This is a genomic window from Chelatococcus sp. YT9 (genome assembly GCF_018398315.1).
Taxonomy (GTDB): domain Bacteria; phylum Pseudomonadota; class Alphaproteobacteria; order Rhizobiales; family Beijerinckiaceae; genus Chelatococcus.
The window spans coordinates 1-57,671 of record NZ_JAHBRW010000001.1; the positions used below are offsets into that span (position 1 = coordinate 1).

50 protein-coding genes and 1 tRNA gene (1 of these 51 running past the window's edge) are annotated in these 57,671 nt (G+C 61.9%); 26 read left to right on the top strand and 25 right to left on the bottom strand.

The genetic code is table 11. The annotated features are described in order from the left end of the window. Positions 1-123 precede the first annotated feature (123 nt). The 3 genes from KIO76_RS00005 to KIO76_RS00015 all read right to left on the bottom strand — a co-directional run bounded on the left by KIO76_RS00005 (position 124) and on the right by KIO76_RS00015 (position 4,277). Positions 124-522 carry a DUF6717 family protein gene (locus KIO76_RS00005; protein WP_213320868.1) on the bottom strand — a complete coding sequence of 133 codons (399 nt, stop codon included), beginning with the start codon at positions 520-522 and terminating at the stop codon, positions 124-126. A 371-nt stretch (positions 523-893) separates the two neighbouring features. Next, on the bottom strand, positions 894-3,101 hold the full coding sequence (locus KIO76_RS00010) for a hypothetical protein (RefSeq protein WP_213320870.1): 2,208 nt from the start codon (positions 3,099-3,101) through the stop codon (positions 894-896). Between the two features lie 1,099 nt (positions 3,102-4,200). Beyond that, positions 4,201-4,277: transfer RNA gene (locus KIO76_RS00015), tRNA-Asp, on the bottom strand. Between the two features lie 529 nt (positions 4,278-4,806). Here KIO76_RS00015 and KIO76_RS00020 point away from each other — a divergent pair. Together KIO76_RS00020 and KIO76_RS00025 are read left to right on the top strand one after the other, a co-directional pair. Then, on the top strand, positions 4,807-5,061 hold the full coding sequence (locus tag KIO76_RS00020) for a con-10 family general stress protein (RefSeq protein ID WP_110375364.1): 255 nt from the start codon (positions 4,807-4,809) through the stop codon (positions 5,059-5,061). Between the two features lie 593 nt (positions 5,062-5,654). Next, entirely contained in the window at positions 5,655-6,434 is a 780-nt protein-coding gene (locus tag KIO76_RS00025) for an outer membrane protein (protein WP_249729417.1), read from the top strand. A 164-nt stretch (positions 6,435-6,598) separates the two neighbouring features. Here KIO76_RS00025 and gmk read toward each other — a convergent pair whose 3' ends face one another. The 3 genes from gmk to mltG form a co-directional block, all read right to left on the bottom strand. Further along, entirely contained in the window at positions 6,599-7,240 is a 642-nt protein-coding gene (gene gmk, locus KIO76_RS00030) for a guanylate kinase (RefSeq protein WP_213320874.1), read from the bottom strand. A gap of 4 nt (positions 7,241-7,244) precedes the next feature. Next, positions 7,245-8,132, bottom strand: coding sequence for a YicC/YloC family endoribonuclease (locus KIO76_RS00035; protein WP_213320876.1), 888 nt, complete (start codon positions 8,130-8,132; stop codon positions 7,245-7,247). A gap of 231 nt (positions 8,133-8,363) precedes the next feature. Then, complete coding sequence (gene mltG, locus KIO76_RS00040) at positions 8,364-9,719, bottom strand: endolytic transglycosylase MltG (RefSeq protein WP_502761824.1); 1,356 nt, start codon at positions 9,717-9,719, stop codon at positions 8,364-8,366. A 389-nt stretch (positions 9,720-10,108) separates the two neighbouring features. On the opposite strand from mltG, the gene KIO76_RS00045 reads away from it, so the two are divergent. The 3 genes from KIO76_RS00045 (at position 10,109) to KIO76_RS31510 (ending at position 12,979) form a co-directional block, all read left to right on the top strand. Next, the gene (locus KIO76_RS00045) at positions 10,109-11,032 is read left to right on the top strand and encodes an SMP-30/gluconolactonase/LRE family protein (RefSeq protein ID WP_213324907.1); all 924 of its coding nucleotides are present in this window, start codon (positions 10,109-10,111) and stop codon (positions 11,030-11,032) included. A gap of 113 nt (positions 11,033-11,145) precedes the next feature. Continuing rightward, the gene (locus KIO76_RS00050) at positions 11,146-11,964 is read left to right on the top strand and encodes an SDR family oxidoreductase (RefSeq protein ID WP_213320878.1); all 819 of its coding nucleotides are present in this window, start codon (positions 11,146-11,148) and stop codon (positions 11,962-11,964) included. Between the two features lie 451 nt (positions 11,965-12,415). Then, positions 12,416-12,979, top strand: coding sequence for a transcriptional regulator (locus KIO76_RS31510; RefSeq protein WP_213320880.1), 564 nt, complete (start codon positions 12,416-12,418; stop codon positions 12,977-12,979). A 295-nt stretch (positions 12,980-13,274) separates the two neighbouring features. On the opposite strand, the gene KIO76_RS00060 is transcribed toward KIO76_RS31510, so the two are convergent. The 5 genes from KIO76_RS00060 to KIO76_RS00080 form a co-directional block, all read right to left on the bottom strand. Then, a complete protein-coding gene (locus KIO76_RS00060) occupies positions 13,275-14,345 on the bottom strand; it encodes a BMP family ABC transporter substrate-binding protein (protein WP_213320882.1) in 1,071 nt (356 codons plus the stop codon). Positions 14,346-14,500: 155 nt separating this feature from the next. After that, a complete protein-coding gene (locus KIO76_RS00065) occupies positions 14,501-15,418 on the bottom strand; it encodes an ABC transporter permease (RefSeq protein WP_213320884.1) in 918 nt (305 codons plus the stop codon). Continuing rightward, positions 15,415-16,494: an ABC transporter permease gene (locus KIO76_RS00070; protein WP_213320886.1), complete on the bottom strand. Its 1,080-nt coding sequence runs from the start codon at positions 16,492-16,494 to the stop codon at positions 15,415-15,417. Before KIO76_RS00070 ends, KIO76_RS00065 begins: the two co-directional genes overlap by 4 nt. Then, the gene (locus KIO76_RS00075) at positions 16,484-18,112 is read right to left on the bottom strand and encodes an ABC transporter ATP-binding protein (protein ID WP_213320888.1); all 1,629 of its coding nucleotides are present in this window, start codon (positions 18,110-18,112) and stop codon (positions 16,484-16,486) included. The genes KIO76_RS00070 and KIO76_RS00075 overlap by 11 nt, the downstream gene beginning before the upstream one ends. Further along, a complete protein-coding gene (locus KIO76_RS00080) occupies positions 18,112-19,080 on the bottom strand; it encodes a quinone oxidoreductase family protein (protein ID WP_213320890.1) in 969 nt (322 codons plus the stop codon). Before KIO76_RS00080 ends, KIO76_RS00075 begins: the two co-directional genes overlap by 1 nt. A 110-nt stretch (positions 19,081-19,190) precedes the next feature. On the opposite strand from KIO76_RS00080, the gene KIO76_RS00085 reads away from it, so the two are divergent. Then, entirely contained in the window at positions 19,191-20,909 is a 1,719-nt protein-coding gene (locus KIO76_RS00085; RefSeq protein ID WP_213320891.1) for a SulP family inorganic anion transporter, read from the top strand. A 15-nt stretch (positions 20,910-20,924) separates the two neighbouring features. Here the strand turns inward: KIO76_RS00085 and KIO76_RS00090 are convergent, their stop codons facing one another. Next, positions 20,925-21,656 carry a TerC family protein gene (locus KIO76_RS00090; RefSeq protein ID WP_213320893.1) on the bottom strand — a complete coding sequence of 244 codons (732 nt, stop codon included), beginning with the start codon at positions 21,654-21,656 and terminating at the stop codon, positions 20,925-20,927. 285 nt (positions 21,657-21,941) lie between these two features. Between KIO76_RS00090 and KIO76_RS00095 the strand changes: the two genes are divergently transcribed. Continuing rightward, positions 21,942-23,282 (top strand): FAD-dependent monooxygenase, encoded by a 1,341-nt coding sequence (locus KIO76_RS00095; RefSeq protein ID WP_213320895.1) that lies wholly within the window; start codon positions 21,942-21,944, stop codon positions 23,280-23,282. Positions 23,283-23,485: 203 nt separating this feature from the next. Beyond that, positions 23,486-23,815, top strand: a complete 330-nt coding sequence (gene hspQ / locus KIO76_RS00100) for a heat shock protein HspQ (protein ID WP_213320897.1) — start codon at positions 23,486-23,488, stop codon at positions 23,813-23,815. A 162-nt stretch (positions 23,816-23,977) separates the two neighbouring features. Here hspQ and KIO76_RS00105 read toward each other — a convergent pair whose 3' ends face one another. After that, positions 23,978-24,784, bottom strand: a complete 807-nt coding sequence (locus tag KIO76_RS00105) for an invasion associated locus B family protein (RefSeq protein WP_213320899.1) — start codon at positions 24,782-24,784, stop codon at positions 23,978-23,980. A 374-nt stretch (positions 24,785-25,158) separates the two neighbouring features. Here KIO76_RS00105 and KIO76_RS00110 point away from each other — a divergent pair, with 374 nt between their 5' ends. From KIO76_RS00110 to KIO76_RS00120, 3 genes are all read left to right on the top strand, one after another. After that, entirely contained in the window at positions 25,159-27,015 is a 1,857-nt protein-coding gene (locus tag KIO76_RS00110) for an extracellular solute-binding protein (protein WP_213320901.1), read from the top strand. A gap of 43 nt (positions 27,016-27,058) precedes the next feature. Further along, the gene (locus KIO76_RS00115; RefSeq protein WP_213320903.1) at positions 27,059-28,345 is read left to right on the top strand and encodes an AMP-binding protein; all 1,287 of its coding nucleotides are present in this window, start codon (positions 27,059-27,061) and stop codon (positions 28,343-28,345) included. 112 nt (positions 28,346-28,457) lie between these two features. Beyond that, the gene (locus KIO76_RS00120) at positions 28,458-28,784 is read left to right on the top strand and encodes a hypothetical protein (protein WP_213320905.1); all 327 of its coding nucleotides are present in this window, start codon (positions 28,458-28,460) and stop codon (positions 28,782-28,784) included. A gap of 4 nt (positions 28,785-28,788) precedes the next feature. On the opposite strand, the gene glpK is transcribed toward KIO76_RS00120, so the two are convergent. Further along, positions 28,789-30,294, bottom strand: coding sequence for a glycerol kinase GlpK (gene glpK, locus KIO76_RS00125; protein WP_213320907.1), 1,506 nt, complete (start codon positions 30,292-30,294; stop codon positions 28,789-28,791). Between the two features lie 430 nt (positions 30,295-30,724). Between glpK and KIO76_RS00130 the strand changes: the two genes are divergently transcribed. The 5 genes from KIO76_RS00130 to KIO76_RS00150 all read left to right on the top strand — a co-directional run bounded on the left by KIO76_RS00130 (position 30,725) and on the right by KIO76_RS00150 (position 35,590). Then, positions 30,725-30,997, top strand: coding sequence for a hypothetical protein (locus KIO76_RS00130; protein ID WP_213320909.1), 273 nt, complete (start codon positions 30,725-30,727; stop codon positions 30,995-30,997). A gap of 488 nt (positions 30,998-31,485) precedes the next feature. After that, positions 31,486-32,223, top strand: a complete 738-nt coding sequence (locus tag KIO76_RS00135; RefSeq protein WP_213320911.1) for an SIMPL domain-containing protein — start codon at positions 31,486-31,488, stop codon at positions 32,221-32,223. A 594-nt stretch (positions 32,224-32,817) separates the two neighbouring features. After that, positions 32,818-32,973, top strand: a complete 156-nt coding sequence (locus tag KIO76_RS00140) for a DUF3309 family protein (RefSeq protein ID WP_213320913.1) — start codon at positions 32,818-32,820, stop codon at positions 32,971-32,973. Positions 32,974-33,883: 910 nt separating this feature from the next. Next, positions 33,884-34,432: an extensin-like domain-containing protein gene (locus KIO76_RS00145; RefSeq protein ID WP_213320915.1), complete on the top strand. Its 549-nt coding sequence runs from the start codon at positions 33,884-33,886 to the stop codon at positions 34,430-34,432. Positions 34,433-34,669: 237 nt separating this feature from the next. Next, a complete protein-coding gene (locus tag KIO76_RS00150) occupies positions 34,670-35,590 on the top strand; it encodes an NAD(P)-dependent oxidoreductase (protein WP_213320918.1) in 921 nt (306 codons plus the stop codon). Positions 35,591-35,632: 42 nt separating this feature from the next. Here the strand turns inward: KIO76_RS00150 and KIO76_RS00155 are convergent, their stop codons facing one another. After that, positions 35,633-36,841, bottom strand: a complete 1,209-nt coding sequence (locus KIO76_RS00155) for a glycosyltransferase family 4 protein (protein WP_213320920.1) — start codon at positions 36,839-36,841, stop codon at positions 35,633-35,635. Between the two features lie 274 nt (positions 36,842-37,115). Between KIO76_RS00155 and KIO76_RS00160 the strand changes: the two genes are divergently transcribed. Genes KIO76_RS00160 through KIO76_RS00170 form a run of 3 tightly spaced genes read left to right on the top strand, consistent with a single transcriptional unit; the run spans position 37,116 to position 41,981 of the window. Continuing rightward, complete coding sequence (locus KIO76_RS00160) at positions 37,116-38,297, top strand: class I SAM-dependent methyltransferase (RefSeq protein ID WP_213320921.1); 1,182 nt, start codon at positions 37,116-37,118, stop codon at positions 38,295-38,297. A 4-nt stretch (positions 38,298-38,301) separates the two neighbouring features. Further along, complete coding sequence (locus tag KIO76_RS00165) at positions 38,302-40,659, top strand: glycosyltransferase (RefSeq protein WP_213320922.1); 2,358 nt, start codon at positions 38,302-38,304, stop codon at positions 40,657-40,659. After that, positions 40,659-41,981 carry a glycosyltransferase family protein gene (locus KIO76_RS00170; protein WP_213320923.1) on the top strand — a complete coding sequence of 441 codons (1,323 nt, stop codon included), beginning with the start codon at positions 40,659-40,661 and terminating at the stop codon, positions 41,979-41,981. Before KIO76_RS00165 ends, KIO76_RS00170 begins: the two co-directional genes overlap by 1 nt. Positions 41,982-42,217: 236 nt before the next feature. On the opposite strand, the gene gmd is transcribed toward KIO76_RS00170, so the two are convergent. Continuing rightward, positions 42,218-43,252, bottom strand: a complete 1,035-nt coding sequence (gmd, locus tag KIO76_RS00175) for a GDP-mannose 4,6-dehydratase (RefSeq protein WP_213320924.1) — start codon at positions 43,250-43,252, stop codon at positions 42,218-42,220. A 186-nt stretch (positions 43,253-43,438) separates the two neighbouring features. Between gmd and KIO76_RS00180 the strand changes: the two genes are divergently transcribed. The 3 genes from KIO76_RS00180 to KIO76_RS00190 all read left to right on the top strand — a co-directional run bounded on the left by KIO76_RS00180 (position 43,439) and on the right by KIO76_RS00190 (position 46,401). Further along, positions 43,439-44,650: a glycosyltransferase gene (locus KIO76_RS00180; protein ID WP_213320925.1), complete on the top strand. Its 1,212-nt coding sequence runs from the start codon at positions 43,439-43,441 to the stop codon at positions 44,648-44,650. Then, positions 44,647-45,762, top strand: coding sequence for a glycosyltransferase family 4 protein (locus KIO76_RS00185; protein ID WP_213320926.1), 1,116 nt, complete (start codon positions 44,647-44,649; stop codon positions 45,760-45,762). The genes KIO76_RS00180 and KIO76_RS00185 overlap by 4 nt, the downstream gene beginning before the upstream one ends. 225 nt (positions 45,763-45,987) lie before the next feature. Further along, positions 45,988-46,401, top strand: coding sequence for a DUF4864 domain-containing protein (locus KIO76_RS00190; RefSeq protein WP_213320927.1), 414 nt, complete (start codon positions 45,988-45,990; stop codon positions 46,399-46,401). Here KIO76_RS00190 and tgt read toward each other — a convergent pair. The 3 genes from tgt to KIO76_RS00205 are packed head-to-tail and all read right to left on the bottom strand — an operon-like array spanning position 46,389 to position 49,123. Beyond that, the gene (tgt, locus tag KIO76_RS00195) at positions 46,389-47,540 is read right to left on the bottom strand and encodes a tRNA guanosine(34) transglycosylase Tgt (RefSeq protein ID WP_213320928.1); all 1,152 of its coding nucleotides are present in this window, start codon (positions 47,538-47,540) and stop codon (positions 46,389-46,391) included. The two genes, KIO76_RS00190 and tgt, sit on opposite strands and share 13 nt — an antisense overlap. After that, on the bottom strand, positions 47,537-48,640 hold the full coding sequence (gene queA, locus KIO76_RS00200) for a tRNA preQ1(34) S-adenosylmethionine ribosyltransferase-isomerase QueA (protein WP_213320929.1): 1,104 nt from the start codon (positions 48,638-48,640) through the stop codon (positions 47,537-47,539). The genes tgt and queA overlap by 4 nt, the downstream gene beginning before the upstream one ends. Positions 48,641-48,661: 21 nt before the next feature. Further along, positions 48,662-49,123, bottom strand: a complete 462-nt coding sequence (locus KIO76_RS00205; RefSeq protein WP_213320930.1) for a peptidylprolyl isomerase — start codon at positions 49,121-49,123, stop codon at positions 48,662-48,664. On the opposite strand from KIO76_RS00205, the gene KIO76_RS00210 reads away from it, so the two are divergent. Further along, a complete protein-coding gene (locus tag KIO76_RS00210) occupies positions 49,122-49,262 on the top strand; it encodes a hypothetical protein (protein ID WP_213320931.1) in 141 nt (46 codons plus the stop codon). The genes KIO76_RS00205 and KIO76_RS00210 overlap by 2 nt on opposite strands. 52 nt (positions 49,263-49,314) lie before the next feature. Here the strand turns inward: KIO76_RS00210 and KIO76_RS00215 are convergent, their stop codons facing one another. Both KIO76_RS00215 and coaD read right to left on the bottom strand, forming a co-directional pair. After that, positions 49,315-49,908 (bottom strand): peptidylprolyl isomerase, encoded by a 594-nt coding sequence (locus KIO76_RS00215; RefSeq protein ID WP_213320932.1) that lies wholly within the window; start codon positions 49,906-49,908, stop codon positions 49,315-49,317. 37 nt (positions 49,909-49,945) lie between these two features. Further along, on the bottom strand, positions 49,946-50,449 hold the full coding sequence (gene coaD, locus KIO76_RS00220; RefSeq protein WP_213320933.1) for a pantetheine-phosphate adenylyltransferase: 504 nt from the start codon (positions 50,447-50,449) through the stop codon (positions 49,946-49,948). Between coaD and KIO76_RS00225 the strand changes: the two genes are divergently transcribed. Beyond that, entirely contained in the window at positions 50,448-50,600 is a 153-nt protein-coding gene (locus tag KIO76_RS00225) for a hypothetical protein (protein WP_213320934.1), read from the top strand. The genes coaD and KIO76_RS00225 overlap by 2 nt on opposite strands. Before the next feature lie 137 nt (positions 50,601-50,737). Beyond that, positions 50,738-51,673, top strand: a complete 936-nt coding sequence (locus tag KIO76_RS00230) for a polyphosphate kinase 2 family protein (protein WP_291976560.1) — start codon at positions 50,738-50,740, stop codon at positions 51,671-51,673. 72 nt (positions 51,674-51,745) lie between these two features. On the opposite strand, the gene KIO76_RS00235 is transcribed toward KIO76_RS00230, so the two are convergent. From KIO76_RS00235 to gyrA, 4 genes are all read right to left on the bottom strand, one after another. Then, positions 51,746-52,075 (bottom strand): MmcQ/YjbR family DNA-binding protein, encoded by a 330-nt coding sequence (locus tag KIO76_RS00235; RefSeq protein ID WP_213320935.1) that lies wholly within the window; start codon positions 52,073-52,075, stop codon positions 51,746-51,748. A 237-nt stretch (positions 52,076-52,312) separates the two neighbouring features. Beyond that, the gene (locus tag KIO76_RS00240) at positions 52,313-52,732 is read right to left on the bottom strand and encodes an EVE domain-containing protein (RefSeq protein WP_213320936.1); all 420 of its coding nucleotides are present in this window, start codon (positions 52,730-52,732) and stop codon (positions 52,313-52,315) included. A gap of 162 nt (positions 52,733-52,894) precedes the next feature. After that, positions 52,895-53,863, bottom strand: coding sequence for a threo-3-hydroxy-L-aspartate ammonia-lyase (locus KIO76_RS00245; protein WP_213320937.1), 969 nt, complete (start codon positions 53,861-53,863; stop codon positions 52,895-52,897). 339 nt (positions 53,864-54,202) lie between these two features. Then, the gene (gene gyrA / locus KIO76_RS00250) at positions 54,203-56,962 is read right to left on the bottom strand and encodes a DNA gyrase subunit A (protein ID WP_283771393.1); all 2,760 of its coding nucleotides are present in this window, start codon (positions 56,960-56,962) and stop codon (positions 54,203-54,205) included. 518 nt (positions 56,963-57,480) lie between these two features. Here gyrA and KIO76_RS00255 point away from each other — a divergent pair. Beyond that, positions 57,481-57,671: the 5' end (the start) of an esterase-like activity of phytase family protein gene (locus KIO76_RS00255; RefSeq protein WP_213320938.1), read on the top strand. It continues 919 nt past the right edge of the window; 191 of the gene's 1,110 nt are visible here — the first part of the coding sequence; it begins with the start codon at positions 57,481-57,483; the stop codon falls past the right edge of the window.

Consider the following 57,671-nt stretch of genomic DNA (forward strand, 5'->3'; position numbering starts at 1 on the left):
ATCGAACGCTGCCGCCGCCGTCTCCCGCTCGTCGAGGAGATACAGCCCACGCGCATTGCGTCTTGAACTCCCCCCAACATGTTGGGAAAGTATTCGCTTTAAGATCCCGCGGGCGGCAGAACCTCAAGAAAGCCAGCGCGCAGCCCAATTGCCCAGGAAGCTGCGCGAGCGAGTGGCGCGTTCTCGCTCTTTGATCTGGACATGGATCATGGCAGGGGGGCTGTCGAAATAACGCAGGAGGGCTGGACAAAGCCACCCCTCCTGCTGGAATTCGCGGCTGTAGTAGACGTTTCCGTCACCCTCAGCGCGGCGCCATTCCAACGTATACTGATGCCCGGGGAAAGCGGCGGCGGAAAAGACCATGACGAAGCCGCGCCCCGCGTCTGGAATGCTCGCGCTTGCGAAGTCGATCAAACTATCGGCGCCCGCGACGAAAGGCTCCTGCTTGAGACCGACCGCAGCGTCATCGAACACCCACATGCCGAGATGCTTGTAAGGCGCAATGACATTGATGCTGTTCATCCGTCCCTTCCCGTCGCCAGGATTATTCCACGAAGGCCAAGCAGCCGATCTATCGCCCCGGTCGATCGCAACGCCCGTAGCGGAACAGGCCGACTGCCAAGCCACGCCAAAACACTGGCGCTCGCTCTAGGCGAAAGAATGACGAGAAGACCTATAGGCGATCGCACCGAAGTTGTGCCCGGCAGGAGCCAAGCGTCGCCGCGCAGCTTGTCCGGATCCCGTGGCTTGAAAGGCCCGCCCACTGGCGACACGGCGCAAGGATACTGCGCAGTCACGCCTCTTCCTTAGAAATTCTCGACTCGAATAATTCGATAGCTATGAAAAGCACCTCCGCCCGAATGGCGAAGGTGCAGACTACCCGTTCAGATCCGCTACATCTGCTGCCAGATCGTTCCTGAGAAGTTAATTCGGCGGAATGTGACTGCCTGATGCTGCCCCAGGGTGATATTGGCTCCCGAGTTGCATCTAAGGCCATTCACATTGTGGGTTAGGATAATCGGCGAGGAGTTCGCGTTGCGGAGCGAAACCTCGACGCGTCCCTCAAGACTACAAGCCAACGTCGAAATAGTCGCTCCGCCAGAAACGTTCAACGCGATGTGGCGGCTGGTAATTTCGATGGAATTGCTTGTAACAGTGGTGATCTGAAGCTCAAATCGCGCTGCCGACAGCGAAAAGGCCGAGACTCCCATGACATCCAAACGCGCTTGCGGCGCTATATTACTCACCCAATTGTCGCCAATCCCCACCCTGCCATCGCGCGTGAAATGAATCATATCCACAAGAGATCCATCCGTCGGGTTCACGAACGAGTTCTCCACGCCTGCCGTTAAATAGGGAGATACGTCCCCGATAAGGGCACGCTGCCTAAAGCCGGTACGATATTCCCCGTCAACCAAGCCGTTGAAGCTTATAGTACCTAGGTAAGCCCCCCCTGCCACGTTAGACGGTGAGGACTTGGATCCAGACGCCCGATTAAGCGCCATTGTTGGCACAGCCTGAGTATTAGACCCTGCACCGGATACGCTGAGGATGCTTTGATCTGAGAAGGTGACTGAGCCACGTTCAGCCTCCAGAGTGTTTCCAAGGCTCAGAAGCGGCTCAAAGATATTATGAGACCCCTCCGGGGTCGCATCTACAAATTCTGCCTCCTCCGAATAGCATGCTCGATCGATCACACAGCGGAAAGCCTGCGGGCCTTCGCCAGTTGGAAACTGATTTCGATAGGTCCATTCAGTTTCGCCGTCGTACCATCTAGCTTGTTGGCTGTCAGGGAGCGCCGCATCATATTCCCAGCCTGCAGCAGACGGGCTTACGGTTCCATAGAAACCTGGAAGCGAGCTGGAATAGAACAAGTAGGAAGTTCCCTCACCATCATCCCAGTATGTCAGACTGTGGCCGGCCGGGGCGCCAGACTGCCATGGGAAGGTATCAGGGCTATTGCCTAAATAGAAATCAGAGCCGAGATTGTCCTCCGCTCGGCAAGCAACAAACGCCACGTTGCGCGCGATCCCGCCATAGCCGCTCCGTGCGTTAAATCCTTGGCCGGCAACCGGAGTTAAACCATCAGCCGTGGTGTGACCGCATCTCCTGGCAGTGCAGTTCACAAACGTATTGCTTCCTCCGTAAGACGAAAAGCCTGCTAAGCGAGGCCCATCTGCAGTCGCGTTCACTATGCGATGGTGGTGTCCGGTAACGGAAAAGCCGTTGTCGGCCGTACGTTGGGCTAGTGCATTCACCAGGGTCCAGTATGATGTACTATATGTCAGCCCCAGAGCTTCAAGCCCCAAGAAATAGGCCTGCTTTACAGTGATCCCATCATCATCCAGACCTACATAGTCCAAATATCGTCGATCCAGCAACCACTGAGTCATGGTTGACTCGTTATACTCCTTACGGAGATCATATACGGCAACGTCCTTGGCATAACCCGTTCCGTATACTCCGAATCCAAAACAATTTCTGATGTACGGATACAGTATTATCCTCGACGTTTTCTCGCCTTCAACGGAAATTCCCGCGCTGGTCATCTCTCTTGCGGTCAATCGAAGCGTAATATTATTGCAATTATCAAGTGATACGCCACCATTTCCATGATCTATCGTTACATCCAGATAACAATATGACGATTCGATCAGATCAATATTATATATATTCGTTCCGCCAGCCGCATCTCCGTGGGCCCCATAGAAATTAACACCCACAATCTTTACGCTAGATAGACCCGTTTCCTGGATAATACGCGATCCGGTAAAGCTAATAACGAAATCACTGTTAAACGACCTGAAATCCAGCCCATTGGGAATCGAAAGCATATTCGTGCCCATATTGACGGTCATCGCACGCGTCGCAATGAGCGGCCGATCCAGGGAAGCGGCGGCGTCGATCGCCTCCTGTAATTGACCTGCAGCCAAAAGAACGTTAGTTGGATCGGTAACATATTGCGACACATTGATCGCATCGCCCAGATAGCTCTTTACCGCTCGCGCGACCGAAAATCCATCGCCCATTACTTCGGAGTTTTCCAATTCAGTAGGATCTATTGGACACATCTGAACTTCCTTTATCGATTTGAGTAGCATCTGACTCAGAAATATTTATTTTGATATTCGAACAGCGGATTTATTGCTGTCACATCTCGCAGTGTGCACCATAGGCGGCTCACAGCCCCCCGCAGTCCTAGGACTGATTAGACGTCCCGTATCGCTTTTGGGCCGCACCTCGGCAGCATTCTCGAATTCGGCGACCAATGAGAACAAAATAGGAACAAAATTTTTTTTAGTCTGTGCGATTTCTCACAAATGCCTACTCGAAACGTCTCCATATGAAAGGCGGACCAAGCACGTTTGTTAGGTTCGCGGCGCCGTCAGATGCGCGGCAATGTTGTGATATTCTCGCTAGCTTCATGCTGCCGATACAAGGCCGGCTGGGACAATGAGCTCTCCACTGCATTGCGGGGCTGCCAGCATTAGGCCCGTGACAGGAACTCTGAACGAAGGGTGAGATCGCCTACTTGCAAGCCAGCGTGGCGCGAGGGCTCTGAGGGTTGGCGGCGCTCATGGCGATCGCGTGGGATAGCCAGCTCCGGTCGATGCGCGGAGGCTCACGGCGGGCCAACGATTCAGCGACGCCCTGGAGACGTGTTCTTCGTCAAGAGGGCAGAGACCAGCCGGCGCCGCCGCCGGCACGCTGGGCAGGCGCGCAACAGCCCTCCTCAATGCCTATGTTGGGGGGCTCGGATTCGATCTCCACAAGATATCGCCAATCTTCCGCACGCGCGGCTTTGATCCCGCTAGCAAGGGCGGCAGCCGTGTCCGCCCTCCCCTTATACAAAGGACCAGCTGAGGCGAGATTTCCGAATCGTTCGCACCCCCTTCGGCGAACACGACAAGCAGCAGCTTGCAGATGTGCGCAGGTCAGGAACAGTCGAGGCATTTTCGGGCCCCATCAGCGACCAGGCAGCATCAACCAAAATGGCCAATACACTGGCGGCGTCGTCACGCCTTCAGAAGACCCACAACCCGGTCAACTTGGCAGCCGTGCGGGACATGGATGCGGGAGGCGCGAAGGCCGGGCGAAGCTCCGGCAGAACAAAAGCCGCAGAAAGTGTAACGGCACCGGACGCAAAAGTGTAACGCGCGAGAGCACGTCTTTTATGCATTTGATTTTTAAGGATTAAGGTGGCGGGAGTGACGGGGCTCGAACCCGCGACCTCCGGCGTGACAGGCCGGCGCTCTAACCAACTGAGCTACACCCCCGTGGCAAGCCAGCAGCTCGCTGCGGTGTGAAGGGGTGATTAATGGGGCCCCTGCCCGCTGTCAAGCCGCCCTGTGGATATCTCATGGTGAATTGCGAAGCTCCAAACCAACCGGTTCATTAGCCGCCGTGGATTTGGCCGGAAAAAGGCGGCGACAAGGTCGCAAACCATCTTCAACGTCCGCCTCGCATTCACGCGGCAAGGCCACGATCTCAATATCTCATCGTGGAGAGGAGGACCGCGGCCCAGCACGGCACTGTCTCGTTCCTAAACAGATCCGAATCTGTCTTTTGGCGCCAACCGGAACGAATGGAATCGTAGCCGACAGTAGGTCCCCCAACGGAATACTACTAAAGGTTGCATCGCCTTAAGCACAGAACCGCGAGTTCGCTTTGCTGCGCTTCCTCCTCAAGCGGCCAGCCAAGTTGGACGAAGAGGAGCAAACGTAATCATGGCGGGAACCTCACCTAGCCCGACGCGTTTATTCCTCGACGTCGCCGAGCGGCGGGTTCAACGCTGAGGAGAGGCGAATGCCAAAAGAGAAATCATCGACCCGAGGCTTTGCCTCTATGGACGAGGCAAAACAGCGCGCAATTGCGTCGAAGGGCGGGCAAAGCGTGCCCAATGAGAAGCGCAGCTTCTCCCAAAATCGCGAGCTTGCCGCCAAGGCAGGGCGCAAGGGAGGTCGCAGCGTTCCGGATGAAAAGCGCAGCTTCTCGCAGAACCCGGACCTCGCGGCGCAAGCTGGGCGGAAGGGCGGGCAAGCTTCGCACAGCACGCGGTAGAGTTCGATCTTACTCAATGCCGGCGGGTCCTTCCCCGGCCAGCCTAGGTCCTTTGGAACTTACGTTTCCAGAGGGCACCCTGTGCACGAGCCAACACCCAAGGGAGAAACGGATGGGACAGCAACAAGCCCCTGGATCCCCTCGCAAGGGGACCGAGCGAAAAGAAACGACGCGCGCCGTCGAGGACAAACTCGACCAAAGCCTCGAAGACAGTTTTCCAGCCAGCGATCCGCCCAGCATGACGCGGGCTCCAGCGGACAAATCATCGACGAAATATCCACCGCCAACCGGTGCCGACCGTAAGACGCCAACACCAAACCCGCCGAAGCAGCACTGAATACCTACCGCCCCGGATTCGATTGTGTCCAGGATGCATCACTCCCGAGAGATGTATTCTGGTGGGCGATTATCCCGATCGTGCCATCCCCTCGCCGCTTTTTGCCCTTTTTTTGGCACATAACGATAGCTCATAAGCAGTTCTGTGAGGGTCGGGATTGCTTATCAGGATCAGCAGCATGAATTCCGGCTGCTGGTCTTCGTTGTATCGGGCTGTAAGCCCGCCCCACGCGCTTATGATATAAATGGAGTTGATCATGAAAGGCGCCACTTTTCTCGCAGCAGTCGCGGCATCCGCGGTCATAGCGAGCGCTGGGCTTGCGACTGGGGCCCTCGCTGCGGATCTCCCCTCTCGTACGGTGGCCCCGGTGGCCCCCGTTGCACCTATCGTGCCGATCTTCACATGGACCGGTTTCTACGTTGGTGTGAACGCCGGCTATGGCTGGAACACGAATAACAACGACAACAACGTTGTCTATGTCCCCGGCACCGGCTACATCGGCACCGGCAGCAGCGGCAGCGATGGCGGCTTCGTCGGTGGTGGCCAGATCGGCTACAACTACCAGTTCGGTCAATTCGTTGCGGGTGTCGAAGCCGACATCCAGTACGCGGACATGACGTCGAACAACAACAATGGCGCCTTCTATGCAGGCACGGGCTACATTGGCTCGCAGAGCAACGGCGTTGATTGGTTCGGCACCGTGCGTGCGCGTCTCGGCTTCGCCTTCGACCGCGCGTTGATCTATGGTACCGGTGGTTTCGCCTATGGCGGCGGAAACAGCAACGGCTATTACTACAATGGCTTGTACTACAAGAACGGCGACGACACCCGGACGGGTTGGACGCTCGGCGCTGGTGTTGAATACGCCTTCACCGACAACATCACCGCCCGCATCGAGGGTCTCTACGTGAACCTGGGCAAGAGCGGCAACAACGCCTACGTGTACGACGCAAACTACTTCAACGGTAGCAAGCGCAAGGACACGGAGTTCGGTGTGGTTCGCGCCGGTCTGAACTACAAGTTCTCGAGCTTCTGATCGAGAGACAATCCGGGCGCGGTCTTTGCGGCCAGCCGCCCGGACATATGAGAAAGCGGAGCGGTGCTTGCACCCTCCGCTTTTTTTGTCTGCACAAGCCCCGTCTGCTGCGGCCCAAAGAAGACCAAACGATCTGTTGCGCGCGTACCGCCTGAGTTTCAGGCTCAGCTCTCGCCAAGCAGCCCTTCCACGTAGGCTGGAAGGCCGATCCGGCGCTGGCGCTTCAAACGCTCGGCGGTCAGGATGGCGACAAGCTGCTTGAAGGCTTGGTTCAGATCGTCGTTGATCAGGACGTAGTCGTAGGCTTCCCACCGCGCAATTTCCGCGCGGGCATTTTCCAGCCGTCTGGCGATCACGTCAGCGGCGTCCTCGGCGCGGCGGTCCAGACGATTGCGCAGTTCGGCGAAGGACGGCGGGAGAATGAAGACCGTCACCACGTCGTCACGCATCTTCTCGACGATCTGCTGGGTTCCCTGCCAATCGATGTCGAACACCATGTCGTGCCCTTCCGCGAGGGCCTTCTCGACGGGCTGTCGCGGCGTTCCATAAAAATTACCGTGAACCTCGGCCCATTCGAGCAAATCGCCCCGGTCGCGCCGGAAGATGAACTGGTCCTTTTCAATGAAATGATAGTGGACGTCGCCCACCTCCGATGGACGCCGTGCGCGGGTCGTGACGGAGATCGACAGTTGCAGCTCAAGCTCTTTCTGCTCGATCAGGGTGCGGGTCAGCGTCGTCTTGCCGGCACCCGAAGGCGACGAAAGAATGAGCATCAAACCACGGCGGGAAATTTCAGCGGGAGCCATCTGCCTACTCGACGTTCTGGGACTGCTCACGGAACTGATCGATTGTTGCCTTGAGATCAAGCCCAATCGTGGTGAGCGACACGTCATTGGCCTTCGCACACAAGGTATTGGCCTCGCGGCCGAACTCCTGGGCAAGGAAATCGAGTTTGCGTCCGCAAGCACCACCCTCGGCGAGCAGCCCGCGGGCTGCCGCGACATGGGCCACCAAACGATCCAGCTCCTCGCGAATGTCCGCCTTAGCCGCGAGCAACGCGGCTTCCTGATGCAGGCGCGACGCGTCAAGGGTTTGGGAGGCCTCAAGGAGAAGCGCGACCTGCTCGGCGAGGCGCGCGCGGACCGCCTCGGGCTGCCGCGCCGGATTGGCCTCTGCGGCCGCGGCCGAGGCGCTGATCCGATCAAGCTGCTCGCTGAGAACCTCAGCGAGCGCTAGGCCCTCTTTCGCGCGGGCAGCAACGAGGCCATCAACGGCACGGACAAGGCCGGCCTTGAGATCAGCCGCAAGCGCTCCCTGAATCTCGGGCGTATCGTCCTCCACGCTCGCCTCGATCACGCCGCGAATTGCCAAAAGACCATCAAGCGAAGCAGGACGAATACCGTCGGGCAGTTCCACTCTGCTAATGGCGGCGAGCACCGCAGCAAGCGCCGCCTCATTGACGCGAAGGGTCGGCTCCGCCTCGACCTTGCTGACGACCAGGCCGACATGGCAGGTGCCACGCGTCACCGCTTTGGAGAGTGCAACGCGCGCTTCCTCGCCAAAGGCTTCAAACCCCATCGGTGTCTTGAGGCGTATATCGAGGCCGCGCCCGTTGACACTGCGAATTTCCCAGGCCCAGCGAAATGGCCCGCTGACACCTGTCTCGCGGGAAAACCCGGTCATGCTCGCAATTGTCATCGAACGATCCGCCTTCCTTATTCCGTCCGCGCAGCCTGCGAAGGCGGCACCTTACTCCATCAACAGATGATGTGTAGACGATTAGCGGAAAATACGACGGATTGACAACAAGATAGACCGACGGGCCCGAATGGGAGCGCTTGGCCTCGCTCTCCGTACGATTGTCGGCCAGCGGTCCGCCGATTCATGAGCCCCTGCAGCCCTCATGACCAAGGCGTGCGGCCCGCTCGATCAGCGCTTCAGGAGTGCCGGCGGCACCGTCTTCGGGGAATTCAGGTCGTACGTGGTGTTGCGAAGGGGATCGAAAGCCTTGCCCTCAGAGGCGTCGAAACCAGGTCCGTTGTTGCCCTGGGCGACAGTTCTCTGCACATCCCCGGCGCCACCCTGCAATGCGTCACCTCGGGTTTCGTCCTTCGGCGGCTCGATATGGTCCACTGCCGGCGTCGTTGCACGCCCACTTGCCTCGATCTGGCGCCACCGCGCGACATTGCGGTTATGCTGATCCAGCGTTTCTGCGAAGGCGTGGCCGCCCGTCCCGTCCGCAACGAAATAGAGGTCCTTGGTAGCCAATGGCTTGGCGACCGCCTCGAGTGCAGCGCGCCCGGGATTGGCGATGGGGCCTGGCGGGAGCCCATCGATAACATAGGTGTTGTAAGGCGTTGCCTGGGTAATTTCCGAGCGTTGGATGGGGCGTCCCAGCGTGCCCTTGCCCCCGACGAGGCCGTAAACGATCGTGGGATCCGACTGCAGACGCATCTTCTTTTGGAGCCGATTCAAGAAGACCCCAGCGACACGCGGACGCTCCTCAGCCTGCCCGGTCTCTTTTTCGACGATCGACGCCAGAACGACGAGTTGCTCAGGCGACGAAACCACGGGGCTTGGCGAGCGCGCCTGCCACACCTCTTGCAGTGTCCTCTGCTGATCGGCCATCATCTTGTCGAGAATTTGCCGGCGCGATGTGCCGCGGGGCACCCGATAAGTCTCAGGCAGGAGACTGCCCTCAGGCGGAATGGTCTTGATCTCGCCGGTTAGGAGATCGTTTTCCATCAGCCGTGCCACGATCTGCTCGCTTGTCAGCCCTTCAGGCACCGTGATGGGATGAAGCACGCTCTTGCCCGTCACCATCACGTCCATGACGTCCTTGAGGCTCGAGCGCTGCTTGAACAGATATTCGCCGGCCTTGATATCGTCTTTCACGCCATAGAGATGCAGGCCGACCACGAACATCAGGGGGTTTGAGATAACCCCCTCCCGCTCCAGCGTCTGGGCAACCGTCTGGCTGCCACCCCGCACCGTAATGATCTTGTCTTCCTGCAGGGGGCCGGGCAGCTGGTACTCGAGCCGCCCGATATAGAAGGCCCCACCGACGACAACGGCCGCGACAAGAAGGAAGGTTAAGGCCCCACTCAAGCGTGACAGGGGACCACTGCGTCGGCGTTCACGTCGAATCTGCGGCGGAGGCGGAGGTGCGGCCATAGGCTTGATCGATTCGCTTGGGCTACGGGGAGCGATGCGCAGGGCCCGCATGGGCGCAGACAACGGCTTAGACCGGGGTTGGCGATCGTCCTTGCGATCATCGCTGTTCATGCGGAGGCTCTGCTCTTCCTCAAGCGACGGGCCTCACGCCCGACGACCAAACTACCGAAAATTGTGGCGAAAGCGCGCCTGTCCCTCGCCAATTAGTAACGGCAGGGGCAATGACGTCCAACTTGCAGGGCCCATCGGGCCCCGACTCCGATCGCCATCTGTCAACAGATAGTACCTGTCCTTGCAGCGACGATCAATTCCGATGGCCTTTCCCGCCGCTGCGCATGCATGTGGCGCACATATTTTCGACAGCACGCGAAACAAACAGTGGAAGGAGTTGCACCCTGCCACATTGGCCGCGATACCTATTGGGCACAGATCAGATGTCGTTGATCAGCCTGGCGCTCGAGCGGCAGGCAATCGCAATGCGGCGCAAAAAGGGGGAGTTGATGCTGACAGCAGCTTTTGAAGTTCTCGACGAGCGTTTCGAGTCTCTCGTCCTTGGCAATGTGCATCTTGAAAAGCTTTGGACCGGCAGCCGCTGGGCCGAAGGCCCGGCCTATTTCCCTGCAGGGCGTTATCTGGTGTGGTCCGACATCCCCAACGACCGCCTGATGCGCTTCGATGAAACCGACGGTTCGGTCTCCGTCTTCCGGGCACCGGCCAACAACGAAAACGGCCACACGGTCGACCGCGAAGGGCGTCTCATCTCCTGCGAGCATCGGGGGCGATGTGTGTCACGCACCGAGCACGACGGAAGTCGTACCGTGCTCGCCAGCCACCACGAGGGCAAGCGCCTGAACTCGCCCAACGATGTCGTTGTGAAATCGGACGGCAGTATCTGGTTCACTGATCCGACCTACGGCATTGATTCTGAATATGAAGGCGATGCAGCCCCATCGGAAATCGGCGGGTCGCACGTCTATCGCCTCTCCACGGACGGCCGACTCACTGCGGTGGGTACTGATTTCGTGAAGCCGAACGGCCTCGCCTTCTCCCCGGACGAGCGCGTGCTCTATGTCGTCGATACCGGCGCCACCCACGTGAAGAATGGCCCGCGCCACATCAGACGCTTCGCCGTCTCTCCTGAAGGCACGCTCTCTGGAGGCGAGGTCTTCGCGACAGCGACTGTGGGGCTGTTCGATGGCCTGCGCCTCGATACCGCCGGCCATATCTGGACGAGCGCAGGTGACGGCGTGCATTGCTATCACCCTGACGGCACGCTCATCGGCAAGATCAAGGTCCCAGAGGTGGTAGCCAACCTCTGCTTTGGCGGCCCGAAACGCAACCGGCTTTATATTTGCGCCACAACCTCCCTCTACGCTGTTTATCTCCGCGCGCAAGGCGCGCTGCGACCCGACGCCCCGCGATGAAGCAATCACGGCTGCCTTGGCAGCCGTGATTCGCAAGCCCCGGAGGCGATAATTAGCATTGCTAAGTATCGACCGCGCACAGCGAATCAACCCGCACACAGTTTGGACAGTCGATGAAATCCACCCCACAGCGCCTGAAAGATCGCTTTGCCCTGATCACCGGCTCCTCGCGCGGCATTGGCCGCGCCGTCGCCATACAATACGCCCGCGAGGGAGCAACGGTCGCCATCAACGCCGTCTCCCACGGACAGGCTGCGGAAGAGACCCTGGCTTCGGTCCAGGCGGCGAGCGCGGAGGCCGGGTTCGGCGCTCGTGATCACCGAGTGGTGCTGGCCGACGTCGGATCGAGCAGTGCCGTCGAAGCGATGATAGCCAGCCTTGTCGCAGGATGGGGACGCCTGGATATTCTCGTCAATAACGCGGGCATCCAGGCGCCAGCGCCGAGTGACACGGTCAGCGACGCGGATCTCCAGCGAATCCTCGGCGTCAATCTTCTCGGTGCAGCTTACTGCGCGCGCAATGCCATACATCATTTCCTGTCCAGGCCAGGAGGCGGCATTGTCATCAACACCTCCAGCGTCCACCAGATCATTCCCAAGCCGACCTATCTTGCTTATTCGATGAGCAAGGGGGGCATGGCCAACCTCACGCGCACACTGGCGCTGGAATTCGCGGACAAGAATGTGCGGGTCAACGCAGTAGCCCCCGGCGCCATCACGACCGACATCAATGAGGCCTGGGTGGACGATCCCCAGAAGAGAGCAGACGTCGAGCGCCATATTCCTATGGGCTACGCAGCGAGCTCCGAGGAAATTGCCCCGGTTTTTGCTTTTCTGGCGTCGGACGAGGCCCGTTACATCACCGGGCAGACCATTTATGCCTGCGGCGGTCTGACGCTGTTCGGGGACTTCAAGACGAACTGGTCGTCATAAATCTGAAAAATTCGGTGATCCTTGCGCATTGTAAGCCATCCGCCTTGAGCAGGACAGCCATGCGTCTCACGGGCAGCAACTGCGTAGACACAGGTGATCCAACAACAGCACCGAGGTGATTAACGTACGATGGCGCATGTCGTTTTTTAGAACGCCGCATAACTGCGCGGCGCGCCCGCTCGCACGCCTCGGCAACTCCGAATGCATCGAAAATATCGATTAACGGTACCATAGTAATCAGAAGTAACGCCTCTCCGTATCCGTATAGCGGTTACGCTACGAGCGCACGCCGACTTGCCACGATTGGCTTTCGCCGATATATGAACCTACATACAGCTTGTTCAGCTGGTCAGCCTAGCACTTGAATTTGCTGGGAGATTTCCAGAGCTTGATCTGGACTAATTGGTTTGGGGGGAGGCTCGCGCGTAGGTAAACAAATGGATTCCGATGAATGGCTGGCAATAAAAGCCTAAATGATGAGGCTCTGGAATTACGACGTCGTGGCGGACGTTGGCTGAAGTCACTTCGTGAAAGCGCCGGTCTTTCGCAGCGGGATTTCGCGCGGCTGATCGATATTGAATATTATACTTTCATCTCGCAGATCGAGATTGGACGCGGCCGGATTCCAACAGAGAAATACGCCGTGTGGGCGAAGGCGCTCAATGTCGATGTGAACGAGTTCATCGTCCAAGTTCTCCAGTATTATGAACCACTTATCTATAAGCACCTCTTTTCGGGCTCGGCGAGCAGAACCCTGGCCCCGGCTTCTGCAGAAGCCAGAATCGACCAGGACAAGTATCTGGCGCTGAAAAACGAAATCCGCGAGCTGCAGCGTCTCCTCGGCAAGAAGACCCTTGAGAACGAGCTCCTGCGTGAGAAGCTCTCCCAACGCAACATCGGTCTACCGCAGATGGTCAGCCCGGCGCCTGGATTGGCAGTCGCGGACAATGACGCCACCAAGATTCCGGACGACAGCCGGGACATGGCACAACGCTTGGAAGACACGAGCGCCTGAGGCCTACGAGGCGCCCTCCACGGCGCTGCCCGCATGCGCCTCGGCCGGCCAGCATCAATTCACTGGCTTTGGAAGAGGCACCACGAGGCGCTAAGGACAGGCCCGCCCGGGCTTCGGCGGCACGAGAGCGGCCCGTCGTCGGGATCGCTCTCTCGATGCGACGACGCGGGCCCAGGAGGGGCCATCCCGAACGTGCCTACGAGAAAGGCCAGCCTGCCGGGCTGGCCTTTCTTGATTCCGATATCCTGCAATGGATGCACTAGGGCATGCGTCCGCTGGATGACGGACAAACAGCCTACTGAGGCAGCTTGTCGTCAATGCCCTTGACGAAAAAGTTCATGCCGAGGATCTGCTCGTCCGACAGAGCCTTGCCGCCCTTGCATTCCACTTCCGAGCCGTCCTGCTTATAGACGGGGCAGGCGAACGGGTTAATAGCGCCGGACTTGATGCCCTCTTCCGTCTCCTTGGCGAACTTCACGACGTCCTCGGGCATGTTGGCGTAAGGCGCCATCCACACCATGCCTTCCTTCATACCGCCCCAGACGTCCTGTGACTTCCAGCTTCCATCGAGGGCTGCCTTGACCCTGTCGATGTAATAGTCGTCCCAATGGTCGACGACGGCTGTCAGCTGCGTCTTGGGCGCGAAGCGCGCCATATCGGAAGCTTGGCCGAAGCCGAGCTTGCCGCGCGCTTCGGCCGCCTGCAGAGGCGCCGGGCTGTCGGTGTGCTGGGTAATGACATCCACCCCCTGATCGAGCAGCGCCTTGGCGGCATCGGCCTCCTTGCCCGGATCATACCAGGTATTGGCGAACACAACCTTCAACTTGATGTTGGGATTGACGGATTGCGCGCCGAGAAAATAGGCATTCATGCCGGCCACGACCTCGGGGATCGGATAGGCGCCGACATAGCCGATTATGCCTGATTTCGACATCTTGGCGGCGATACGGCCCTGAACGAAGCGCCCCTCGTGGAACTTCGCGCCATAGGTCGACACATTCGCGGCCCGCTTGTACCCGGTCGCATGCTCGAAGCGCACTTTTGGATATTTCCGCGCGACCTTCAGCGTCGGCTCCATGAAGCCAAAGGAGGTCGTGAAGATGAGATTGTGGCCGGTACGCGCCAGTTGCTCGATAGCCCGCTCGGAGTCAGCCTCCGGCACGCTTTCCACATAGGTGGTCTCAACCTTATCGCCGAGAGCCTTCTCGACTGCTTTCCGGGCCACATCATGCTGGTAGGTCCAGCCGTGATCCCCAACCGGCCCCACATAAATGAACCCGACTTTGAGCTTCTCCTGCGCCGAGGAGGAAACCGGCGAAAGGCCAAGCGCGAGCGCCGCCAAGGCCAATGACATCAATTGCTTCATGAGGGAGCCGTCCCCTGATCGCGAGCTGGAAATGATTGCGGGACACTACATGCGAGCCTCGTGCCACACAATTATTGATGCTGGCAGTCATGGTACCGGGCTCGGCAGAGGCGGGACTTTCCCCAGCTCTTGCGATGCTCACCGCTTCCTGCAGGTCATCTATCGGGCGCGAAAGGTTGGCCAAGCGAGCCCGGCGCCGCCGTCGCCCCCTTCCGGCGAAGCGACAGCAGCACGAGCGCGACGATGGTGGCGAGATAGGGCAAGGCCGCGAGCGCCTGGGAGGGCAAGCCGAAGCCGGCGGCCTGGGCATGGAGCTGCAATACTGTCGCCGCGCCGAATAAATAGGCACCGATGAGCAGGACACCGGGCCGCCAGCCGGCAAAAACGACAAGGGCCACAGCGATCCATCCCCGCCCGGCCGTCATCCCCGGCGACCAGAAGCGCGTATAGACGAGCGACAGATAGACCCCTGCGAGCCCGGCCATGGCCCCGCCAAAGAGGATAGCGATGAGACGCGTCTTGATGACTGGTAGTCCAAGTGCGTGGGCGGAACCCTGATTTTCGCCGATCGCCCTCAAGCTCAGTCCAGCGCGGTTGCGCATCAGGAACCAGGCGACCGCGATGGTCGCGGCGAGCGAGATATAGACGAAGGCGTCCTGGCCGAAGAACAGGCGCCCGACGACGGGCAGATCCGTCAGCACCGGCAGGCTGAGATGCGCGATCACGTCCCGCTGTGCTCCGACGAAAGGCTGGCCGATCAGCCCCGAGAGCCCAAGTCCTAGGATCGTCAGGGCAAGCCCCGCCGCGACCTGATTGACGGCCAGTCCGAGGACGGCGATCGCGAAAACGAGGGCGAGAACCATCCCGGCAAGAATGCCGCACAGGATGCCAGCGATGGTCGAATCGAACGTCACAGCGCCGGCGAAACCGCAGGCGGCTCCCATCACCATCATGCCTTCGACGCCAAGGTTCAGCACCCCTGCCCGCTCCACCACGAGCTCACCGAGCGCGGCAAGCAGCAGCGGAGTCGAGGCCGTGACGATGGTGAGAAGGATGGCTTCGAAAATGGTCATGCAACCGCCCGACGGCCCGCCGAAATGCGCAGGCGATAGGTGACGAGGGAATCAGCGACGAGAATGGCGATCAACAGGATGCCCTGAAAAGCCCGCGTAAAATCGAAGGGCACGCGCAGAGCGATCTGCGCCGCTTCGCCGCCGAGAATGGTGAGCGCCATGGCAAGGCTTGCGACCAGGATGCCAATGGGGTCCAGCCGGCCGAGAAAGGCAACGATAATAGCGGTAAATCCATAGCCCGGTGAGATGCTTGGCTTGAGCTGACCTATCGAGCCGCTCACCTCGATAACACCCGCCAATCCCGCGAGCCCGCCAGATATGGCAAAGACCGCGAGAGCCGTCGCGGCGGGCGAAAACCCGGCAAAGCGCGCGGCTCGCGGCGCCTCACCCGTAACGCGCAAGCGATAGCCGAACAGGCTGAAGCGCAGGATGAAGGCCGCAGCAACGACAACCACAACGGCGATCGCAACGCCCGCATGCAATGTCAGGTCTCCGCCAAGCATCGGAAGCGTGGCAGAAGGATCGAAGGTCACGGTCTGGGGGAAATTGAACCCCTTTGGATCGCGCCAGGGGCCGCGGACGAGATAATCGAGCCAGTACTCCGCGACATACACGAGCATGAGGCTCGTCAGGATCTCACTGACCCCAAATGCCACTTTCAAACCCGCAGCGATCAGCGCCCAGAGCGCGCCGCCCACGATCCCGGCCAGCAGCATCGCCGGCAACACCCAAACGCCCGCATCGCTGCCATGGGTAACCAGCGCAACCCAGCCGCCGCACAACGCGCCGACGACATACTGCCCCTCGGCGCCGATGTTCCAGAGATTGGCCCGGAAGCAGAACGAAAGGCCAACAGCGATGATGACCAGCGGAGTCGCCTTCAGGGCCAGTTGCTGGAGCGCCCACGCGTCCGACAGGGACTGCACGACATAGACGTCGAAAGCTCCAACGGGCGAGCGCCCCATGGCGGCCAGAATAAGGCCTCCGATGAGGAAGGAAACTGCAAGTGCCGCAAGGGGGGCAAGAATGCGCGCCACAGGCGAGATATTGCGACGCGGCAGAAGTTCAATGCGCATGCGTCGAACCCTTTCGCGCCGAGTCCCTTTCCCCCGCATGTCCCCTGTCGCGGGCATGCTCCTTGTCGCCGGCACGCTCCCCTGCGCCGGCCATCGCAAGGCCGATCGCCTCGCGCGTCAGTTGCGAAGTGGGTTCCGGCACGGTGAGCTCGCCGGCATGGATGACGGCAATGCGGTCGGCGATCTCGAAAAGCTCGTCGAGGTCCTGGCTGATGACAATGACCGCCGAGCCCTTGGCCGCTAGGTCGATCAGTGCCTGGCGCAGGGTCGTCGCGGCGCCGGCGTCGACCCCCCAGGTGGGCTGGTTGACCACGAGGACGGCCGGGTCCCGCAAGATCTCGCGGCCCATGACGAACTTCTGAAGATTGCCACCCGAGAGGGTCTCGGCACGCGGGTCGACACCCTCCTTGCGGACGTCGAAGGCCTTGATGATGCGAGCGGCCCATCGGCGTGCGAGGCCGACATGGATAACCCCGCCGGTCACGAAGCCGTCCGCGCCATGCAGCGACAAGAGGGTATTTTCGCCCAGCCGGTGCGACGGCACGGAACCATGGCCGAGGCGCTCCTCGGGCACGAAGGCTCCGCCCCGGTCACGCCGGGCGGTGATGCCGCGGTGCCCGACCGCCTCACCATCGAGGAGAATGGCGCGGTCGTCGCAAAGACGCTCGCCCGAGAGCGCGGCGAAGAGTTCGCTCTGGCCATTGCCGGCCACGCCGGCGATACCGACGATCTCGCCTCCCCGCACGCTGAGCGCAATGTCTCGAAGATCGATGCCGTGCGGCTCCTCGGAAGGAAGCGACAAGCCCGTCACGACCAGGCGTTCAATGCTCATATCATGGGCAGGGGCCGGCTTCACGTCCCCGATTTCGGCGCCGACCATCAACCCGGCGAGATGCCGCGCCGAGACAGAGGATGGATCGAGCGTCGCCACGACCCGCCCGGCGCGCAGCACAGTCGCGCGGTGGCACAGCCGCCGCACCTCTTCCAGCCTATGAGAGATGTAGAGGATGGCGCAACCACGCGCGGCCAGCCGGTGCAACGTGCCGAAAAGGTCCTCCGCCTCCTGCGGCGTGAGAACCGAGGTGGGCTCATCGAGGATGAGCAGCTGCGGGTCCTGCAACAGACACCGCACGATCTCGATGCGCTGTCGCTCTCCTGCTGACAGGGTCCACACGGGCCGGTCGAGATCGAGCGCGAGATCGAATGTATCCCCGAGCTCGCCGATCCGGCGGGCGATGGTGTCGAGCGAGAGCTCAGGCGACAGCGCCACCGCGACATTCTCGATGACGCTGAGATTATCGAAGAGCGAAAAGTGTTGGAACACCATGCCAATGCCGAGCGCCCGCGCCGCCATTGGTCCATCGAGCGCAACAACTTCGCCCTTCCAGCGGATCTCGCCGTGCGTCGGTTCAATCAGTCCATAGAGGATTTTGACGAGCGTGGATTTCCCCGCGCCATTCTCGCCGAGCAGCGCATGAATCTCACCCGACCCGATGGTGAGATCCACCGCATCATTGGCAAGGAGTTCCCCGAAGCGCTTCGTGATGCGCTCCAATGAAACGAGCGAAGACGACGAGGATTGCGGGAGGCCGTCGGTAAGCGACGGCGCGTCCTCCATCACGGCAGCAAAACCGTCGCGCCAGTGGTCGTCCGGCTCTCCAGAGCCCGGTGCGCGGCTTCCGCGTCGGCCAGCGCGTAACGCTTCTCTATCCGCACCTGGACCGCACCATTTTGCACCACATGGAACAGGTCTGCCGCCATGTCGACGAGATCAACACGCCGGGCGATGTAGGCGTTCAAAGACGGACGCGTCGCGAACAATGATCCCTTCTGCGCCAGGATATTGATGTTGAACGCATCGATCTGCCCAGAAGAAGACCCGAAGCTGACGAACATTCCGAGTGGCGCGAGACAATCGAGCGAGGCCGGGAATGTCGCCTTGCCGACACCATCATAGACGACCGCGCAGCCTTGGCCGTTGGTGATTTCCTTGACCCGTTTCGCGAAGTCCTCTTCGCGATAGAGAATGACGTGGTCGCAGCCATGGGCTTTGGCGATCTCGGCCTTGTCCGGCGATCCGACAGTGCCGATGACGGTTGCACCAAGGTGCTTCGCCCACTGTGTCGCAATGAGGCCGACGCCACCCGCCGCCGCATGGAACAGGATGGTCTGCCCCTCTTCCACCTTGAAGGTTCGCCGCAGCAGATATTGCGCGGTCAGGCCCTTCAGCATGATGGCTGCGGCCGTCTCGAAATCGATGGCTCCCGGCAGCCTCACGAGAAGCGATGCGGGAACGAGCCGCTCCTCGGAATAGGCTCCGATGGCGCCCGCATAAGCCACGCGATCGCCCGGAACGAACTCGTCGACCCCCTCGCCCACGGCAACGACTTCGCCAGCTCCCTCGGAGCCGGGAATGAAGGGTGTCTGGAGAGGATAGAGTCCGCTGCGGTGATAAACGTCGAGGAAGTTAAGGCCTATGGCCAGTTGGCGAATCCGCACCTCACCCGGGCCGGGCTGCCCGACCTCGACATCCTCAAAACGCAGGGTCTCGGGCCCGCCCTGGGCGTGAACGCGTATGGCCTTCATGATCAACTCCTTATGGCGCGCGCATGTTAGCTATGCAAGTGGCGCCGGAGCAACGATTTCGCAAATTGCATATATTACAGAATCATGATGTAATTTGCTGCAGACACGCCATGAACTCGCACCCGTCACCGGCCAATCCGCCATCCAGCCTGTTCACGCCGAAGCTCGTCACCGTGTGGCGCGAGAGCTATACGCTCGCGCAGCTCCGCGCCGACGCGGTGGCCGGGCTCACGGTGGCTGTCGTCGCCCTGCCCCTGTCCATGGCGATCGCGATCGCAAGCGGCGCCTCGCCGGATCGCGGCCTAGTGACCGCGATCATCGGCGGTTTCATCATCTCGGCCTTTGGTGGCAGTCGGTTTCAAATCGGCGGCCCGGCCGGCGCCTTCATCGTGCTCGTCGCCGCGACCATCACGCGCCACGGCTACGACGGCTTCCTGCTCGCCACCATCATGGCCGGCGTCATACTGATGCTCGTCGGAGCCTTGCGGCTCGGCACCTACATCAAGTTTATCCCGCATCCGGTGACCGTGGGCTTTACCAGCGGTATCGCCATCATCATTTTCGCGAGCCAGATCCGCGACTTGCTCGGCCTGACGCTTCCAGGCGCCGAGCCGGCGGCGCTCATCCCCAAGCTCGAGGCCCTGGGGGAGAGCATTGGCACGATCAACCCCGCGGCGGCCGCCCTTTCCCTCGGCGCGATCGCCCTCATCATAGGGCTTCGACGGCTGCGCCCGGGCTGGCCGGGCTTTCTGATCGCCGTGGTTCTGGCCTCAGCAGCCACCTCGCTGCTAGGCCTTCCGGTCGAGACAATCGGCACGCGTTTCGGTGCCATCCCGGATGGCCTGCCGGCCCCGCGCCTGCCCGACATCACCCTTGATACCGTCGTCGCGGTGATGCCGGACGCCTTCGCCATGGCGCTGCTCGGCGGCATCGAGTCGCTGCTATCAGCCGTCGTCGCTGATACCATGACCGGGCGCCGGCACCGCTCCAATTGCGAACTGGTGGCCCAAGGTGCCGCCAATGTCGTCACCGCGCTGTTCGGCGGATTGATCGCCACGGGGACGATCGCTCGCACAGCCACGAATATCCGGGCAGGCGCGACGAGCCCGGTGTCGGGCATGCTGCATTCGGTATTTCTGTTCCTGTTTCTCCTCTTCGCCGCATCGTTGATCACCTATGTGCCCCTCGCCGCGCTTGCCGCGGTGCTTGCGGTGGTCTGCTGGAACATGGCCGAGCGCCATGTCTTCGTGCAGATCCTCCGGCAATCGCGCGGCGAGGCGCTGGTGCTGCTCGCGACCTTTCTGGTGACGATCCTCCATGATCTCGCCATGGGCATCGCGGTCGGCGTCGTCATGGGCAGCTTCCTGTTCATGCACAGGATGGCCGACCTCGTCTCTGTGTCCACCGGCGGCGCCGGCCTTGCCGCCGGCAGCGCCGATGTACCCGACAGCGAAGTGGAGGCTCCTCTCTATGGCGCGTCCGGTGACGGCGATATCCAGGTCTACCAGATCTCCGGTCCGCTGTTCTTCGGCGCGGCCTCGACCATCGGGTCGGTTCTGGAGCGGATGGGCGTCTTTCCCAAGGCGGTCGTGCTCGATCTGTCGCCGGTCCCGCTCGCCGATTCCACCGCAGCGCTCTCCCTCAAACTTGCCGTCGACACCCTGAGAAGCAACGGCGCCGTGGTCGTCATCGGCGGCGCAAAACCCGAGGTGCGCCACATCCTGAAACAGGAAGGGCTAAAGCCCCCGGTTGTCTCCTATGCGCCCGATGTCGAGAGTGCCCGCGCCATTGCCGTCCGGACGATCGGAACACGGACTTCCGCAAACTGAGCCGGCGGCTCCTCCTCAGCGCTGGGCGACGCGACGCCTGCGGCGGTTGCGCCCAGCCCAGATATTGATGGCTTCGACAGCCGCGGCGAAAGCCATCGCCGAATAGATGTAGCCGCGCGGCACGTGCAGCCCGCCTCCATCGGCGACGAGGGATACCCCGATGAGCATCAGGAAGCTCAGCGCCAGCATCTTGGTTGTCGGATGACGTGATATGAATCCGCTGACGGCGCCCGCGGCCACATACATCACGGCCATAGCAATGACCACCGCCGTTACCATGATCGAGATGTCCTGCGCCATGCCGATCGCCGTCACGATCGAGTCGACGGAGAAAACGAGATCGATCACAGCGATCTGCAGGATGGCCAAACCCATTCCGCCAGGCACGGCCGCGTCATGGTCATTCTCGTCTCCCTCGATCTCGGCATGGATCTCGTGAGTAGCCTTGGCTATGAGAAAGAGCCCACCGGCGAGAAGAATGATATCCCGCCAGGACACGCCGTGACCGAGGACGGTGAACACAGGCTGCGTCAGCGTCAGGATAAGGGTGAGCGTGAAGAGGAGCAGCACACGAAAGACGAGCGCCAGCAGGAGGCCGATCCGTCGCGCGCGCTCCGCCTGCGCCGCCGGGAGACGAGAGACCAGCACCGAGATGAAGACGACATTGTCGATGCCGAGCACGATCTCCATCGCGCTGAGGGTGACAAGAGCCGCCCAGCCACTCGGGTCAGCCATCCATGCAAACATGCGCGGCGCTCCATTATTGCGGAGATAACACGATGACTTCGAAACAATTCCCAAGCCAAGTCATCGTGGTCCACTTTTTGAAAACTCCAAAGAACAAATCACCGCCTCGATGCGTATCTTCTCCACCTGCTCTCTGTAGCAGCGAAAAATCCCTGTCGTATTGCCGTCCGGAGGCTGTATCATGCTGTGCGACGAAGTTTGGACTGGCGCATGATCGGCGCTGACGCTAGCACCGCAGCGCCTGATGAGGCACCCTGCCTCTGTGATGTGGTTGGATCGACCGAGATGAAGACAGACCGGGTCAACAGCGACTTGGCCAGAAGCGTCACAAGCGACTTGGCGAGCGACTTGGCGAGCGATTTGGCTGAAACACGAGAGCCCGGGCATTTCGATATCGTCGTCGTCGGCACAGGACCCATTGGACTCGCCGCCGGGTTGGCCTTTGTCCGTGAGGGACTATCGGTCGCGGTCATCGGCCCCACGCAGGCTCCGCCCGCTCCCGGCCGCACGACCGCCCTTCTGGATGGATCGGTGCGCTTCCTCACGGCGATCGGCGCCTGGGACGAGGATGCGCTCGGACAGTCGCCGCTCACGGAACTCGGCATCATTGACGACACGGGAAGCCTGTTTCGGATCCCGCCCGTCATATTCCGCGCCGGCGAACTCGACCTGCCCGCCTTCGGCTATAACGTCGAGAATAAGGATCTTGTGGCTTTCTTGATGGACAAGGCGTCGCGCGCTCCGGGCCTCACCATCATCGCCCGCCTCGCGACGGGGTTCCACGCGGCCGATGACGAAGCCAGCGCTACCGTTGAGCTCGATGATGGATCTTCGGTGCGCGCCAGACTCGTCGTTGCTGCTGACGGCCGCCATTCCCGGATGCGCGCGGAGGCTGGGATCACCTGCCGTGAACGCGCTTATCCGCAGTTCGCGATTACGGCCATCCTGAGCCACGACCGGCCGCATCGCGACCGGTCTACCGAATTCCACACCCGCCAGGGACCATTTACGCTCGTCCCCCTGCCTGGCAACCGCTCAAGCCTTGTCTGGGTCTGCGCGGAGAGGGAGGCGGAGGCCCTCAAAGCCCTCGACGCCGCAGCCTTCGGTCGCGCGGTCGAACGGCAAGCGCAATCGATGCTTGGCGCGATGCGGCCGGAAGGCGAGCGTGGGATGTTCCCGCTGACGACACTGACGGCTGATCGCCTGTTTTCGCAACGGCTCGCGCTCATCGGTGAGACGGCCCATGTCCTCCCGCCCATCGGCGCCCAAGGCCTCAACCTGGGGCTAAGGGACATAGCGGCATTGCAGGATGCCGTCGTGGAGGCGAGCGGGAAAGGCGAGGATATCGGCGCGACAGCCACTCTTGGCCGTTACGCTCGCCGCCGGAAAGCCGATATAGCTTTGCGGACTGGTGCGATCGATCTGATGAACCGCTCCCTCATGACCGATCTGCTGCCTGTTGATGGCCTCCGTGGCGCGGCCCTTCTTGCCCTCGCCAGCGTCACGCCTATCCGGCGGCTTGCGATGCGAGAAGGATTGCGGCCATCGCTCCTGCCATCGCGCTTGGCGGAACTCGCATCGAGGTCGAGCTTGTGGGCTGCCCAAAAGTCAAATCATCGATACTGATGTGCACCGCTGATTGAAAGGAAACGGCACCTCGCGCAAAACACAACCATGGCTGTGGATCAGGTGGACCACACCCAGGATTATGAACCATTGAGATCTTGAGCGTCTCAGCTTTGCAGAAATCCATGCGGAACGCCCCGACGCGTTCCAACGGCAACGCCGCTTTTCAGCGAGGGCTTCAGAATTTCGGAACGACCAGCCTGATGAAACATCACACTGCAAAATTCTCGATCGGCCAGGTCGTCAAGCACCGTATCTATCCGTTTCGCGGTGTCATTTTCGACGTCGATCCAACGTTCAACAATACCGAAGAGTGGTGGCAAGCCATTCCCGAGGATCGCCGCCCGTCCAAAGATCAGCCGTTCTACCACCTCTACGCCGAAAATGCCGATTCGGAATATGTGGCCTATGTATCGGAGCAGAACCTCGTCCCTGATACCTCGGGCGATCCCGTCCGCCACCCGCAGGTCGACGAAACCTTCGAGCGGGACAACGACGGGCTCTACCATATGCGTCGCAGCCATCGGAACTAGCACAGGTCTGCCCTTCCAGCGGCTCGGCCGCGCAAAACCGACGAGCCACGTCGAACGGACATGATCGGCGCCTGAAGGTCAAAAAAAGACCGCCCGATTGAGATCGGGCGGCCGTTCCATTCATCGAAGACCGGCGAAAAGGGCGCCGGTCATAGTGTCCAATCAGCGCGCAGGTGCAGGCGCGGCAGGAGCCGCGGGAGCCGGGGCCGCCGGAGCGGGCGCCATCCCGGGAGCCGGCACGGCACCGGTCGCAGCACCCTGCTGTTCCATGTTCTTGCGCATCTCTTCAGACCGCTTCTGCAGCTCTTCCTGCAGCTTCCGCTGTTGCTCCTCAAGAACCTTCGGATCGATCGGCGCGCCATCGAACGCCTTCGTGAAGCCAGCTAGCGGCACCGCGAAGGTGACTTCGTTGCCAACCTGATTCTGCACGCTGACGTTGAGGGTGTTGCCCTTCTTCACCGAATTGATGAAATCGTCCTTGACCTGCGCCTCGGCGAAACAGCCGTTCGGGAAGCAGATGGCGTAGGCGCCAGGTGTCGGCTGGCCCTGATCCACCGTGAAGCGGATGCCCGGGCGCAGCAGCAGGCCGAGCGGCATCAGGAAACGGACGATGCGGGTGGGGTCGCCCTTCACGTCGTAGATAGCGAGCGCAAGAACGGGCTGCCCCTGATCCGAGACGAAATCGCGCGTGGTGTAGCAGATTTCCTTGTTATTAGCCGGGTCCTTGCCACAAACCTTCGTCCAGTCGGTCTGCGAGGGCTCCGGCTTCACCTGGACCAGTGTAGGGCCGCCCTGCTGCTGCGGCGCTTGCTGCGCCGGCTGCTGCTGTTGCTGCTGCGCCGGGGGGCGCTGAGGCTGGCGGGCCTGAGCAAAAGCCGCGACAGGGGCAAGCGCGGTGATGCCGGCCAGCAGTGTCGCTGTGACGCTGACCGACAACCGGATCGGCGTCGATTTTCTCACGCGGGGCATCAAATAATCCTCTTTAGCGTTGACCAAGCTCAAGACGCAAACAGCGGGTCCTGCGCATAACCATCCGCCCGGCTCTGATCCGGTCCGATGAAGCAGCCTGCTGCATCTGCGTCGAATGCGGCTATTGAATGACCTCACTGCTGTCTCTTTAGCGAGTTCGCAGTGATGTTTCCAGAGCGTGGTGACCCTGCCCGACAGTGAAAATGCGCAACCCGGCGCCCGCCGGGGCGCTATTCCCCAACAAGCCGGCCGCCGGCTGCCGTGCTCCCGCGGCAAACATCCGCCATTGTGATCGACAGCGGGTATATCCGGCGAGTCCGCATACACTAATATGCGGCCGAATCGGAACGCGAGCCCGCGAGCAGCTAGTCAAAATGAGTCGCATGCCCTACCGCTGCCTGAGGCGCATCCTGACGACCATGGCCTTGCTGGTGGCGGTGTTCGGTTCGGACATGGCTGTGGCAGGCGAATCGCGCACGGCGATCTCGGCCTATGGCGAACCAGCACTTCCGGCCGACTTCCCGGCGTTTCCCTACGCCAATCCCGATGCGCCCAAGGGCGGAACCCTCCGCCTGAGCATTCTCGGGACCTTCGACAACCTGAACCCGTTCGTTCCGAAGGGAATCGCTGCACAGGGCATCTGGCTCGGCAACCGCCAGATCGGCGCACCCTCGATGCTTGTCTTCCAAGGATTGATGGCGCGGTCAGAGGACGAGAGTTTCTCGCTCTACGCGCTCATCGCCAGGGCCGTCGAGCTACCGGACGACCGCAGCTTTATCGTGTTCCATCTCGATCCGCGGGCCCATTTCTCGGACGGCGCGGCGATCACGGCCGCCGACGTAGAATTCTCCTGGGCGCTCCTGAAGGAAAAAGGCCAGCTGTACCAGCGTGGCTACTACAGCAACGTCTCCAAGGTCACCATCATCGACCCGCACACGATTCGCTTTGATCTCGCCGCCGGAAATCGGGAAACAGCGCTCGTCATTGCGCAGATGCCCGTGCTGCCCAAACACGCCATCAACCCGGATACCTTCGAGACGACGACCTTCACCACGCCTATCGGCTCGGGGCCGTATGTGGTCGCGAATGTCGATGCCGGCCGCAGCATCACCTTCCGCCGCGACCCGAATTTCTGGGCTCGGGATCTCCCCTCCACCCGCGGGCTCTACAATTTCGATGAAATCAGGCTGACTTATATTCGTGACGTGAACACGCAGTTCGAGGCCTTCAAGGCTGGCGCCTATGATCTGCGCATGGAGCAAAGTGCCAGCCGCTGGGCGACAGGCTATGACTTTCCCGCGCTGCGGGACGGCCGCGTCATCCGCGAGCGTGTGCCTACCGGCACACCGAAGCCCATGTCCGGTTTCGTCTTCAACACGCGCCGGCCGCTCTTCGCGGACATCCTGGTCCGGGAGGCCCTCACTCAAGTTCTGGATTTCGAGTGGATCAACCAGAACCTGTTCTTCGACCTCTACAAGCGTAGTGACAGCTATTTCGCGGCTTCCGAACTCTCTTCCCACGGCCGCCCCGCCAGCGCGCGGGAAAGGGCTCTCCTTGCTCCATTTCCCAGTGCCGTCACCCCGGACGTCATGGAGGGACGCTGGTCCCCACCACATTCCGACGGTTCCGGTAGTGATCGCCAAAGTGCCCGGCGCGCAATCGATATCCTTTCGATGGCTGGCTATGAGCTGAATGGCGCGCGTATGGTGCGCCCGATGCCGGACGGGCGGGGCGATGAGGCCCTCAGCTTCGAGATCATGGTAGTCTCCCGCGACCAGGAGCGGCTTGCCCTCAACTACGCACGCTCGCTGCAACGGATCGGCGTCACCGCCAGCGTACGCCTCGTCGACGAAGCGCAATACTGGAAGCGTCTCAAGTCATTCGACTTCGACATGATCCTCAACATATGGAACGTGGTTGCGTCCCCGGGCAGCGAGCAGATGAATCGCTGGAGTGTGGCATCGGCGGATCGTGAGATGTCCCTCAACTACGCGGGCGTCCGGGAGCCCGCGGCTGAAGCGATGATCCGAGCCATGGTCGCGGCCAAGTCCAGGGAGGACTACGTCGCCGCCGTGCGCGCGCTCGATCGCGTGCTCCTCTCCGGGACCTACGTGGTGCCGCTGTTCTACGCGCCGGATCAGTGGATCGCGCGCCGTGCCGACGTGAAACGCCCGAATTATACCCCGCTAACGGGCGCTGCGATCGAAAGCTGGTGGCACGCGGTGCCCTGACAGGGCAAACTCGCAACATCCGAATCGCAACAAGGAGTTGAGGTTGGTCGCGCCCCATGCGCCCCTCGATGCGGGCCGGCCTAACGTGCCGACACCACAGCTAAGGCTCGGCCGTCTGCTGGCTGGCGCCGTCTCGCGCGAGCCAGGCCGCATGGCCTTCTCGTCGCCACCGGCGGACATGATTACAGCTTGGTCTCGCCATGGGCTGACGACCACGGCAGCCTATGCGCAGGTGCGACGCCTCGCCGCCTTCCTGCAGCACCTTCCGCTTGAGCGCGGTGGTCCCCTCGGCATTCTGCTGCCGAACGGCGCGGAGGCCTGCGTCACCATTCTTGCGGCGCTGCGTGCCGGCTATGCGCCATGCCTTCTGTCGCTCGGCTGGGGCAGCGATGAACTGGGGGCTGCGGTGCAGGCCGCCAAGGTCCCTGCAATCATCACGCTTGATCGTCTCGGCGAGGTGCGTCCAGCCGACCTCGCCTGTTCGATTGCGGCTGACAATGTGGCTCTGCGCTTCATCTGCTCGTTCGGTCACGAGATCCCGGATGGGGTCATTTCGCTGGATCAGGCGCTCAACGACCAGGTGCTGAAGGACTTCGAAGAGCTCGGTGACATCGGCGGCCCCCCGCCCTCGCCGGGACTGATCACCTTTGAGCGATACGGCGACAGCTTCCTCCCGCTGCTGAGGCCGGAGTCGACGCTGATCGCAGCGACATTGCCGCTGGTGCTCGCCGCCCGGCTCGGCAGCGAGAGCCGTGTCGTCAGCCTTCTGCCGCCGGACGATCTCGGGGGCCTTGCCAGCGGCCTCGTCGCGGCGCTTGCAGCCGACTGCCCGTTGACCATGCAAGCATTGTTCGACGGGGATGAGCTCGTGCGTGATTTGAGCGCCGATCCGCCTGCCACGCTGGTGGCGCCCGGCTGGATCGAGGATCTGCTCGCCGAGGCGGGACTGTTGGATAACGACCAGCTCACCTGCGTCCTGGTGCACAAGGCGCCGGTCGAGCTACCGCTCGGCAAGGCCCGGGCGGCTCGCGTCGTGGATATGCTGACCGTCGGCGAAGTGGCCCTCATGGCCGCCGCACGTGATGCCAGGGGGCCGACGCTGAAGCTCGGCGCCTTCGGCGCGCTGGCGCCGGGCGGGATTCCGCTGCTGGAAGTCGATGTCGGGCGCGATGGAGCCATCATGGCGCGCGGGGCCGCGACCGGCTCGATCCCGCTGGTCGACGACAGCCTGCCCCCAGCACCTGACCGACCTGAAAACGACTGGCACCACCTGCCCTACAAGGCAATTCTGTCCGAGGACTTGATCGCCGCGGTCCTTCCAAGCCCTTGAGGAGGTTTGGGCCGCTCCCCGCGGACTCCAAGCCCTCGTCTGTACTCCGCCTCCTGCTTTGACAGCCGAGGTCACAGGGGCGCAGACGTGAGCCCAAGCGGAGGAATGCGCGATGGACGAAGCTGACCTTGACCAACTCGAAAGGCTCGCGGCACAGGCCACACCCGGTCCCTGGTTTGTGCGCTTCCTAGACGACATCCATGCCATGAGCGCCGTTGCCGTGGCGACGAGGCCCGCTACGGGAGGCGGCAAGAGTATGCGGTTCGGCGAATGGCCCTCCGGCGAGGTTATTGCCGCTTGCCTGATCCAGGAACCGCCTTATGTCGTGCCCACGGACGAGCGCTATGACGAGAATGCGGCCTTGATCGCCGCCATGCGTAACGCGCTACCCGAACTCTTGCGCCTTGCGAGGCTGGGCTTGACCGCAAAGCAGCCTTGAGTCCCTACTCTACCCATCCAAATGACCGCTCCAATGCCTTGCTCCAGGCGGCGAGCAACTTCCCGCGCGCCTGCGCGGGCATGGTTGGCTCCCAGCGCCGATCCACGCCCCAGTTGCGCCTGAGATCCTCCAGGCTCGTCCAGTAGCCCGTCGCGAGCCCCGAGGCATAAGCGGCGCCAAGGGCTGTCGTTTCCACGACCTTCGGCCGCACGACCGGCACCGCCAGGATATCGGACTGGAACTGCATCAGAAGTTCATTGGCAGCCATGCCGCCATCAGCCCGCAATTCGGTGATCTCGATGCCTGAATCCTCCGCCATCGCTTTCAGAACGTCATGGGTCTGGTAGGCCGAAGCCTCAAGAGCCGCACGGGCGATGTGTCCCTTATGGACAAAACGCGTGAGCCCGCAGATGACACCGCGCGCGTCGGGCCGCCAGTGGGGAGCGTAGAGGCCCGAAAAGGCCGGCACGATGTACACATCACCGTTGTCGTCGACGGAACGCGCCAAGGGCTCGATATCGCTGCTCGATGGAATGAGCCCGAGGTTGTCGCGCAGCCACTGCACCAGGGCTCCCGTCACGGCGATGGAGCCTTCCAGAGCATAAGCGGGCTTGGCCTCACCGAACTGGTAGGCGATCGTCGTGATGAGGCCGCAGGTGGACTGGAAGGGACGATCGCCGGTGTTGATCAGGGTGAAAGAGCCGGTGCCGTAGGTGTTCTTGGCCTCGCCTGGTGCGAAACAGGCCTGGCCGACGAGTGCTGCCTGTTGGTCACCCAGAATGCCGGCCACCGGCACCCCGGCGAGACTGCCGCGCGCCTCGCCATAAACCTCGCTAGACGATGCGAGGCGAGGTAACATGGCTGCAGGAATACCGAAAAGCTCGAGGATCTCCTCGTCCCACACAAGACGGTTGATATCGAGCAACTGGGTACGGCTGGCATTGGTCACATCGGTGACATGACGGCCGCCGTCAGGGCCGCCGGTGAGATTCCAGACAATCCAGCTGTCGATCGTCCCGAACAGCGCTTCGCCCACCTCCGCTTTCGCCCTGAGGCCGGGGACATTGTCGAGAAGCCAGCGCAGCTTGAGGCCGGAGAAATAGGACGCGAGCGGCAATCCTGTCTTGGCCCGAAGACGATCACGTCCACCCGCCCCGGCGTCACTTGCCAAGGCATTCGCCATCGGGTCAACGCGCGTATCCTGCCAGACGAGGGCGTTGTGCAAAGGCGCACCGGTCTTGCGGTCCCATACCAGGGTGGTTTCGCGCTGGTTGGCGACTCCAACGCTCGTGATCTCCGTCGGCTTCAGTTGCGCCAAAGCCAACGCCTCGTCTATGACGACTTGCGTATTGCGCCAGATCTCAGCGGCGTCATGCTCGACCCAGCCCGGTCGCGGATAGATTTGTGCGTGCTCCTTCTGAGCTTGCGCGACAATATCCCCCTGCCGGTCGAATAGGATGAAGCGAGAACTCGTCGTCCCCTGGTCGATTGCTCCCACATAGCGCCCCATCCTGTATCCCCTGTTATCGTTGGGCCGGCGAGCCCGGATCGAAGGTCGCCAGCTTGCCAATCCGCGCCTTGATGTAAAGCCCCGCGCGATCGGAAAGCGCATAGCGGCCGCGTTGGAACGCTGAGCGCAACAACATCATGATCACTGATGTTTAAGGCTGCCCAATTCAGGATGTCTGATCATCACTGGCCTCACGCATCGGCGTCGCCGCGCTCACCGTCGCGGCCACGCAATCATTCTGGCAAATTTTTCCCATTGCGATCAACTAATTACTTCAATTTCATAAAGTCGATCATCATCGACGGGGTACTGGCAATTCCGTGATGCACCACGGTGTAGAGACTGCAAGAATATTTCTCATAATATATCGCCTGCGCGCGTCTAATCTGTTATCGTTAGGTATTGCTGCTGATTTTTATTGGAGAGTTCATTGTCCGATGATGAGATTGCCGGCCGTTTGGCCGTGCTTGAGGTCATTGCACGTGGCGCCATGTGGATGCTCTGCGGCAGAGCCGTAGAGGAGGGTCGGACTGACCTCGCCGTCGTCTTCCTCGCTGAAATGCGTCGTCAAGCCTACGAAAAGAGCGGCCAGCTACCCGGTAGAGCCGCGCTTGAGGGGCGTCGTTATGCTGACAGCGTGATCTGGACATTGGCCGACGATGTCGAGAGCATGTCTCCTGCCCTGAGCTCCAGCGCCCATTAAGTCTTCAGGCAACAGCCGGTGTCAGCCAGGGGGGGCAGCTCGTGGCACCCCAGACTTGTCCATGTGATCGAGCCTTGCCTTTGGACGAGCTGGACGACCGTAGCCGAACGCCGGGGGGCGAACGTTCCGTCATGTGACCGTTCAACCGGCTGCTACCGTGCAAGAATATTCCGCGCGGCGTACTTTTGGCCGTGAGGGGAGCAAACCCATGTAAGAGCCGGCTCACCGGTAGCGCAGTTCTTTGCGCTCGAGCCGAGGAATGTAGCCTCATCCGCAGCGAAGCGTCGCGAGCATGGTTGCGAGCCGGTATGATGGCTGATGAGTTGGCCAAGAATATAGCGTGAAGATCATCCGGAAGGCAGCTTGCGCATCCTTCCGTGCCTCCATTGCAGATCGCTTTGGCGCGTCCTGGCCGCTATGCTTGCCTCACGCTTGTCGCATTTCTTGCCTCAAGCTCTCGGTGCTATCTCTCTTGTCAGGACGGTTCCATGAAGATCTCTGCTCCTCTTGTCGTTGCTTTTGCCCTCATTGGTGCCGTCAGCGCTGCGAATGCACAGGACAGCGGAGCGAGCGCCGGGCGCGCGCGGCCTGGCCAGATCACTATCACCGGCGAAGGAAGCGTTTCCGCCGCCCCCGACATCGCCACGCTTTCGACCGCTGTGGTCACGGCCGCCAAGTCTGCACGCGAGGCGACGGAAGCCAACAGCAAGGCCATGGCCACGGTCATCGAGCGCTTCAAGACGGCGGGCATCGAATCCCGCGATCTTTCGACTTCCGGCTTTTCGGTGCAACCGCGCTATGTCCAGTCTAAGCAGCAGGACGGCTCCATCGAGGCGCCACGTATCGATGGCTACGAGGTCCGCAACAGCGTGACCGTGCGGGTTCGGGACCTGAGCAAACTGGGTGCTATCCTCGACACGGCTATTACCGCCGGCGCCAACCAGATCAATGGAATAAGCTTTGATGTGGCGGAGCCGACCGAACTCCTCGACAAGGCCGGCATTGCCGCGGTCAAGGACGCGCGTCGTCGCGCTGAGCTTTACGCTGACGCGGCGGGCGTGAAGCTCGGCCGGGTTGTCTCGATCGCCGAGCCGTCCATGGATGGTCCGCGCCCGATGATGATGGCTGCCCGCGCGGATTTCGCGAAGGGAGCGGCCGTTCCGATCGAGGCCGGCGAACGTGATTTCAACGTGCGGGTCCGCGTCACCTACGAAATCGCGCGGTAACGCGAGTCAGCCTGGCGGCCGATCTCAGGTCGACCGCTGGCCCAGGGCCGGCATAGATCTGGATCGCTGTCCGGCAACAGCGCAGAGGCGGAGATCGAAGCCGGGATTGGCTTTGCTCCATCAATCAGCCTCGACTCCGGTACTGCACACAAGCACATGAGTTGATTGCCGCCCCAGCGGTCCGCGCGGTGCTTAGGCAGGGTCCTCGGAATTCGCGCGGCATCCGCAGCCGAATCCCCACTCTCCAGGACCTTCTTAATCGCCGTCCGCTGTAAGTTAAAAGCGCAAGCGCTCTTGAGGCAGAGCACTGACATCACCTCCACAATCGGTGCGGTCGACGGCGCCTGCAGATTGAGGCACGCCGCCCGCATCGCGCGCCGTGGCGCCGAACGCGCGCACCATCACGATTTGATCTGGCGCCGGGCGCAAAGCTCCCGCCTGAACGGCCGGATTGGCGAATGCGACAATGTGGAAACAAAATGGCGGGATTGCGCGTTGGATTAGGAACGTCCCCGGCGCAATTGACTTTCCGACAGCGGAGGACAACTGCGGCGCGGACTTCGAACGCGAAGAAATTCAATCAATTGCGAGTATATGATGTCAACCATACTCCTCATCATACTCATTCTACTTGTTATCGGTGCACTACCTACCTGGCCATACAGTTCAGGATGGGGTTATTATCCCAGCGGTGGATTGGGATTGATTCTCATAGTCCTGCTTATCCTCCTTCTTATGGGGCGAATATAGCCACCTAAGCACGGGAGGATTGTTCCTATTCTGGCATGGTGCCGAGGAGGCCTGAAATGTTCTCGACAGTAAGTCCATCGCTGGCTTGGCGCCCCGTGGGCCTCATCTTGGGCTTTCTTGCCTTTTCCTCCTTCGCCCAAGCCCAGGCTCCGTCAGCGCCCGGCGCTACGACGTCGCCTGGGCCCAGCCTTTCGGGGCCCACGACATCGGCGCCTGCAGCGCCCGGCTCCGGGGCAATTGTTCCCGCGCCATCACCATCCATGGAGCAGATCGGCCGGCCCGCGGGCGGTCGTCGCCAACCGTCTGCCGCCTCCGGGACCCCATCGGCAATAATCGGCCAGAATATCGCGGAGGGCCGGGTGGTCGAGGATCGCGCCGCTATTCTTGATGAGCGTCTACACAAAAGCAGTCGCCGCGCCATCAATAGTATCTGTCGCGGATGCTGATCGTTTCGCGCGGCTGAATCGCCATGTTTCGCCAGCTGGTGCTGACGGCAGCTCTCCTTTGCTGCGGTGAGCACAATGTGGAAGCCGCGCGGCTCGACATTAACGGGAGGGACGTGCGCACGGCAGAGGTCACGCAGCGCCGTCCGGCGTCAGTTCCATTGCCCCCTCGACGCCCTTCTCAGCAGATCGCTCCGACCCCTGCGCCGCCATCACACGAGACGCCTTCGCCAGATCGCTCGCTCAGCAACAAGGCAGCGCGTCGGCCTTCTCCCGCGATCTCCCAGACCCGAATTCCCGCCCCACCCCCGCGACCGCCCGAACTCGGCTCGGCCCCGGATGAAGCGGTGCCCACCGCAAGCCCCGAAACTCCTGCTGTGCCACAACCCGCGCCGGGGTCCCCTCCATCGGCTGAGCAGCCTGCTGCGGCCGATCGCTCGAAGGCATGCGACGGCAGCGCCGCCCGTATGGTTGTTAAACCAGCGGACCGTATACCCACTGCGGGCAGCTGTGCCGTGGAGCGCCCGGTCCAGCTGGAGGCAATCCTGATCGGCGACAACAGGCGTGTCACCCTCAGCCCGCCTGCCCTGCTCGCCTGCAGCACCGCCGCGGCCGTCGCTGCCTGGGTCTGGGAGGACCTGGTGCCTCTCGCGGACGCGACCGGCTCGCCGCTCACCACGATCGCGGTCGCGGATTCCTACAATTGTCGGCCGCGCAACCGGCAGGCCGGCGCAAAGCCCTCCGCTCACGGTAACGGCCTCGCCTTCGATCTCGGACCGATGACTCTTGCGAACAAGCAAAGCCTCACGATCCGCGGGGAAGGTCTCACGGTGGCCGCCCGGCAATTGCTGAAGGCGAGCGCGTGCCGGCGGTTCGGTACGGTGCTCGGTCCTGGATCGGACGGCTACCATGAGGATCATCTGCACGTGGATCTGATTCCCCGGCGCCCCGGGCGCGGCATCTGCCAGTGGACCATTCCCGCCAGCGAGAAGAGCCAGGACGCTCCGTCTCGGTGATCGTGAAGTACGATCAGCAAGGGCCCTTCCGGCATTCCATGCGTTTTGATGGTAGGAAAAGCAGTTCATGCTGCTGCCTGCTTACTCTAGAGTGCCCTCACTCCGGTCACCTCGGGGTAACGCCACTCTCGTGCGAGCGCCGGTCTCCCGGGTGAGACGTCCGCACTGCGAAGATCCTCATTCTTTCGCAGTGCGTGAGTTGCCTCCCCGCTCGCCACCGCAAAAGGACCCATCTGCGTGAAGGCCGTTTTTGTCGATGCCAGCCCCACCCTTGCCGCCGTCGCCGAGCGACTTCACCGGCCCGACGACATCCCGCTGCAGATCAATCGCCAGCCTGACATCCGCCCGCCGGCGCTCCCGGATGTCATTGGAAACGCCGAGATCGCGCTGATCGATCATACGCATTTTCCCACGGACATCGCCCGCCGGTGCGCTGGGCTCAAGCACGTGGTCTTCCTCGGCACGGGGGCGCGCTCCTACATGAATGTCGAGGAACTCGCGGACCTCGGGATCAGCGTCCATCTCATCCGCGGCTATGGTGACACGGCGGTGGCGGAATGCGCTTTTGCCCTCATGTGGGCTGCTGCCAAGGGCTTCACTCATATGGATCGCGGCATTCGCGCGGGACAATGGCGCCTGACGAACGGCGTGCAACTCACGGGCAAGACACTCGGTCTCATTGGCTTTGGCGGAATTGCAGCGGAAATGGCGCGCCTCTCCGCGGGCGCGGGCATGCGCGTCCTAGCCTGGAATCGCAGCGCCAAGGACTCTCCGGGCGTCACCTTTGTCGACTTGGACACTCTGCTTGCGGAAAGCCATGTGCTCTCGCTGCATCTTCTGCTCAACGACGAAACGCGAGGATTTCTCTCACGTGAGCGGCTGGCCAAGGTCCGGGACGGCGCCATCCTGGTGAATACGGCGCGTGGCGCGCTCGTTGATGAGACCGCAATGATTGAGGCGCTCGCGTCGGGGAAGCTCGCTCATGCTGCGCTTGACGTCTACGAAACGGAGCCCCTGCCGGGTACTCACCCCCTGACCCGCCTGGAGAATGTCACTCTTTCGGCCCATTCAGCCTTTCGTACGCCGGAGGCAAGCGACAATCTGATCGAGGCGGCGTTGAACCATTGCCGCCGCGTCGCGGACGATCGCGCACCGTAAGGAAAAGTTATCCACGTATTATTTTTTATTACCGCCGTCCGCTCAAGTCGCCGCCGCCTGGATATAGACGTCTCGCGTAATGCGGGCCGTCTCCCGCCAGTTGCGGGTCGCTGCGGCGGCACGGCGCACATCCCGCATCGCCTCTGTTTCAGCGGCCGCCTCGTCACCGATCTGCTCGAAAGCCCGCGTCCACGCAGGCGTATCGAGCGGATCGACCAGCAAACCCTGGCCCAGCGCGGCCTCCTCGACGGCCCCGCCACTCGCAGCGACGACCTGGGACCCACAGGCGAGAGCTTCCGTCACCGGCATTCCGTATCCCTCGTAGATCGAGGGGTAGAAGAAACCCGCGGCCCCGCGATAGAGCGTGCGCAACACCACATCATCGACATAGCCCGTAAAGCGGATCTGTCCGTCACGCACCAGGGCCTCAGTGGCCGCGGGCCAATGCATCTCACCCCACCCGGCTCCGCCGACCAGAACGAGCGGCATAGCCGCGCGACGTTCCGCTGGAAGACGACAATAGGCATCGACAAGCGTGCGCAGGTTCTTACGGGGTTCAAGCGTCGACACGCTGAGGACATATCGGCCTTTGCTGATCCCAAAGCGTGAAAGGACCACGCCATCCTCAGCCTGTGCCCGCTCGAAAAAACGTGCGTCGACGCCCGGATAGGCAACATGTATGCGCTCTCGTGGAATCCCTATGAGATCGACGATCTCCCGCGCGGAAAACTCCGAGATCGTGAGCACACGCGGGGCTTCTGCAATGGACTTCAGCCGGTTGTTGAACCAGCGCACACGCTCCTCGGGATGGAGATTTGGATGGCGCAGGACAGACATGTCGTAAATCTCGGGTATGGTCACCCGCCCGAGCGGCGCCGGCGCGAAGAAGTTCATGGCGTGGAAAACGTCGTAGCGCCTCTTGCGGAGGCGGCCGTGGTAGCGTCGCGCCACCGCTCCACCATACCGCTCAAATGCGGCGCGGGCCTTGATACCTAAATGCTTATGGAGCCTATCGCCCCAATATTGCGCGTTTCCGCCGTCGCGGGCCTTTGAAAAGGAAACGAATTCCTCGATGGACATCACCCGGAAGCCATCGAATACGTCAACTCTTACCTCTCCATTATTACTGCCGTACGGTAATCCATTGCGGGAAATATCAAAAATCGCCTTGACGACCTCAAGCGTATAGTGACCAATTCCGGTAAGGCGTGATCGCACCGGTGTCACATCCACGCATACTGAAACAACCATGGGTATCTCGATTTTCCTGTCGCGGCGGCGCAAAAGAAGGTTCTTAACAAAACAGTGTCAAAGCAGGGTAAACATGCCGGCCTGCCCGAGTGACAAGGCTCATATCGGGCGTTGCCTAGCCAAGCGCACTCATATAGCTAGACCAATAGGCGCCATAGGTGGAACGGTAAGCTGATCATATCCAGGATGTGGCGCCGGATATGGACCTGCTGTCCGATCGCGGATCCATTGTCAGTATCGAGCGGAGTCGAGGTAGCAATACGTGTCCCTACTCTTGAAACTTAAGATTGGCGTCGCACGCATTCCATTCTTCGGCCCCCTCATTCGGCGTACATACCAGATGGCCACCGCGCCCGTCGCGCTCGCGCGGGCGGCTCGCATCGAATTGCCCCGGCTCGGCCATGACATGGCCGATATCGCCGAGCGCCTGACCCGTGTCGAGTACGAAATTCGGGATATGCGGTCAGTCATCGAGAACGAGATCCGCTCAGTCGTCGATCCGCGACTCATCGATCAGCGCTTCGCCGAATTGCAGGCCCGCTCGGACGCAAGCATCCAGGGAACCGTCGGCCAAACGGTGCAGCGGCTGGACATGCGGATGCAGGGACTGGAGCAGCGCGTTGCCGACGTCATGGATCGGGGCGACCACGAGTGGGGAGCGTCCCGGCGTTCGTATACGGAGCTCGCCCATCGTCTCTCTCTCCTGCTCGAAGACGTGCGGAAGTTGCCGGCCAGCACCTCGCGATCTGATTTCCGGGATAAGGCCGAGGCCACGCCGGATCCGCTCCTGACGACATTCTACGCCACCTTCGAGGATCGCTTCCGCGGCTCCCGTGAAGACATCCGCGAGCGCGTTTCCGTCTTTCTGCCGGAAGCACAGGAAACGGTTGCCGCGGTCGGCACCAATGGCCCCGTGGTGGATCTCGGCTGCGGTCGAGGCGAATGGCTTGAGGTGCTGTCGCGGGCAGGGATCCGCTGCCTCGGTGTCGACAACAACGAAGCGCAGCTCGCCAGCGCGCGTGCGCATGGGCTACCCGTGCTGAACGCCGATGCCCTCGCCTGGCTGAAGGAACAGCCCCCCGCGTCGGTACCCATGATTTCCGCCTTTCACCTGATCGAGCATCTTCCCTTTGCGGTGTTGACGCAGTTTGCGTCTGAGGTCATGCGGGTCTTGGCGCCAGGTGGCCTGGCGCTTTTCGAGACGCCCAATCCCGAGAGCCTTTTGGTCGGCGCTTTCAGCTTCCATCTCGACCCGACCCATATCAAACCGCTGCCGCCCGAGCTTACTACCTGCCTGATGGAAGTGATTGGTTTCACGCCCGTGAAAATCCGACCGCTCCACCCCCATCCCTGGCGCGATCGGTATCTGCGCGATGGCAGCCTGCCCCAGGACGTGGCGCGCATGCTCTTTGGCCCGCGCGACTACGCCGTACTCGCCCGCAAGCCGGGGGTCTGAGGCCATGCGCATCGCGATCATCACGGCGCAGGTGCCATTCGTTCGCGGCGGTGCGGAATTGCTCGCCGACAGGCTCCGCGACCAGCTGCGTCTCTACGGCCATAATGCCGAGATCGTCTCGCTGCCCTTCAAATGGTATCCGCCGTCGACGCTGCTGGATCACATGGTTGCGGCAACGCTGACCGATTTCAGCAATTACAATGCCGTGCCGGTGGACCTTTCCATCGGCCTTAAATTTCCTGCCTATCTCGGCCAACATCCCAATATGGTCATGTGGCTGCTGCACCAGTACCGCGGCGCGTATGACGAATGGGATTCCGGCCATGGCGACCTCCTTTTCCATGAGGACGGCAAACTGGCGCGCGACGCGATAAGGCAGGCCGATAACTTGGCCATGCGGCGCGCCAAGGCCGTTTTCACGATCTCGGAGAACGTCACCAAGCGGCTGCTGCGTTATAACGGCGTGCCGTCCACCGCGCTCTATCATCCCCCGCCACTCGCGGAGCGTCATGATTGCCGCGGCTATGAGGACTATCTCTATTTCCCGAGCCGACTTTCCCTGCCGAAACGCCAGTCCCTCGTTGTCGAGGCCCTGGCGCGGACGCGTGCGCCGGTCAAGGTGATGTTTGCCGGGGCTGCCGATAATCCCCAGCAGGAGCGGGAGCTTCATGAGCTTGCCGTAAAGCTTGGGGTCGCCGATCGCGTGATCTGGCGCGGCGCAATCGATGACGAAGGCATGGTCGATGCCTATGCCCGCGCCCGGGCGGTCGTCTACCCACCACGCGATGAAGACTATGGTTATGTGACCCTCGAGGCGATGCTATCGCGCAAGGCGGTGGTGACCTGCGTGGATTCAGGCGGTCCGCTTGAATTTGTCGAAGACGGCGTGAGCGGTTTTGTTACTGCATCCGATCCAACCTCGCTCGCCGCGGCAATGGACGAGATCTGGGAGGACCCTGCTCAAGCAGAACGGATGGGTTCGGCGGCTTGGGATCGCTATCAATCGATGGGCATCTCATGGCAGAACGTGATCGCTCAGCTCACGAATGAGCACCCGGAGGCAACCGCTTCCATCGACGCGTCTCCCGTTGTGCACAGGCCAACCCCAAGCGCAGTCGTCGCTAACGCGGTGCTTCCCGACATCGCGCCTGTCATCGCGAAAACCGGGATCAACACCATCTCCGAACTCAGCAGGGTTTTTGACCTCGATGAGGCCTTTAATACACCAGATGCGGTAATATATTACCAGCGCCACTTCGTCAGGTATCTGACATCGCTCGCCATGCTGGATCTGAAACCGGGCATGCGCGTCCTGGATATCGGAGCCTCGGAACCATACGTCTTTGGTGCGCTGCTGAAGCGCTATGCGCCCGACGTGTGGATATCGGCCGTCGAGGAGCGCGGTTCCGCGGCACCCATGCACTACACCATCAAGTCCAGGGTTCGCGGGGTTTCCGACTTCGACGTGCATCGTGTGAAATGCAACGTCGAACGGGAGCGGCTGCCGTTCCCCGACGCCAGCTTCGATGTCGTCCTGGCGATGGAAATCCTTGAACATCTGCCGGTTAATCCGGCCTTCTTCGCCGAAGAAATCGCGCGCGTCACACGCCCCGGCGGGCAGGTTCTGGTGACGACACCCAATATCACCTCGCATCAGGCCGCCGCGCGTCTCCTCAACGGTCATTCACCCTATTCATTCGGCATCTTCATGCCGCTGATGGGAGTCCATGGACGCCATCAACGGGAATGGACACCGCACGAGGTGGAGCTGTTGATGCGCAAAGCGGGCTTTGACACGGACCGCCTGTGTACCGCGGACGTCTATGATCAGACCGTCGAAGCCAAGACTGCTGACGTGCTGATGGCCTGGCGCCGCAACCCGGTTCTTCTGGGCGAGACGACCCTCTACCGCGGCACCCGCAACCTGCGTGCTTCCGAGGCGCCGCTCGAGCTCTACAGCTCTGATCCGCGGCGGTACCGCGGAGGAATTTTGGCGACCCGCCGCCGCCCGACCGATGCGGATGTGGAGGTCGCGCTGACGAACAAGAGCCCTATCTCGTGGCTCCACGATGGTCTCGAGCCCGTGCAGCTCGAGGTCCGCTGGCTCAATGACGATGGTGAGCTCTCGCAGGAGTTCGTGAGGCTAGCCCTGCCTCGTAGCGTCGGCCCGGGCGAAACCCTCAATGTCCGCCTGCGCCTGGGAGAAGAGCCCGAGCGTTATGAGGGCGCGGCGAGCATCCGGCTGTTCCATCTCGGGCATGGATGGTTCGATATCCTCGATACGACGAACTCCGTGCTGCTTCCGCTCAAGCGGGGAACCTTCGAAGCCTTCATGGCCTCGCCCGAGCTCCGGGAAGCGTGATGCCCGCTCGACCTGCTCGCCCCTTGGTGGATTGGTTTTCGCCGCTGCCGCCCGCACGCAGTGATATTGCCCATTTTTCCGCGCGCATCCTGCCCGCCCTTTCGACTCATGCCGACGTGCGGCTCTGGACCGACCAACCCGGGTCGGACCCCGCCCTTGCGCGTCATGCGGAAGTCATTGTGTATGATCCGCGCAGTATAGACCTGGGCAAGCTGAACAAAAGCAACCTCATCTTCTACAACATGGGTAACGACGGGCGCTTCCACGCGGCGATCCGCGAGGTCATGTTCAAGGTGCCAGGCGTGCTCGTGGCGCACGAGTTGAGCTATCACCACTCCATGTACTGGGATTACATGGTTCGCCGGCAGGATCCTGCGGCCTACCTTGCCCTCGTCGAGCAACGGTATGGCGCCGAGGGCCTGCTCGCTGCCAAACAGCATATGGACAGAGGCAAGCCGCATATCGACGATTTGGCACGCCAGTACCCGTTCATCGATTATCTCGCGGATGCCTCGCTGGCTGTCGTCTGCCATACGCGCGCCGTCGAGGAAGCCGTTGCGGCCCGCGGTGTTGGCGCGCTGAGGCTGCCCCTCGCCTTTCAGGCTCCGCCGAACCCGCCGTCGAAATCTAGAACATCGGGCGTCCTGGAGTTCGTGCAATTCGGCTATATCGGTCCGCAACGCCGCCTCTTCAGCATATTGGGAGCACTCGCTCGCTTTCGGGACAAGCATCCCTTCCGCCTTCGGATCTTCGGCGAGCTGTGGGATCCCGACGCGGTCCGGGCAGAAATCCGCAGGCAGCGGCTGGATGATCTCGTATCGATCGTCGGCTTTGTCGCGGAACCCATCCTGGATAGCGCGATCGCGCGGGCTGACCTCGTCTTCAATCTCCGCTACCCGTCGATCGGGGAAGCATCCGGCAGCCAGATGCGCATCTGGGCAGCCGGCGCGCCCTCCGTTGTCACGAATACAGGTTGGTATGGCGATCTCCCCGACGGGACTGTCATCAAGATCGAGCAGGACACGGAAGCGGCTGACCTTGACCGTGTGCTCGCGACGCTCGCCAGAGACCGCTTCGCCTACACACAAACGGGCCTGAATGGTTTCAAGCATCTGGCAAGACATCACAGCCCCGACAGCTATGTCGAGCAATTGCTGGCCATTACGGAGATGACCGAGGAGCGACGCTCCAGCATGGCCTATCGCCATCTCACCGCGCGCGCCGATGCAGCTGTGGAACGCGTGTTCGGCCGCGAAAGAGCCGCGAAGCTCAAGGCCGTGATGAATTATCAAAGAAAATTCGACGGCTCGGCAGACGACTGAGCGGCCACAAGAGGCAGCCCGCCTCATACACCGCCTTGCAAATGCTCAGGCCAGGGCGCGAAAGCACCACCAGACGAGCAAATCCGTCAGCCGCGGACTCGCTCGACTTGGAAATAGCGATGGGGAGGCAACAACCTGGATGGGACCTATCCCATCCAAGTCCGATCGTCTCGCACGATCCCGGAGGCGAACGATGACGCTCGCCTTGACGATCGCCAGCTCGGCGGCGCGTTGCCTCAGATTCCGGCCTTGCCGTCGCGCACGCGGCGCATGTCGGCCTCGACCATCATCGTGACGAGGTCCTGCAGGCTCGTCTTGGCTTCCCAGCCGAGATTGGTCTTGGCGCGCTCGGGGTTGCCGATGAGCAGGTCCACTTCCGCTGGGCGGAAGAAGCGCGGGCTGACGGCAATGATAACCTTCCCGGTTGCGGTATCGAAGCCCTCTTCTTCAATGCCGGCTCCGCGCCAGGCCAGATTGAAGCCGGCCGCCTGCGCAGCTTGCTCCACGAAGGCACGCACAGAGGTCGTGCGGCCGGTGGCGAGCACATAGTCGAGAGCCTCGTCCTCCTGCAGCATGCGCCACATGCCGTCGACGTAGTCGCCCGCAAAACCCCAGTCGCGCTGGGAATCGAGGTTGCCAAGCTCGATGCGGTCGATCTCGCCCGCCTTGATGCGGGCAAGCCCATGCGTGATCTTGCGGGTCACGAACTCGCGGCCACGCAGCGGCGACTCATGGTTGAAGAGAATGCCGGAGGTGGCGTGCAGGCCGTAGCTCTCGCGATAGTTCACCGTCATCCAGTGAGCGTAGAGCTTGGCCACCGCATAGGGGCTGCGCGGGTAGAAGGGGGTGATTTCCCGCTGCGGCGTCTCCTGGACCTTGCCGAACATCTCGGAGGTCGAGGCCTGATAGAAGCGGGCCGTCGGGACCACCGAGCGGATGGCTTCGAGAAGCCGGGCAACGCCGATGCCATCGATCTCGCTCGTATAGAGCGGTTGTTCGAACGACAGGCCGACGAAGCTCTGGGCTGCGAGATTGTAGATCTCATCCGGCTTCACCCGTTCGAGGGCACGGGCGATATTGCTATATTCGAAGAGGTCGATGTCGCACAGCTCGACGGAATCAGCGATGCCGAGCTCGATGAGGCGCAGGGGAGACGCCACTGTGGTCCGGCGCATCGAGCCGACGACATGATAGCCCTTCTCGAGAAGCAGTTTCGCGAGATAAGCCCCGTCCTGTCCCGTGATCCCCGTAACCAGTGCCCGTTTTGCCATTCGCCTCGATCCTTCTCAGAAAACGCGGGCATTCCATGCGATCATGGTCGCGTTAAGGCACGGCGCCCAACGGACGTTTAGACTGCTTCGAAATGCGGTCCCGAGCGGACTATACCAACATTGATGGCAACTCAAGTTTGGCCTATAGCCGGACAGCGCTTCTCCGCGCTCACCGACATGGAAATCATGAACTTATACGCCGTCAGCCATGCGATCTGGCGCCGCTTGCCCAAAGGTCCCCGCCAAGCTGCTTATGCGCGCCTTGCAGCGCTCATCAGCCCGCGCCCAGATCCGGCCGCGCCCCGGCAGGCCACCGCGCCCTGGATCGTGGCAGGGGTTCTGCGTTCACCCACCGGCCTCGGCCAGGCTGCGCGCCTCGCTCTGGACGCTCTGAAGGCAAGCGGCGAGCCGGTCTTCGCGGCCGATGTCACCGCCGCGCTCCGACAACCGCTCGCTCTGCCTCCCATCGAGAGCCCGCCTCTGCCAGAGGGGCCGGGCACCGTCCTCCTCTTCGGCGTGCCCCCCACGACGGGCCACGCGCTCAGGGCTATCGGCAAGCGGGCACTTGCCGGCAAGCGCGTCATCGGCTGCTGGTTCTGGGAACTGGAGCGTGCGCCGGACTTCTGGAAGCGGGACGCCAAGTTGCTGCATGAGGTCGTCTCCACCTCGCAGTTCGGTTGCACGGCCATTGCCGCGACCCTCGGTCAGCCAGTACGCCAGATCGTTCATCCGCTCACCGCCGAGCCCTTGCCTGAGATCACCCGCACCAGCCATCCCCTGCCCGGTCGCCATTTCCGCGTCGGCTTTGCCTGCGATTTCGGCTCGACAACGGCCCGAAAGAACCCGCTCGCCGTGGTAGCGGCCTTCGAGAAGGCCTTCTCGGCCAAGCCGGAAACGACGTTATCCCTGAAGGTGCGCGATCCCTCCGCCTCCCCCGACGTCGCCGCGAAACTGCGGGAGGTTGCTCAGCGCCTCGGGCCACGTTTTGAACTCGTCACCGGCGACCTGTCGCGTGAGGCGAGCCTCACCTGGCTCGCCAATCTGGATCTTTACCTGTCCCTGCACCGCTCCGAAGGCTTCGGCCTGCCGATTGCGGAAGCTATGCGGCTCGGCGTTCCCGTTGCCGTCACGGACTGGTCGGCGCCGACCGAATTCGTCGATGACAGCTGCGGATTTCCCATTCCCTACGAACTCGTTCCCGTGGAGGATACTTCGGGTCTCTATGCGCTGCCCGGCGCGCGCTGGGCTGACCCGGATATCGATGCAGCTGCCGATGTCCTGCGCTACATCAGACGCTCCCCGGTGGCGCTGGCAACGCGGGCGGTCGCCGCGCGCGAGCGGATCGCTGAACTCTACAATACCGAGAGGTTTCTCCAGCAGCTGCGCGGCGACGCATGACCATGCCGGGACCCGTCGATACCTTCGTCTGGTTTTGGGGCCGGCGCGGCGGGGGCCCCGTCTTCGCCCTCAAATTCGCGCGATGGCTCGCCGAGGCGCGCCCTGACGAAAAGCTCCTGTTGTCTTTCTCGGAAACCAGCGAGGAGTTGGAGGCGGCGCGCGCCAGTGGCCTGCCGCTCGTCGTCGAGCCGGACCCACGCGTCGCCGGCTCGTACCCCGCCAAGGCCCAAGCGGTGTTGGCCATGACAGCGCGCTTTCGCCGCGACATGAAGCGGCTGAAGCCGCGCCGCGTCGTCATCCCGATGAACTTCGCCTTCGCCTGGCCGCTGGTGCATCTCGTGCCACGGGGCACCCGCGTGACCTATGTCGTCCATGACGATACCCCGCACCCCGGCGACTACGCCCGCCTCTGGCAGGAAAGCACCCAGAAGCGGCTAGTCGCCGGGGCCGACCGCGTGCTCGCGCTGTCCGAGGCTGTCGGTGCTGACGTTCTCGCCAATCACCGGAGCGTCAAGGACAAGCTGCGGATTGTCCCGATAAACGCGTTCTACGCCGATGCCCTGCGGCCTTCCTCGCCCCCGCGCGCAACGCCGGCTGACCATCCCCTGCAACTGCTCTTCGTCGGTCGGCTGATCGCCTACAAGGGCCTCAGCCTGCTGCGCGCGGCGCTGGAACCCCTCAAGGCGCGCGACGACTGGCGGCTGACGATTGCCGGCAGCGGCCCCGACAAGTCCTACGCGGACGAGGCCTTCAAAAGTTTGCCTCAGGTCACTCTGCGCACGGAATGGCTTTCACAACCTGACTTGCAAGGGTTGATCGCGGCCGCGGACGTCCTGGTTTGCCCCTATGTGGAAGCGAGCCAGTCCGCCATCATACCGGAGGGGCTTGCGCTGGGGACCCCTTCCATCGTGACGCCGGTTGGCGCCCTCCCGGAACAGGTCGGTTTCGGAGAAGCGGGTGAGGTTGCGGCGCACGCTACCGCCGAAGCTCTGTCCGCGGCCATCGGCCGTCTCATAGATGACCGCGAGCATGTGGCTGCCCTGCAGGCCAAGGCGCCTGACTTCATGTGGGCGAGCCGGGCAAAGGCCGATCTCGGCGGCGCGCTCGGCTAGTTCCTGTGGACAGATGCGAGGCGAAGCCCTGAGCCGCCATCCAGACGTGGTAGCGTAGAAACTTCACGATCCTTTTAACGGCATGGTTACCGAAGTGTAAGTCCTGGATGGAACCGGGAGCGCTGCGGGGCCGTTGTTGTCGTGTCCCGATTGTTAACGATCCTCACGAAAATCCGGCCGTGGGGATCGAGCCGGCCGGTGAATACGACGAAAGGATCGCTTGGTATGCGTGCCCTGCTATTGGCTTCGATGATTGCTCTTGGCGTCTCGCCAGCCGTGGCCTTGGATCGCACGGAGGTCACGGCCGTTCGACTCACGATTTCTCAACAGATGGATGCCTTGAAGAAGGAAGATGCGACAGCGGCCTTTGCGATCGTATCGCCAAAGCTCAAGGCCCGCTTTACGGACAGCAACAGCTTCATGACCATGGTCCGGGAACAGTTTCCCGTCATCATCAATCCGCAGATCGTATCATTCGACGATATCCAGCAGACCTCCTACGGCCTCACCCAACTTCTGCGGCTGGTGGACGCGCGCGGTGAACCATGGCTCGCCTTCTTTGTCATGGAACGCGACAAGAAAGGTCGCTGGGGCGTCGCGAATGTAGTGACCGTTCGCCTGCCCTCCTATGAGGCCTGATCGGCGTCATCATCCTGACTGCCTGCGCCCATCGCCCAATCCGCGCGGATGGCTGCGGCGACGTCGGCGAGCGTGTTGTCGAGAATAGCCTTCCGCAAGCTCGCCATAAGGTCCTGATAATAGGCGAGATTGGCCCATGTCAGGAGCATCATGCCCAGGATCTCGCCCGATTTGACGAGATGATGGAGATAGGCGCGGCTATAGCTGTTGGCCGCCGGGCAGCTCGATGTGGGATCGAGTGGTGCGGGATCATCTGCATGTCGCGCATTCTTCAGGTTGACCTTGCCGAAACGCGTATAGGCGAGACCATGGCGTCCCGCGCGGGTCGGCATCACGCAATCGAACATGTCGATGCCACGCGTCACGGCCGCTACGAGGTCATCCGGCGTGCCGACGCCCATGAGGTAGCGAGGCTTCGTGGTGGGGAGATAGGGAATGACCGTCTCGATCATGGCGAGCATAGTGGCCTGTGGCTCGCCGACCGCCAGCCCGCCGATGGCATAACCCTTGAAATCCATGTCGACCAGAGCGCGCGTGCTCTCTATGCGTAGCGCCCTGTCCTCGCCGCCCTGCACGATGCCGAACAGCGCCTTGCCGGGCTGATCGCCGAAGGCGCGCTGACAACGCTCCGCCCAGCGCAGGCTGAGACGCATGGCGCGTTCGGTCTCCTGAGGGGAGGCCGGCAGCTTCACGCACTCGTCGAGCTGCATCTGGATGTCCGAACCGAGAAGCCCCTGGATTTCGATCGATCGCTCAGGCGTCAGAAGGTGGGTAGCACCATCCACATGCGACTGGAAGGTCACGCCGTTCTCGTCGATCTTGCGCAGTTTGGCGAGCGACATGACCTGGAACCCGCCTGAATCCGTGAGGATTGGATAGGGCCAGTTCATGAACTTGTGGAGGCCGCCGAGCTCCGCGACGCGCTCCGCGCCGGGCCGGAGCATCAGATGGTAGGTGTTGCCGAGCACCACATCGGCACCCAGTGCCTTGACCTGCTCGGGATACATCGCCTTGACGGTCGCAGCCGTGCCTACGGGCATGAAGGCGGGCGTGCGGATGACGCCACGCGGCATGCGGATCTCACCCGTGCGGGCGGTTCCATCAGCCCCGGTCACGGAGAAGGTGAAGCTGTCGCTCATCGGGAGGTCTCCGGATCGGGAATGTACTGTCGAAACAACAGGCTCCCATCGCCATAGGAGTAGAAACGATAGCCATCGGCGATCGCATGGGCATAAGCCTGCTGCATGCGCTCAAGCCCCGCGAATGCCGAGACGAGCATGAACAGCGTGGAGCGTGGCAGATGGAAATTCGTCATCAGCACATCGACCGCCCGGAAACGGTAGCCCGGCGTGATGAAAATGTCGGTATCGCCGGCCCAGGGCAGCACCTCTCCGTCCGGAGTGGTCGCGCTTTCCAGCAAGCGTAGAGAGGTCGTGCCCACAGCGACGATACGGCCGCCGCGTTGACGTGTCTCATTCAAGGCAGCCGCCGTCTCGGCCCTCACCGAACCCCATTCGGCATGCATACGATGTTCGGCCGTATCATCGGCCTTCACCGGCAGGAACGTGCCCGCCCCCACGTGCAACGTCACGAATTGCCGGTCGATGCCGCGTGCCGCCAGCCGCGCGAAGAGCTCATCGGTGAAATGCAATCCCGCCGTCGGCGCAGCGACCGCGCCTTCCTCGGCCGCATAGACTGTCTGATAATCCACGCGATCCTCGGCATCGTCGGGACGCTTCGAGGCGATATAGGGCGGCAGCGGAATATGGCCGAGGCTGGCGATGTTCTCGTCGAGAATAGGCCCGCCCAGAGCGAACTTCAGCACGACCTCGCCGCCCTCGCTCTTCTCGCTCACGGTGGCGTCGAGCCCGGCCAGGAGGCAAGCACCCTCCGTTTCCTCGCCAAAGCGGACGACATCCCCGATGGCCAGGCGTTTAGCCGGACGCACGAAGGCGCGCCAGCGATCACTCGCTTCGCGCTTGTGCAGCATCGCCTCGATACGGGCCGACGCGTCTCCCCTTCGCCGTATACCCACGAGTCGGGCTGGAATGACGCGCGTATTGTTGAGGACGAGCGTATCGCCCGGCGCGAGCAGATCCGGCAGATCCCGGACGACGCGATCCGCGAGGGCGGCACCCGGGCCACCGACGACGAGAAGCCGCGCGGCGTCGCGCGGCCTCACGGGCCGGGTGGCAATGCGGTCCTCCGGCAATTCAAAATCGAACAGATCGACGCGCATCGCCGGGTTCCGAAGACTCGTTCAGGCGCCGACGCGTGCTGTGACGATGCTGTCGGGATCGCGCACAGGCTCTCCCCGCTTCAGCTTGTCGACGTTCTCCATACCCTCGATGACGCGGCCCCAGACCGTGTATTGCTTATCGAGGAAGCGGGCATCCGAGAAGCAGATGAAGAACTGCGAATTGGCCGAGTTCGGGTTCTGCGTGCGGGCCATCGAGCAGATGCCGCGCACATGCGGCTCGGCGTTGAACTCCTGCTTCAGGTCGGGCAGGTCCGAACCGCCGGTCCCGGTCCCGTGCGGGCAGCCGACCTGCGCCATGAAGCCGTCGATCACACGGTGGAAGACGATGCCGTCGTAGAAGCCGGACGAGGCCAGCTCCTTGATGCGGGCCACATGATTGGGCGCGAGCTCCGGCAGGAACTCGATGACGACCTTGCCCTTGGTCGTATCGAGGATAAGCGTGTTCTCAGGAGACGGTGCCATGGAGCGTTCCTTCTTGGGTCGGGATTTCTACCGATGCGGCTGCACGATTGCGACCAGCGGTCGCCGGTTCACAGCAGCCACGCTGATCAAAGTGGACGATATAGGCACGATTGCCGCCGAGGGACAGGGCCGAATGTGATCATCCCCATCTCGCGCTGGGCGGCGATATGGCGCTGAGGCGCGCCTCACGCCTACTTCGCGCCTGTGGCCATCTGCATCTTGACGATCTTGTCAGGGTTGGTGACCGCGCCGTTGTCGGCCTTTGATCCCTTCTTGATCTTGTCGACGACATCCATGCCGGACACCACCTCGCCAACGACCGTGTACTGCCCATTGAGGAAGTCGGCATCGGCAAAAGTGATGAAGAACTGAGAATTAGCGGAGTTCGGGTTCTGCGACCGCGCCATGCCGACCGTGCCACGCTTGAAAGGCGTCTTCGTGAATTCCGCCGGTATGTTCGGGAGATCGGAGCCGCCCATGCCGGTGCCGGTCGGATCACCCGTCTGCGCCATGAAGCCGTCGATGACGCGGTGGAACACGATGCCGTCATAGAAGCCGCGCTTCGTCAACGCCTCGATCTGCGCGACATGCTTGGGCGCAAGGTCCGGACGGAGCTGGATGACGACGCGTCCATCCTTGGTGTCAAGGAAGACCTGATGCGGCTTGGCCGTCTGGGCCGTTGCCGGCAGCACGGAGAGGGCCAGCGCGCAGGCCGCGGCGCCGGCGATAGCGCGCAGCCGGGCGCGGTAAGAGAAAGACGCAACCGCATTCGTCGAACGCTTCATGAGATAATCTCCAAGAGAACGGTGAGAACGCCGACCTCTAACCGCCGGCGAATTTGGCCTTGAGCCGCTCCACGACGGGAGCCGGCACGAAGGACGAGACGTCACCCTTCATGGCAGCGATCTGACGCACCAAGGTGGCGGTGATAGGGCGGACGTCCGGGGACGCCGGCAGGAAAACCGTGCCGACGTCGGGCGCCATGGCATCGTTCATGCCCGCCATCTGCATTTCATAATTCAGGTCCGTACCGTCGCGGAGGCCGCGCACCATGATCGAGGCGCCCACGCGGCGTGCGGCGGCGACAGCAAGATCATCGAAGGTGACGATCTCGATCGCGCAGCTCGCAGCCTTACCCACCGGGCCGCACACGTCCTTCAGCATCTCGGCGCGCTCGTCAGCCGAGAACAGCGGCGTCTTGCCGGGGTGGATGCCGATGGCGATCACCAGCCGGTCCACGAAACGGCAGGCTTGACGCACGACGTCGAGATGACCGTTGGTCACCGGATCGAACGACCCGGTATAGAGAGCGGCGGAGCGCGGCATGGTCCTCGTCGTCATTCAGGCTGACCTTGGGCCAAAAGGCTTACAAGGGCAGCCGGAGGACTGCAAGCGCGGAGGCTTCCTCAGGATTTCAGACGCGGTATCGCGCGTGCCGCCATCTCGCTATGATGGCCTCGTCGACCAGATCGCGTGAGATTACCGGATGTCCCGATTGTCTGAAGAATCCGCGACGGACATGCCATCAACCGCGAGACCCTGCCAGCGTTTGGGCTGGCTGCGCCAAGCCAGGGAAATGCTGTGATGGAGGCCAACAACCAAACAGGAAATGGCGTGAAAAGAAACAACAGCGATAAGGAAGCCCCGAGGGTGCTCCCGGCTATCGACTTCGCGTTCCTTAAGGACATGCTCCTCCCCTATCGCATTACGGATGGCGATACGTTCAGAATGAAGGATCATGATCCGGGCGATACTGGCGGCCTTGATCTGGAGAAGGATCACGCCCGCGATCTTCTCGACAAAGGCGTCGCGGCGCTGAGCGCGATCCAGGAGCGTCTCTTCGCCGACAACCACTGGTCAGTCCTGCTCGTTTTCCAGGCGATGGACGCAGCCGGCAAGGACGGCACCATCAAACATGTGATGTCGGGCATCAACCCGCAGGGATGCCAGGTGCATGCTTTCAAGGCTCCCTCGTCCGAGGAACTGGACCACGATTTCCTATGGCGTACGCATCAGCGGCTGCCGGAGCGCGGCCGCATCGGCATTTTCAACCGCTCGTATTACGAGGAGGTGCTCGTCGTCAGGGTCCACCAGGAAATGCTCGACAAGCAAAACCTGCCCCCGCAACTCGTCACCAAATCGATCTGGGACGACCGGCTGAAGGATATCCGTCACCACGAGCGCTATCTTGCTCGCAATGGCATGCTCATCCTGAAATTCTTTCTCAATGTCTCCGAGAAGGAGCAGAAAAAGCGCCTCCTTCAACGCATCGACGATCCCTCCAAGAACTGGAAGTTTGAGAGCAAGGATGTCGACGAGCGGACCTACTGGAAGGCCTATATGCACGCCTATGAGGAAGCAATCCGGGCGACCGCCACCAACTTCGCGCCCTGGTATGTCATCCCCGCTGACAACAAGTGGTTCACCCGGCTCGCCGTGATGGCCGCCGTGGTCACCGAACTCTCCAAGCTCGGCATCGACTTCCCGAAAATTGACGAGGCCGACCGCCACAAGCTGCTCGGTTTCCGCGAGCGGCTTGAAGCCGATTGAATCGCGGACGGTCACCGACCGTAGCCGTGGAAGCCAGCACCCGATATCGCGGCGCCGACTGGGTGCTCCCGCCTATCGGCGTCGGGGCTTGGGCGCGGCAAGCCTATAGGCGGCCTGCAGCGCCGAAATCAAGGTTGCCTCATCCACTGTGCGCAGGTCGCACCGCGTGATCCCCATTCGCCCCCAACCGCCCGGCACGGGGGTGAACACGCCGGGCTCCTGTTCGCAGTAGAAATCACGAAGATCCGGATCGAACATCAGGTTGAGATCGTTCGCGCTGGCGCTCAATGTCGCGAAGGTCTTGCGCGGGGTGCGAAAGGCCGCCCGATCCATATGCGGCGCCTCACGGGAAAGCGGGAAGCTCAGCGCCAGTTCCCGCACGCGTTCGGCCTCAACGGGCATCGCCTAACCTCCTGCCGTTGCGTGGTGATCCGGCCGCCAGAAATGCATCGGCCTCGCTCACGCCCGAAGGCGCTAGAGCGCTTTTCGCTCAATCAGAGACGGCAGATCCCCTCTCTCTTCCCGACTTCTGCCAATGCTCCTGATCGAGAGGCTGGGCTTCATCGAGCGGGATAGCCGGGACAAGCCGGTCATGCCTATCGACTGTCAGCGCTTCCGCGCGATCGGCAACTGCCCAGACTACCCTTTGAGTCCGCCCATGCGCAGAATATGCTCCCATTCCGCGTCCGTCACCGGCTGCACGGACAGGCGCGAGTTGTTGACCAAGACCATGTCCTTGAGAGCCGGATCGGCCTTGATTACCTCCAGCGTCACGGCCTGCGGCAACGCCTCCACCGCTTTCACGTCAACCATTCCAAACCTGCCGGAAGCATCTGTGTGATCGGGATAATATTCCTTGATCACCTCGACGATGCCAACGATCTCCTTCCCCTCGTTCGAGTGATAGAAGAAGCCCCGGTCGCCAATTTTCATCGCCATCAGGTTCAGCTTGGCGCCATGATTGCGGACGCCATTCCAATGGGTTCCCTTCTCGCCGGCTTCACATTGCTGCTGCCACGACCAGGTGGACGGTTCAGACTTGAAGAGCCAATGGGGCATCGCGCGCTCAACTCCTGCAAATAGGGACCCTGAGCATCTCCGCCGCCATTATCGCGAAACGCCCTGATCACTGTGATGCAATCCCGGGCGGCAAGCCGCCGCATAAGTCATCGAGAACTGCGCCAGCAGGGATATACGCTCTCGCCTGCTAATCAAGACCCATCAGGCCGGTGTCAGCAAACGCGCGAAAGTGGCAAGATCGACATTGCCGCCACTGAGAACGATGCCGACCCGCTGCCCCTTGATCGGCACCACGCTGTTGAAGGCAGCTGCAGCGGCGAGGCAGCCTGTAGGCTCCACGACCATCTTCATGCGCTCGGCGAAGAAACGCATGGCATCGACGAGCGCTGCGTCGGCCACCGTTACGACGTCATCCACAAGATCCTGGATGATCGAAAAGGTGATATTCCCGAGCGCCGTCGTCTGCGCACCGTCGGCCAATGTCTTCGGGACATCGATCGTGACGATCCGCCCCTCGCGGAAAGAGCGCGCGCCGTCATCGCCGGCCGCAGGCTCGACGCCAATGACCTGGCACTGCGGAGACAGAGCCTTCGCGGCCAGCACTGACCCCGATAGCAGCCCGCCGCCGCCGAGCGGCACGAGCAGGAGGTCCAGGTCGCCCACCTCCTCGATGAGTTCCTTGGTCGCCGTGCCCTGGCCGGCAATGATCTCCGGATGATCGAAGGGAGGGATCAGGGCCAGGCCGCGCTCGCCTGCGATTCGTTGCCCGATCGCCGCGCGGTCCTCGCTATAGCGGTCATAGAAGACTACTTCGCCACCGTAGCCGCGTGTTGCGGCGACTTTTATGGCCGGCGCATCCTCCGGCATGATGATGACGGTAGGCACGCGGAGAAGCTGCCCGGCCAATGCCACCGCCTGGGCGTGGTTGCCAGAGGAGAACGCCACCACGCCGCGCGTCTTCTGGTCCTCATCGAGCGCCGCGAGGGCGTTATAGGCGCCCCGGAATTTAAAGGCGCCGACGCGCTGGAGATTTTCCGCCTTGAAGAACAGCGATCCTCCCACCCTCTCATCTGCCGTGCGCGAGCGCAGAACAGGCGTGCGATGCGCGATGTTCGCAATGCGCTCGGACGCGCGGGCAACATCATCATAGGTCGGAGCTGAGATCGACATGGGCGGCCCAAAGCAGTGGAACGGAAATTCGCGCCATCCTGCCATAACGGCTTCAAGCTTCAATATGACAGCGGCGTTGCCCGAGCCGACGGGCCATGCCGCGGCCGCGCTAGAGCTGCGGACAGCGCCTTAGATCCACATTGTGGCGGGAACCGACAACGACAACTATGGGTCACAAGACGCTCATTAAACACTGCAATGAATCGAATTAATATATTGATATTAGTGTATTTTTCATCATCCGGCCTTCCATCGCGCTCTGCCGTGTTCCAGTAAAAAGCCCCGGCAATCGCCGGGGCTTCTCATGTTGCCGGAAGATCGAATATTCAGCGAGACTGCCTATTCATCAGCGTCCCCTCCATCGGCGTCGTCAATGTCCGCGCCATCCTCGCTGCCGTCGTCGCTGATGTGCTCGACAGAAACCACCTTCTCATCGTCAGCGGTGTTAAAGACGATCACGCCCTGACTCGAACGGCCGACGATACGAATGCCATCCACCGGCACGCGGATCAGTTGGCCGCCATTGGTGACGAGCATGATCTGGTCGTTGTCCTCGACGGGGAAGGATTCCACCAGCGCGCCGTTGCGATTGTTGACCGCCATCGCCACGATGCCTTTGCCGCCACGGCCGGTGACGCGATATTCATAAGCCGAGGAACGCTTGCCATAGCCGTTTTCGGACAAGGTGAGCACGAACTGCTCCGCCGCGCCCATGGCTGCGTAGCGCTCCTGCCCGAGCTCAAGCGCACCGCTTGTCTCCTCGGCATCGGTGTCGACCTGGGCCTCGGCCGCGTCGCCGTTGGCAGCTTCGCCATTGGCGGCACGGCGCGCGGCACCCGCCAGCTTGAGATAGGCCGAACGCTCGTCGGCGGAGGCCTCCACATGGCGCAGGATCGCCATGGAGATCACCCGGTCGCCGGCAGCGAGCGCGATGCCACGCACGCCGGTGGAGTCGCGTCCCTTAAAGACACGCACGTCCGTCGTCTCGAAGCGGATGCACTGGCCCTTGGCCGTCGTCAGCAGAACATCGTCCGTCTCCGTACAGATGCCCACATCGACGATGGAGTCGCCCTCGTCGAGCTTCATGGCGATCTTGCCGGCGCGATTGACCTGGACGAAGTCCGACAGCTTGTTGCGGCGCACGCCGCCGGAAGCCGTCGCGAACATCACATCCAGCGTCGCCCAGCTGGCCTCATCCTCCGGCAGCGGCATGATGGTCGTGATGCGTTCGCCTTCCACCAGCGGCAGCATGTTGACGAGCGCCTTGCCGCGGGCGTTCGGCGCCGCGAGCGGCAGGCGCCACACCTTTTCCTTGTAGACCTGGCCGCGGGAGGAGAAGAACAGCACCGGCGTGTGGGTGTTGGCGACGAACAGGCGCGTGACGAAATCCTCGTCGCGCGTCTGCATGCCGGAGCGGCCCTTGCCGCCGCGCCGCTGGGCGCGATAGGTCGAGAGCGGCACGCGCTTGATGTAGCCGGCGTGGCTCACGGTGACGACCATGTCCTCGCGCTGGATCAGATCCTCATCGTCGACATCCGAATCCCAGTCGAGAATCTCGGTGCGCCGGGGAGTGGCGAAGGCATCCTTGATGGCGGCGAGTTCATCCCGCACGATGCCTAGGATGCGCGTGCGGGAGCGCAGGATATCGAGATAGTCGGCGATCTCGATCGCCAGTTTGTTCAATTCGTCAGCGATCTCATCACGGCCGAGAGCCGTGAGGCGCCGCAGCGGCAGGTCGAGGATCGCCCTTGCCTGGGTCTCCGACAGCCGGTAGGTGCCATCCTCGGCGACACGATGGTTCGGATCGTCGATGAGGGCGATCAGAGCAGCGACATCATGCGCAGGCCAGTGGCGCGCCATCAGCGCTTCACGGGCAGAATTGGTGTCGGCTGACGAGCGGATAAGCTGGATGATCTCGTCGATATTGGCGACCGCGATGCCGAGGCCGACCAAGATATGGGCGCGATCGCGGGCCTTGTTGAGCAGATATTTCGTGCGCCGGGAAACAACCTCCTCGCGGAAATCCACGAAAGCGCGGATCATGTCGTAGAGGTTGAGGAGTTCCGGCCGGCCGCCGTTCAGCGCCACCATATTGGCGCCGAAGCTCGTCTGCAGCGCGGTGAAACGGTAGAGCTGGTTCAGAACCACATCGGCCACCGCGTCGCGCTTCAGCTCGATCACGATGCGCATACCGTCGCGATCGGACTCGTCGCGCAGGTCGGCGATGCCCTCGATCCGTTTCTCGCGGACAAGATCCGCAATCTTCTCGATCAGCGCCGCCTTGTTCACCTGATAGGGAATTTCGGTGACGATGATCGCCTCGCGATCCTTCCGGATCTGCTCGACAGAGGCGCGAGCACGCATGATGATCGAACCGCGGCCGGTCGAATAGGCCGAGCGGATGCCGCCGCGCCCGAGGATGGTCGCAGCCGTCGGGAAGTCCGGCCCCGGGATGATCTCGGTCAGCGCCTCAAGGCTTATCTCCGGATCCTCGATATAGGCGAAGCATGCATCGACCACCTCGCCGAGATTATGCGGCGGGATGTTGGTCGCCATGCCAACGGCGATGCCGCCCGCGCCATTCACCAGGAGGTTCGGGAAGCCTGCCGGCAGGACCGTTGGCTCGCGCTCGCTGTTGTCGTAGTTGTCCTGGAAATTGACCGTATCTTTGTCGAGATCGTCCAGCAGCGCCATTGCGGGCTTGGCGAGACGCACCTCGGTGTAGCGCATGGCCGCCGGCGGGTCGGCATCGACAGAGCCGAAGTTCCCCTGCCCGTCCAAAAGCGGCAGGCGCATGGAAAAGTCCTGCGCCATGCGCACCAGCGCGTCATAGATCGACTGGTCACCGTGCGGGTGATATTTACCGATCACATCACCGACCACGCGCGCCGACTTGCGATAAGGTTTGTCGGGCGTATAGCCGTTTTCGTACATGGAATAGAGGATGCGGCGGTGCACCGGCTTGAGTCCGTCGCGCACATCCGGCAAGGCGCGGCTCACGATCACGCTCATGGCGTAATCGAGATAGCTGCGCTTCATCTCATCGGAGATCGACACCAGAGCGATGTCGCCGCCGATCTTCTCGTCATCATCTGCCAAGAGAGAATTCCAACAAAAATCTCAGGAAGGGGCTTTTGGAGCGTCCCGAACGGATCCCGTCCGCAATGAGGGGCAGCCTATGCCACGATAGCCATTCCATTCAGGCCCCAGCCCAGCGGCCGTGCCCCGTCCGCATGATGGGGAAACGCACCTGATTCAACGAGTTCATGAGCGATCTCATCGAAAAAAGGGATGCACTTTACCAGTACCAAGCTCTAGCGCATCCGTCCGTGAAAAGCCAGCATTGAGGCCCCCTGTTCACGATTTAATTATCGATATATATCAATATCTTATCCATTGCGGGTAATTCGGTCTGCATCCACGCGCCGCTCTCGCGACGCCCAGCCACCGATTTCGATGATTCGCGACGCATTTTTCGTGGAGGTTCGTCGCCTGGAAAAGCCGCTTGAAGCACATCGCGAGGCTTCCTGGGCTGTCACCGGACCGTCGCCGGATCGGCCTACGGTCGCGCTCGTCAATGTGCCAAGGTCGCTGGGAACGGGCCCGGAGGAACAGCTATGTTGAGATCATGCCTCCTTCTTCCGGCTGCCGTTCTGGCCAGCTTCATCCCTGCGGCTCTCGCCGCCGAAAACATGTCCGGCACCCTGACGCTACGCTTCATCGGCGAGAAGAGCATTCGAGCTCCTCTCGACGTGGACGGAACGCGGGTCGGCGGGCTCTCCGGGCTCGCTTTCGACGCAGCCAGCGG

Bases quoted from the DNA above. Each gene is read 5' to 3' on its own strand.
- KIO76_RS00005 (WP_213320868.1), bottom strand. From the start codon at position 522: ATGAACAGCATCAATGTCATTGCGCCTTACAAGCATCTCGGCATGTGG.
- KIO76_RS00010 (WP_213320870.1), bottom strand. From the start codon at position 3,101: ATGCTACTCAAATCGATAAAGGAAGTTCAGATGTGTCCAATAGATCCT.
- KIO76_RS00020 (WP_110375364.1), top strand. From the start codon at position 4,807: ATGCCAAAAGAGAAATCATCGACCCGAGGCTTTGCCTCTATGGACGAG.
- KIO76_RS00025 (WP_249729417.1), top strand. From the start codon at position 5,655: ATGAAAGGCGCCACTTTTCTCGCAGCAGTCGCGGCATCCGCGGTCATA.
- gmk (WP_213320874.1), bottom strand. From the start codon at position 7,240: ATGGCTCCCGCTGAAATTTCCCGCCGTGGTTTGATGCTCATTCTTTCG.
- KIO76_RS00035 (WP_213320876.1), bottom strand. From the start codon at position 8,132: ATGACAATTGCGAGCATGACCGGGTTTTCCCGCGAGACAGGTGTCAGC.
- mltG (WP_502761824.1), bottom strand. From the start codon at position 9,719: ATGAACAGCGATGATCGCAAGGACGATCGCCAACCCCGGTCTAAGCCG.
- KIO76_RS00045 (WP_213324907.1), top strand. From the start codon at position 10,109: ATGCTGACAGCAGCTTTTGAAGTTCTCGACGAGCGTTTCGAGTCTCTC.
- KIO76_RS00050 (WP_213320878.1), top strand. From the start codon at position 11,146: ATGAAATCCACCCCACAGCGCCTGAAAGATCGCTTTGCCCTGATCACC.
- KIO76_RS31510 (WP_213320880.1), top strand. From the start codon at position 12,416: ATGGCTGGCAATAAAAGCCTAAATGATGAGGCTCTGGAATTACGACGT.
- KIO76_RS00060 (WP_213320882.1), bottom strand. From the start codon at position 14,345: ATGAAGCAATTGATGTCATTGGCCTTGGCGGCGCTCGCGCTTGGCCTT.
- KIO76_RS00065 (WP_213320884.1), bottom strand. From the start codon at position 15,418: ATGACCATTTTCGAAGCCATCCTTCTCACCATCGTCACGGCCTCGACT.
- KIO76_RS00070 (WP_213320886.1), bottom strand. From the start codon at position 16,494: ATGCGCATTGAACTTCTGCCGCGTCGCAATATCTCGCCTGTGGCGCGC.
- KIO76_RS00075 (WP_213320888.1), bottom strand. From the start codon at position 18,112: ATGGAGGACGCGCCGTCGCTTACCGACGGCCTCCCGCAATCCTCGTCG.
- KIO76_RS00080 (WP_213320890.1), bottom strand. From the start codon at position 19,080: ATGAAGGCCATACGCGTTCACGCCCAGGGCGGGCCCGAGACCCTGCGT.
- KIO76_RS00085 (WP_213320891.1), top strand. From the start codon at position 19,191: ATGAACTCGCACCCGTCACCGGCCAATCCGCCATCCAGCCTGTTCACG.
- KIO76_RS00090 (WP_213320893.1), bottom strand. From the start codon at position 21,656: ATGTTTGCATGGATGGCTGACCCGAGTGGCTGGGCGGCTCTTGTCACC.
- KIO76_RS00095 (WP_213320895.1), top strand. From the start codon at position 21,942: ATGAAGACAGACCGGGTCAACAGCGACTTGGCCAGAAGCGTCACAAGC.
- hspQ (WP_213320897.1), top strand. From the start codon at position 23,486: ATGAAACATCACACTGCAAAATTCTCGATCGGCCAGGTCGTCAAGCAC.
- KIO76_RS00105 (WP_213320899.1), bottom strand. From the start codon at position 24,784: ATGCCCCGCGTGAGAAAATCGACGCCGATCCGGTTGTCGGTCAGCGTC.
- KIO76_RS00110 (WP_213320901.1), top strand. From the start codon at position 25,159: ATGAGTCGCATGCCCTACCGCTGCCTGAGGCGCATCCTGACGACCATG.
- KIO76_RS00120 (WP_213320905.1), top strand. From the start codon at position 28,458: ATGGACGAAGCTGACCTTGACCAACTCGAAAGGCTCGCGGCACAGGCC.
- glpK (WP_213320907.1), bottom strand. From the start codon at position 30,294: ATGGGGCGCTATGTGGGAGCAATCGACCAGGGGACGACGAGTTCTCGC.
- KIO76_RS00135 (WP_213320911.1), top strand. From the start codon at position 31,486: ATGAAGATCTCTGCTCCTCTTGTCGTTGCTTTTGCCCTCATTGGTGCC.
- KIO76_RS00140 (WP_213320913.1), top strand. From the start codon at position 32,818: ATGATGTCAACCATACTCCTCATCATACTCATTCTACTTGTTATCGGT.
- KIO76_RS00145 (WP_213320915.1), top strand. From the start codon at position 33,884: ATGGTTGTTAAACCAGCGGACCGTATACCCACTGCGGGCAGCTGTGCC.
- KIO76_RS00155 (WP_213320920.1), bottom strand. From the start codon at position 36,841: ATGGTTGTTTCAGTATGCGTGGATGTGACACCGGTGCGATCACGCCTT.
- KIO76_RS00165 (WP_213320922.1), top strand. From the start codon at position 38,302: ATGCGCATCGCGATCATCACGGCGCAGGTGCCATTCGTTCGCGGCGGT.
- KIO76_RS00170 (WP_213320923.1), top strand. From the start codon at position 40,659: ATGCCCGCTCGACCTGCTCGCCCCTTGGTGGATTGGTTTTCGCCGCTG.
- gmd (WP_213320924.1), bottom strand. From the start codon at position 43,252: ATGGCAAAACGGGCACTGGTTACGGGGATCACGGGACAGGACGGGGCT.
- KIO76_RS00180 (WP_213320925.1), top strand. From the start codon at position 43,439: ATGAACTTATACGCCGTCAGCCATGCGATCTGGCGCCGCTTGCCCAAA.
- KIO76_RS00185 (WP_213320926.1), top strand. From the start codon at position 44,647: ATGACCATGCCGGGACCCGTCGATACCTTCGTCTGGTTTTGGGGCCGG.
- KIO76_RS00190 (WP_213320927.1), top strand. From the start codon at position 45,988: ATGCGTGCCCTGCTATTGGCTTCGATGATTGCTCTTGGCGTCTCGCCA.
- tgt (WP_213320928.1), bottom strand. From the start codon at position 47,540: ATGAGCGACAGCTTCACCTTCTCCGTGACCGGGGCTGATGGAACCGCC.
- queA (WP_213320929.1), bottom strand. From the start codon at position 48,640: ATGCGCGTCGATCTGTTCGATTTTGAATTGCCGGAGGACCGCATTGCC.
- KIO76_RS00210 (WP_213320931.1), top strand. From the start codon at position 49,122: ATGGAGCGTTCCTTCTTGGGTCGGGATTTCTACCGATGCGGCTGCACG.
- KIO76_RS00205 (WP_213320930.1), bottom strand. From the start codon at position 49,123: ATGGCACCGTCTCCTGAGAACACGCTTATCCTCGATACGACCAAGGGC.
- KIO76_RS00215 (WP_213320932.1), bottom strand. From the start codon at position 49,908: ATGAAGCGTTCGACGAATGCGGTTGCGTCTTTCTCTTACCGCGCCCGG.
- KIO76_RS00225 (WP_213320934.1), top strand. From the start codon at position 50,448: ATGGTCCTCGTCGTCATTCAGGCTGACCTTGGGCCAAAAGGCTTACAA.
- coaD (WP_213320933.1), bottom strand. From the start codon at position 50,449: ATGCCGCGCTCCGCCGCTCTCTATACCGGGTCGTTCGATCCGGTGACC.
- KIO76_RS00235 (WP_213320935.1), bottom strand. From the start codon at position 52,075: ATGCCCGTTGAGGCCGAACGCGTGCGGGAACTGGCGCTGAGCTTCCCG.
- KIO76_RS00240 (WP_213320936.1), bottom strand. From the start codon at position 52,732: ATGCCCCATTGGCTCTTCAAGTCTGAACCGTCCACCTGGTCGTGGCAG.
- KIO76_RS00245 (WP_213320937.1), bottom strand. From the start codon at position 53,863: ATGTCGATCTCAGCTCCGACCTATGATGATGTTGCCCGCGCGTCCGAG.